Source organism: Draconibacterium sp. (assembly GCF_041583095.1).
Taxonomy (GTDB): domain Bacteria; phylum Bacteroidota; class Bacteroidia; order Bacteroidales; family Prolixibacteraceae; genus Draconibacterium.
Genome location: NZ_JBFHGM010000005.1, coordinates 1 through 48,353, shown reverse-complemented (window position 1 = coordinate 48,353; position 48,353 = coordinate 1). Strand labels below are relative to the sequence as shown.

At 41.1% G+C, this 48,353-nt stretch carries 36 protein-coding genes; 17 read left to right on the top strand and 19 right to left on the bottom strand.

All coding sequences use genetic code 11. From position 1 onward, the window contains the following. The coding region (locus tag ABZB17_RS00915; RefSeq protein ID WP_372647434.1) for an ATP-binding cassette domain-containing protein at positions 1 to 500 on the top strand (500 nt) is incomplete at its 5' end. Then, positions 500 to 2,281 carry an ABC transporter ATP-binding protein gene (locus tag ABZB17_RS00910; protein ID WP_372647433.1) on the top strand — a complete coding sequence of 594 codons (1,782 nt, stop codon included), beginning with the start codon at positions 500 to 502 and terminating at the stop codon, positions 2,279 to 2,281. The genes ABZB17_RS00915 and ABZB17_RS00910, both read left to right, overlap by 1 nt. On the opposite strand, the gene ABZB17_RS00905 is transcribed toward ABZB17_RS00910, so the two are convergent. Beyond that, on the bottom strand, positions 2,278 to 2,898 hold the full coding sequence (locus ABZB17_RS00905; RefSeq protein ID WP_372647431.1) for a YqaA family protein: 621 nt from the start codon (positions 2,896 to 2,898) through the stop codon (positions 2,278 to 2,280). The two genes, ABZB17_RS00910 and ABZB17_RS00905, sit on opposite strands and share 4 nt — an antisense overlap. Positions 2,899 to 3,435: 537 nt before the next feature. Here ABZB17_RS00905 and ABZB17_RS00900 point away from each other — a divergent pair. Further along, on the top strand, positions 3,436 to 3,768 hold the full coding sequence (locus tag ABZB17_RS00900; protein ID WP_372647429.1) for a phosphoribosylpyrophosphate synthetase: 333 nt from the start codon (positions 3,436 to 3,438) through the stop codon (positions 3,766 to 3,768). A 179-nt stretch (positions 3,769 to 3,947) separates the two neighbouring features. Here the strand turns inward: ABZB17_RS00900 and ABZB17_RS00895 are convergent, their stop codons facing one another. From ABZB17_RS00895 to ABZB17_RS00870, 6 genes are all read right to left on the bottom strand, one after another. Next, complete coding sequence (locus ABZB17_RS00895) at positions 3,948 to 4,355, bottom strand: response regulator (RefSeq protein ID WP_157493573.1); 408 nt, start codon at positions 4,353 to 4,355, stop codon at positions 3,948 to 3,950. 81 nt (positions 4,356 to 4,436) lie between these two features. Further along, positions 4,437 to 5,807, bottom strand: a complete 1,371-nt coding sequence (locus ABZB17_RS00890) for a sigma-54-dependent transcriptional regulator (RefSeq protein ID WP_372647427.1) — start codon at positions 5,805 to 5,807, stop codon at positions 4,437 to 4,439. Positions 5,808 to 5,873: 66 nt separating this feature from the next. Next, complete coding sequence (locus ABZB17_RS00885; protein ID WP_372647426.1) at positions 5,874 to 8,303, bottom strand: ATP-binding protein; 2,430 nt, start codon at positions 8,301 to 8,303, stop codon at positions 5,874 to 5,876. A 171-nt stretch (positions 8,304 to 8,474) separates the two neighbouring features. Then, a complete protein-coding gene (locus ABZB17_RS00880) occupies positions 8,475 to 8,696 on the bottom strand; it encodes a hypothetical protein (protein ID WP_163321965.1) in 222 nt (73 codons plus the stop codon). A gap of 39 nt (positions 8,697 to 8,735) precedes the next feature. Next, positions 8,736 to 9,101: a hypothetical protein gene (locus ABZB17_RS00875; protein WP_045026449.1), complete on the bottom strand. Its 366-nt coding sequence runs from the start codon at positions 9,099 to 9,101 to the stop codon at positions 8,736 to 8,738. Between the two features lie 33 nt (positions 9,102 to 9,134). Then, positions 9,135 to 9,431: a YtxH domain-containing protein gene (locus ABZB17_RS00870; protein ID WP_372647424.1), complete on the bottom strand. Its 297-nt coding sequence runs from the start codon at positions 9,429 to 9,431 to the stop codon at positions 9,135 to 9,137. 299 nt (positions 9,432 to 9,730) lie between these two features. Between ABZB17_RS00870 and ABZB17_RS00865 the strand changes: the two genes are divergently transcribed. Next, on the top strand, positions 9,731 to 9,940 hold the full coding sequence (locus ABZB17_RS00865) for a transglycosylase (RefSeq protein ID WP_372647422.1): 210 nt from the start codon (positions 9,731 to 9,733) through the stop codon (positions 9,938 to 9,940). A 142-nt stretch (positions 9,941 to 10,082) separates the two neighbouring features. Here ABZB17_RS00865 and ABZB17_RS00860 read toward each other — a convergent pair whose 3' ends face one another. Together ABZB17_RS00860 and ABZB17_RS00855 are read right to left on the bottom strand one after the other, a co-directional pair. Beyond that, positions 10,083 to 10,991, bottom strand: a complete 909-nt coding sequence (locus ABZB17_RS00860) for a YihY/virulence factor BrkB family protein (RefSeq protein WP_372647420.1) — start codon at positions 10,989 to 10,991, stop codon at positions 10,083 to 10,085. After that, positions 10,988 to 12,046: an AI-2E family transporter gene (locus tag ABZB17_RS00855; protein WP_372647436.1), complete on the bottom strand. Its 1,059-nt coding sequence runs from the start codon at positions 12,044 to 12,046 to the stop codon at positions 10,988 to 10,990. Before ABZB17_RS00855 ends, ABZB17_RS00860 begins: the two co-directional genes overlap by 4 nt. Before the next feature lie 282 nt (positions 12,047 to 12,328). Here ABZB17_RS00855 and ABZB17_RS00850 point away from each other — a divergent pair, with 282 nt between their 5' ends. Further along, positions 12,329 to 12,517: a Rho termination factor N-terminal domain-containing protein gene (locus tag ABZB17_RS00850; protein WP_372647418.1), complete on the top strand. Its 189-nt coding sequence runs from the start codon at positions 12,329 to 12,331 to the stop codon at positions 12,515 to 12,517. 56 nt (positions 12,518 to 12,573) lie between these two features. Here the strand turns inward: ABZB17_RS00850 and ABZB17_RS00845 are convergent, their stop codons facing one another. Continuing rightward, positions 12,574 to 13,455, bottom strand: a complete 882-nt coding sequence (locus tag ABZB17_RS00845) for a diacylglycerol kinase family protein (protein WP_372647416.1) — start codon at positions 13,453 to 13,455, stop codon at positions 12,574 to 12,576. 53 nt (positions 13,456 to 13,508) lie between these two features. Between ABZB17_RS00845 and ABZB17_RS00840 the strand changes: the two genes are divergently transcribed. From ABZB17_RS00840 to ABZB17_RS00830, 3 genes are read left to right on the top strand one after another with little or no spacing between them, the layout of a single operon-like run. Then, on the top strand, positions 13,509 to 14,642 hold the full coding sequence (locus ABZB17_RS00840) for an App1 family protein (protein ID WP_372647414.1): 1,134 nt from the start codon (positions 13,509 to 13,511) through the stop codon (positions 14,640 to 14,642). 28 nt (positions 14,643 to 14,670) lie between these two features. Further along, positions 14,671 to 16,506 (top strand): outer membrane protein assembly factor BamA, encoded by a 1,836-nt coding sequence (gene bamA, locus ABZB17_RS00835; RefSeq protein WP_372647412.1) that lies wholly within the window; start codon positions 14,671 to 14,673, stop codon positions 16,504 to 16,506. An 8-nt stretch (positions 16,507 to 16,514) separates the two neighbouring features. Beyond that, complete coding sequence (locus ABZB17_RS00830) at positions 16,515 to 20,393, top strand: translocation/assembly module TamB domain-containing protein (RefSeq protein ID WP_372647410.1); 3,879 nt, start codon at positions 16,515 to 16,517, stop codon at positions 20,391 to 20,393. A gap of 107 nt (positions 20,394 to 20,500) precedes the next feature. On the opposite strand, the gene ABZB17_RS00825 is transcribed toward ABZB17_RS00830, so the two are convergent. From ABZB17_RS00825 to ABZB17_RS00810, 4 genes are all read right to left on the bottom strand, one after another. After that, positions 20,501 to 21,724: a serine hydrolase domain-containing protein gene (locus ABZB17_RS00825; RefSeq protein WP_372647408.1), complete on the bottom strand. Its 1,224-nt coding sequence runs from the start codon at positions 21,722 to 21,724 to the stop codon at positions 20,501 to 20,503. 70 nt (positions 21,725 to 21,794) lie between these two features. Beyond that, positions 21,795 to 24,557 (bottom strand): phosphoenolpyruvate carboxylase, encoded by a 2,763-nt coding sequence (locus tag ABZB17_RS00820; protein WP_372647406.1) that lies wholly within the window; start codon positions 24,555 to 24,557, stop codon positions 21,795 to 21,797. A gap of 281 nt (positions 24,558 to 24,838) precedes the next feature. Beyond that, positions 24,839 to 25,210 (bottom strand): hypothetical protein, encoded by a 372-nt coding sequence (locus tag ABZB17_RS00815; protein WP_372647404.1) that lies wholly within the window; start codon positions 25,208 to 25,210, stop codon positions 24,839 to 24,841. A 239-nt stretch (positions 25,211 to 25,449) separates the two neighbouring features. Then, positions 25,450 to 27,996 carry a M14 family zinc carboxypeptidase gene (locus ABZB17_RS00810; RefSeq protein WP_372647403.1) on the bottom strand — a complete coding sequence of 849 codons (2,547 nt, stop codon included), beginning with the start codon at positions 27,994 to 27,996 and terminating at the stop codon, positions 25,450 to 25,452. A gap of 223 nt (positions 27,997 to 28,219) precedes the next feature. Here ABZB17_RS00810 and ABZB17_RS00805 point away from each other — a divergent pair, with 223 nt between their 5' ends. The 9 genes from ABZB17_RS00805 to ABZB17_RS00765 all read left to right on the top strand — a co-directional run bounded on the left by ABZB17_RS00805 (position 28,220) and on the right by ABZB17_RS00765 (position 42,503). After that, positions 28,220 to 30,937, top strand: a complete 2,718-nt coding sequence (locus tag ABZB17_RS00805) for a TonB-dependent receptor domain-containing protein (RefSeq protein WP_372647402.1) — start codon at positions 28,220 to 28,222, stop codon at positions 30,935 to 30,937. Next, positions 30,937 to 31,998, top strand: a complete 1,062-nt coding sequence (locus tag ABZB17_RS00800; RefSeq protein WP_372647401.1) for a DUF4249 domain-containing protein — start codon at positions 30,937 to 30,939, stop codon at positions 31,996 to 31,998. Before ABZB17_RS00805 ends, ABZB17_RS00800 begins: the two co-directional genes overlap by 1 nt. A gap of 11 nt (positions 31,999 to 32,009) precedes the next feature. Further along, positions 32,010 to 33,659, top strand: coding sequence for a hypothetical protein (locus tag ABZB17_RS00795; RefSeq protein ID WP_372647400.1), 1,650 nt, complete (start codon positions 32,010 to 32,012; stop codon positions 33,657 to 33,659). Continuing rightward, positions 33,656 to 34,381 (top strand): hypothetical protein, encoded by a 726-nt coding sequence (locus ABZB17_RS00790; protein WP_372647399.1) that lies wholly within the window; start codon positions 33,656 to 33,658, stop codon positions 34,379 to 34,381. The genes ABZB17_RS00795 and ABZB17_RS00790 overlap by 4 nt, the downstream gene beginning before the upstream one ends. A 62-nt stretch (positions 34,382 to 34,443) precedes the next feature. After that, positions 34,444 to 35,214, top strand: a complete 771-nt coding sequence (locus ABZB17_RS00785) for a hypothetical protein (protein WP_372647398.1) — start codon at positions 34,444 to 34,446, stop codon at positions 35,212 to 35,214. Between the two features lie 13 nt (positions 35,215 to 35,227). Further along, positions 35,228 to 36,508, top strand: a complete 1,281-nt coding sequence (locus tag ABZB17_RS00780) for an LVIVD repeat-containing protein (RefSeq protein ID WP_372647397.1) — start codon at positions 35,228 to 35,230, stop codon at positions 36,506 to 36,508. A gap of 252 nt (positions 36,509 to 36,760) precedes the next feature. Beyond that, the gene (locus ABZB17_RS00775) at positions 36,761 to 37,675 is read left to right on the top strand and encodes a lytic transglycosylase domain-containing protein (RefSeq protein WP_372647396.1); all 915 of its coding nucleotides are present in this window, start codon (positions 36,761 to 36,763) and stop codon (positions 37,673 to 37,675) included. Positions 37,676 to 37,755: 80 nt separating this feature from the next. Next, a complete protein-coding gene (gene uvrA / locus ABZB17_RS00770) occupies positions 37,756 to 40,629 on the top strand; it encodes an excinuclease ABC subunit UvrA (RefSeq protein ID WP_372647395.1) in 2,874 nt (957 codons plus the stop codon). 209 nt (positions 40,630 to 40,838) lie between these two features. Continuing rightward, positions 40,839 to 42,503: a nucleoside kinase gene (locus ABZB17_RS00765; protein WP_372647394.1), complete on the top strand. Its 1,665-nt coding sequence runs from the start codon at positions 40,839 to 40,841 to the stop codon at positions 42,501 to 42,503. A gap of 213 nt (positions 42,504 to 42,716) precedes the next feature. Here ABZB17_RS00765 and ABZB17_RS00760 read toward each other — a convergent pair whose 3' ends face one another. From ABZB17_RS00760 to ABZB17_RS00740, 5 genes are all read right to left on the bottom strand, one after another. Further along, positions 42,717 to 43,811, bottom strand: a complete 1,095-nt coding sequence (locus ABZB17_RS00760; protein ID WP_372647393.1) for an arabinogalactan endo-beta-1,4-galactanase — start codon at positions 43,809 to 43,811, stop codon at positions 42,717 to 42,719. A 75-nt stretch (positions 43,812 to 43,886) separates the two neighbouring features. Continuing rightward, on the bottom strand, positions 43,887 to 45,188 hold the full coding sequence (locus ABZB17_RS00755; RefSeq protein WP_372647392.1) for an MFS transporter: 1,302 nt from the start codon (positions 45,186 to 45,188) through the stop codon (positions 43,887 to 43,889). Positions 45,189 to 45,271: 83 nt separating this feature from the next. Further along, the gene (gene bla, locus ABZB17_RS00750; RefSeq protein ID WP_372647391.1) at positions 45,272 to 46,024 is read right to left on the bottom strand and encodes a subclass B1 metallo-beta-lactamase; all 753 of its coding nucleotides are present in this window, start codon (positions 46,022 to 46,024) and stop codon (positions 45,272 to 45,274) included. 280 nt (positions 46,025 to 46,304) lie between these two features. Continuing rightward, positions 46,305 to 47,579, bottom strand: coding sequence for an NAD(P)/FAD-dependent oxidoreductase (locus ABZB17_RS00745; RefSeq protein WP_372647390.1), 1,275 nt, complete (start codon positions 47,577 to 47,579; stop codon positions 46,305 to 46,307). 179 nt (positions 47,580 to 47,758) lie between these two features. Next, positions 47,759 to 48,353 (bottom strand): fibronectin type III-like domain-contianing protein (locus ABZB17_RS00740; RefSeq protein ID WP_372647389.1); only part of this gene is annotated, 595 nt, incomplete at its 5' end.

Genomic DNA, 48,353 nt, shown 5'->3' with positions numbered 1-48,353 from the left:
AGGAGGTGTTTCTGTTTTCCGATTCCATTGAGAACAATATCGGGTTAACCTCGGACGAAACGATTGATGAGAAACGTTTTGACGATGTGATTTATAAAAGCGCTTTTGCCGACGAACTGTTGCGTTTCCCTAAAAAAGGGAAAACAATGGTAGGAGAGAAAGGTATTATGCTTTCGGGCGGACAAAAACAGCGAATTAGCCTCGCACGGGCACTTTATACACAGGGCGAATTATTGATTCTCGATGATGTGTTTTCAGCTGTCGATACTGATACCGAGCGTTTCATGATAAAACAAATTGTGGAAAACTATGCCGTGAAAAGTATGGTTGTGATTTCGAACCGGGTGAGTGTACTGGAGAAAACCGATTTTACCATTGTGCTGGAAGATGGAAAGATGGCGGCTATAGGAAATCACGAAGAATTGTTAAAATATTCGGATTTCTACCGCGACATTGCGAAACTGCAACAGGAAGGTGAAACGAATAAAGAAATGCAGTAATGAACAGAAGCAAAAACAATATTATAAAAAATGTCGACTGGCAGCTGTTCCGAAAGTTTGCCGGCTATTTTAAACCGCACAAAAAGTGGTTTTTTCTGAGTCTTGCTTCCATTCCGGTTACTACCGGAGCAGGCATTCTATTCCTTTGGTTGATTGAAGATATCGTTGATAATTATATCGTTCCGGGCAATGTGGACGGCCTGATCAGACAAAGCATTTTTCTTGCTTTAGCACTGATTCTGAATATTCTGTTCGACGGGGTTTACAGTTACTCTTTTTCAAAAGCTGGAGGATTGGCAGTGGTTGATTTGCGCCGGCGCTTGTTTGGCAAATCGCTGCGTTTTCCGTTGAGTTATTTTGATAAAAAGCCTATTGGAGTAACCTTGTCGCGCCTTACGAGCGACATGGAAGCTGTTTCGGATTCGTTTGCTGCCGGGGTGCTCGGCTTGCTGGCCGACAGTATAAAAACCTTGGCGCTGGTGGGCTATCTTTTTTACATCAACTGGCGTCTTACTTTGGTGTTGTTACTGGTGGTTCCGGTAATTATTCTGGCAATAAATTTTCTAAGGAAAAAGATCAGGAAAGCATACAATACATCACGAACAAGCCTAGCAAAATCGGCCGCTTATTTGCAGGAGGCATTAACAGGAATGAAAACCGTTCAGCTTTTTGCCGCTGAGGATAAGGTGCTGAATAAATACGACGACCTGAACAAACAATTTTGCGATGCCCAAAATAAATCGAATGTTTATGATTCTTTCCTTTATTCGATTGTGGAAGGAATTACTTCGGTGGCCACGGCTTTGGTGATTTGGTACGGTGCCATTCAGATATGGGATTACGGTTATACACTGGGTATTCTCATTGTATTTGTAACCACTTTAGAGCGCCTTTTTGTGCCGGTAAAACAGTTTGCCCAGCAAATTTCAACCATTCAACGGGCCATGTCGGCGCTTGAGCACATCAGCGAAATGTTCGATCAGCAGGTGGAAGATCCTAAAGCAGAACCGTCAGACACAGTTCCCGAAGCAATAGCTTTGCAGGAAATCGAGTTTAAAAATGTGTTTTTCCGCTACTCGGAAGATACTCCCGACGTGCTGAAAGATGTGTCGTTTAAATTGCAAAAAGGTGATCGCCTGGCTTTGGTCGGCACCACCGGATCGGGGAAATCTACCATTATCCGTTTATTGGCAAAAACATACACCGGTTATCGCGGAAGTATAAAAATTAACGGAATCGAATTGTCTGAAATTCCAATAGGGCAGATTCGCGAAACGATTTCCATTATGCAGCAGGATATTTACATGTTTAATGATACGGTTGAATTCAATATCTCGCTGGGACGTAAATCCATTTCACGCAACGATGTGGAGCAGTCGGCATCGTTTGTTTATGCCAATTATTTTATCGACCAGTTGCCCGGAGCCTACAACTTTGTTATTCAGGATAATGGTGATAACCTTTCGAAAGGACAGGCGCAGTTGATCTCGTTTGCACGAGCCATTGCCGGAAACAGCGAGCTAATTATTCTTGATGAGGCAACCAGTGCTGTTGATTCAATTACCGAACAGTACATACAAAAAGCTATTGCCAATATTTTCTCCCGAAAAACGGTAATTGCTGTAGCGCACCGCTTGAGTACAATAAAAAACTCGGATATGATTCTGGTGCTGGAAGACGGACAAATCATTGAACATGGCAATCACGAACAACTTCTGAAATACGGCGGAAAATATGCCCGGCTTTTACACCAGTTTGAGGAGGAAGAGCAGCAAGCTTAAAAAATCCCGAAAATTACCAGGGCATAAATTACAAAGCGAAAATACCTGAATAGCGACCAAAGTAAATAGCTTTTAAAATTGTATCCGATAAGGCCTGATGCAAGGCTTACAACTGAGTGGGGAACAGGCGAAACAGCTCCCAGAAAAACAAATATGCCACCCCACTTCCGAAGGTTGGCGATGTGTTTCTGCACTTTGTTTTCGATGTGGTTTTTTACCGAAGGAATAAGAAACAGGCGTGTTCCCAAAAAGTAGGAAATAATACCGCCAATGTATGATAGCGTTGCTAAAATAAACAATGCTCTCCAAGGAATTTCCAGTTTCGATGCCCAGGCGATAAACATTTCAGGAGGTACTAATCCTAAAAATGTTTCGGATAAAAGAAATACCGAATAAATAATCTTTGGCGAATAAGTATCCACCAGGTTGTTGAGAATTAAATTGAAATCCAACAGAAAAATTTCAAGACTAACCACTAACAATATAAAAACTGTTGCAATTGTTGCGCCTTTATAGGCAGTGCTTTTCAGAAACGGATAAAACTGCGTAATGCGGTAATAGCGGTTTAATATCAATAAGCGTCTGGGGGACAGACTATATAGTAAATTCCTAATCATTATGTTCTATTATCGGTACCGTAAAATCAAAAAACAGTACTATATAACACAATTTGATTTTGAAATGTTGTGATGTGAGGCACAAAAAATAAACTTTAACATCTTATTAACGGGGACTGAAAAAGAAGCTAAAATTCTTTATGGAATGAAATATCAGTTGAAAGTAAACTAGGTGAGGCTTTTTATCCGGGTGACTGTGTGGATTTACCTACTCATTTTGGGGAAATTATGAATGTAGTTCATTTTCCTTGTAAGTTCAGGAAATATAATCTGTGTTTAAGTTTTGAATGAACTTGCTCTGAATCTGAGAAAGGGTGGTTGTTTTAAATATCAGAAAGACAGGTTGTTGTGTTGATTTTCGCCAGGCGCTTAAACAATGGTGACTTGATTGAGATTTAGAAAAAACATCCTGACTAACCTCGATAATAAAATGGCAGGATTTTGCCATATAGTATAGTAACAGGGGATTTTGAAATTTGGAGAATTGAACAAGTTTCAGGAATTCTCCTGATTAGTAACGCTATAAAATTTAAAGAAATGAAACGAGTAAATAATAATTACGATACAATGGTGGAAGCCATTGAGGGTTTAAAATCAAGAGGTTATACGCACAACTTTAATGTTGAGCCGGATGGAGTACTTTCTGAAGGAAAAAGTTCGCGCAAATATTTACCATCAAGTGTTGAGCTGCATGAGTTGCACCGTTTCGAAGGGGCAACAAATCCATCGGACATGAGCATTTTATATGCTGTTGGAACCGATACCGGTGAGAAAGGAACAGTTGTAGATGCATTTGGTGTTGATGGCTCGGAAACCGTTTCGAAGTTTATGAACCATGTAGCCCAGAAACAATTTGAGAATGGGAAATAGTAAATAGATTAAAAAATACGATCGTTCAAGGCAGGCAAGTCGCGCTGCCTTTTTTTATGAAAGCCACTGGGAATCAATAGCAGTGTATATCGGGAAAATTTGAGCATAAAAAATTGCCTCGGTGTTTCAGGCAATAGGAGGTGTTGTAGATTTTTTTATACAAATTGAGGAAACAGCTTCTAGTGCTCGCAATCTTCAATCAACAGTTCAAGAAAATCAGTCGACAAGGGTTTTTCAAGGTATGCACTTACAAATGGATATTGCATAACCTTATTCCGGTCGTCTTGTTTTTGCGAAGATGTGCACACAAAAACCTCTATCGATTTTTTCAATTTTTTCAGCTCGTTAAAATATTGCAGAAACTTAAATCCGTCCATAACCGGCATATACAGGTCTAAAAGAATGTAATCCGGTAAATCTTCCTTGTTCTTTATTTGTTTTAAATAGTCGATACCTTTCTGAGCGTTTTCGAAATGTATGAGATAATCCGATAGTTTTTTTTGTTCCAAAATAGAGTTATAAATACGCACCATCTCCGTATCGTCATCTATGAATATAATTTTCTTATATCCTGTATTCATCTCCATTTTATAATTTGTTTTGCTATTGGTAATCCAAATACTATTCCAAAAACCAAGCAGCAAACTTCATTATTAAACGCATTTAAACTATAGTTTTATATCATACAATTTTATTTTGTTGTAGAGTGTTTTTCGGTCGATATTCAGAATTTTTGCCGCCTTCGATTTATTGTAACCGGCTTCCTGTATGGTTTCAATTATCAGTTTTTTTTCAATTTCGGAAGACGCATGTTTTAATTTCGAATCGGTGTTAATGTTTTGTACCGTAACGGTTTGAGTATGGTTGCTGCTGGTCTCCGGATGTAAAATCTCTGAGGGGAAACATTCGGTGTCAATTTGTTCTCCTTCAGCCATTAACACCGCTCTTTTTATCACATTCTTCAGTTCGCGGAGGTTGCCGTACCATGGATATTTTAAAATAACCGATTCGGCTTCGGGCGTAACGCCACTAATATTTCGCTTAAGCTCTTTGTTGGCACTGTCGATAAAATGGCTCAAAAAAACCTTAATATCTTCGGGGCGTTCGCGTAGTGGGGGCAGGGTAATTTTAAATTCGTTCAAGCGGTGATACAAATCCTCTCTGAAATTGTTTTCTTTTACCTCGTGGTTTAAATCTTCGTTTGTTGCTGCAATTATGCGTATGTCAATACTTTTTTGCTTGTCATCTCCCAAACGCGAAACAACCCGTTCCTGGATGGCCCGTAAAAGTTTTAACTGAACATCATAACTCAGGTTACCTATTTCATCAAGGAAAAGGGTGCCACCATCAGCTTTCTGAAAAACACCCACTTTATCGGAAATTGCACCTGTAAACGACCCTTTTATATGTCCGAAAAGCTCACTGTTTGCCAGTTCTTTCGGAATGGCACCACAATCGATCGCCAGAAATGGTTTGTCTTTTCGCAGGCTGTTTTCGTGAATAAAACGCGCAATATATTCTTTCCCAATTCCGGTTTCGCCCGAAACAATTACCGACATATCGGTAGGTGCTACCTTGCGAGCCAGGTTAATTACGTACTTTATTTTTTGGCTGTCGCCAATAATAAAATCGCCGTTTGAATAAACCGTTCTCCGGCTTTTTTTTGCCACTGAAGGCTCAGGTTTTGACAATAGTTTTTTTATCAGCCCCAAAAGTTCCTCTTGCTGAATGGGCTTTGTAATGTAGTCGCTGGCACCCAGTTTCATTAATTTTACGGCCATTCTAACATCGGCGTAGGCGGTCATTATAATTACCGGAACCGACTGTTTTATCGATTTTAGTTGTTGCATCAGGTCGAGCCCGCTGCTGTCGGGCAACCTGAAATCGCATAAAACAAGGTCGAATTTATTCTCCTTAAAAAGTTTGAGTGCGCCTTTTCCGTTAAAAGCAATTTCGGCACCGTACTTATTGTTTTGAAGATGTTTTTTTAATAGCTCACAGATGAATGTATCATCGTCAATAATCAATATCTTCTTCATATATTGAATTTATGTTGGTATAAGTTTATACAAAAGTGTAACTAAAAAGTTTACCCGACCTGGGGTCTATTTTTTAACTGCCTTTGCCTGTTTTACTATTTCTTCTATTTGCTCCGAAACCTTTAGCACCGTATCGGGCAGCGCATCAAACTGCCGGTCTCTTAAAGTCAAATCCTCGATTTTTGAAAGTACGTTTGCTGTGCCGTTTAGTTTAAAAAATTTAAACGACGGAATGGCTTTATGTGCTCTTTCTCCAATAGTTTTCCAATCCTCGTTTTTCAACCCAACTTCAAATTCTGCCAGCAATGTTGCTGCATTATCGGTAAAATTGTCAATCATCGAATTAAAAAACTGCTTGTCGCCGGCAGCTGTTTTTTCCAGGTCGTGTACATTAAATGTATCGCCAGTTTCCGGTTCTTCAACAATGGTTTCGCTGATTACCGCACTCGGTTTCTCGTTATGCTCAATCTGCAAAATGTTACAAACTTTATTGTATAAATCAAGCTCGTAGAAAGGTTTAATAACATAATCGTTAAAACCCACTTTCAGATAGGTATTAATATCGGTTTTTAACGCATTTGCCGTTAATGCAACAAATGGTGTATCGGCATTCAACCCTTTATTAGCGCGTACTTTTTTTACCACATCAACGCCATTTTTTCGTGGCATGTGAATATCCAACAATACCAGGTCGAACTGTTTATCTTTTAGTTCTTCCAAAGCTTCTGCTCCATCTTTTACCAGCGTGAAATCAGTTTGCCAGCCTTTTAAAATCAATTCGGATAACATGCGGTTATGCTTGTCGTCGTCGGCCAAAAGAATTCTTTTTCCGCGCAGAAGGCTGTCGTCAAGATCGTACGATTTTACTTTTTCTTTCCGAGGTTTTGCCTTCGATAATTCCAAAGGGATGTTTACCCTGAATGTGCTGCCCTCGTTCTTTTTGCTACTCACGGTAATGTCGCCTTTAAAAAGAGTAACAAGCTTTTTGCATATTCCCAAACCCAGCCCGGCACCGCCGCGAATTTTTTCCGTTCGTTTGTTGCCTTGCTCAAAAACATCGAATATATAAGGCAGGTCTTTTTCATCAATTCCAATTCCCGTATCGCTTACCTCAAAAAACAGTTCAACCATTTTTTTTGTTTTTCGGGTAACCGTGGTACTGAATTTAATTTCACCCTTTTCGGTATATTTTAATGCGTTAACCAGCAAATTCATCAGTATTTGGCGTAAGCGGAAAGGATCTCCCTGTACAAATTCGGGGAGTGCATTGTCGGTTGCCATCTTAAATTCCAGGTTTTTCGCGGCAGCTTGTTTGGTATAATCATCAGCCAGCTCGTTGAGTAATTCTTTAATCGAAAAGCTGGTTTTTTCAATGTAAACCTTGTCCATACCCAGTTTAAAAAGGAATACAATTTCGTTTACCAAATAAAGGAGATGCTCGGATGAGTTATTGATTAGCGAAATAAATTTCTGCTGCTGTTCATCCAGTTTTGTTTTCTTTAGCTGATCGGTGAATCCGATAATTGAATTAAGCGGAGTGCGGATTTCGTGGCTCATATTGGCCAGAAATATCGATTTTGCCTTGTTGGCACGCTGCGCTTCCTCTTTACTTTTAATCAGCTTTTCTTCCAGTATTTTGTCTTTTGTAGCATTCTGCGATATAAGAATTCCGGCCACTGTATTCCCTTCAATGTCTTTTACCGGAGCTGCAGCAATGTAATACACATCTTTTTTATACCGAACTTCTCCTTCGGTAAATTCGCCGTTTATTGCTTTGTTGTAAAACGGAAAATACCGGCGTTGATCTTGTTTGGTATACACATCAAAAAGTGTTTTCCCGATAAAGCTGGAGTTGGTTAAATTGTACTTCTCTTTTTCTTTTCCTCCCGCCAGGATATAACGGTATTCCGGGTCGAACAGAAATACATCCATTCCAGGCAGGTTATTTAAAACAATTGATTGGAAATCGGCCAGGTGCACATGCTGAAGATCCTTGAACGAATAATAAACAATAACCCGGTTGTTATCGGTATTACTGGCCAACATATCAAATTCAAGAACACATTCACGCTGCCGGTTTATACCCGTTTTAAGCAGCACATCGGCTTTTGTGTTCTTTTTCTCGCTCAAAGCTTCAAGAAATGCTGAATTAAATTCGTTTAGCGTACTTTCTTCAACCAAATCGGCAAGATTCAGTTTCTCCGGACGCTCGGTATAGTCGTTATGATAATTCTGAAATCCGGGGTCGAGAAGTATATCTCCGGCAGTATTTAAAATAAAAACACCATCTTTTTTTGTGCGTTCTTCGGTTTCCTTTTCCCCAACAATGGAAACATCTTCGAGTTTTCTTATGCGTATTTTATTGAGATGAAATGACAGCCACTGTTCTATCTGAATCAGGTTTTCTTCGTTCAGTTCCTTTTTATTCAGTAAACTGTTAATCGTTTTTGAAAGTGAACTAAGGGAAAGTTTAAAATTATTTGAGTTGTCGGGCATTGATTATAATTGAAATACACTGTTATTAAAAGCATAAGATAAAGATACTTTTGCGGATTAAGGAATAAAGTGTCTATTATTTATACGATTTTAACGAATTGCCCTTGTTAAGGAGAGATGCGCTGCTTAAATACTGTTTTAGCTTATGGTTGATGAAATGCTGTGATGGATTTATTCTTCTTCCTCGCTTTCTGGAGCACTGTTTTTGCGGCCGCGAATTAAATCAAGAAATAAGTGGGTGCCAAATTCAAACGCCCAGTCTTTTAGCCCATCGGTAAAGTTATTAATTATCCCCACCGACGAACCCAACAGTTGCTTTTCGTTTAATTTCTGGCGGTACTCCAGGTTTTCCTTCATCAGCTCCAGTTCCCGCATATTTTTTACTCGCTTCATATTTGTAATGGTTTATGCTAATTTTTCTTCCCGGTTAGTTTATTTATGGTCTACTTCATCATCCTCGAACAATATTTCCGAGAAATTTGAAAGGAAGAACGAGGTCAATAGTTTGTTTCGGAATAAAAGAAAAACGATAAGAAGTACAACTAAACTGCCGAGCACGATAAATGCCCCATCAAGGTAACTGCCATAGGTTTCGCCATACCAAAAGGTGAACACAACCCCGGCGGAAGCCAGTATCAGCGTACACAATAAAATTATAATGAGCATCCCGAACAGAATGCTCATGTATTTCGATGTTTTCTTTAAAAACAGGAGCTTAACCAAGTCGATTCTTGTTTGCACATATTGTTTAACGGCTTCGTTAAGCCCTGCTATACTTTCTGTTAAATGGTCGCTCATTTTTTTACTTCTAATTGTTATTAATTACAATTATTAGTTCGCGGCTGCATCTTTCGTTGTTTTAGCCTTCGAATTCACTTTTTCTTTAATTTTTTCTTCTGTTTCTTCGGCTTTTGTTCGCATTTCTGAAACAACGTCGTTTAGTTTTTCTTTAATTTCTTCAACTTTGTCTCCAATAGTTTCTGAAACATCTCTCGACGTTCTCCTGATCTGTTTGTTTAGTTTCTTACGTGTTTTCACGCCTTTGTCCGGAGCTACTAAAATTCCGGTTAAAGTTCCTGCTGCTGCTCCGGCAATAAATCCCACCAATACATTTGTTGCTTTACTCATGATAAAAGTTTTTAAGGTTATTATTAAATTGTTTCTAATCTCTGTACTCCCTGATAGAAAATTCCATTCCACTGTGCCAGTCTAATGTTTTGAATTGATATAAGGGCCAGATTCAAAGAGGTGTACGAGGTTTCGTGTAGTTTGGTTGCATGCCGGCATTGTTGAGAATATTCTACAGTTTTTGTGTATTGTGTAGAATTGTTTCAGTTACGAGAGTGTTGAACCATTGTGTTTTAAAAGCTTTTTTGTGCATGGCACAATTTTCCCTCTTGTTAAGCGAAACATTAAATATGAAAATTATGAAAGCAATAGGAACTATTTTACTTTTAATTGGATTAGCAGGAACAGTATTTTTTGGAATAGAGGCTATAAATAACTCAGAAACATTTAGCTTCTTAGGCGTTGATGTTGCCTTAAGCAGTGCTAACTGGACACCTGTAATTATAAGTGGCGTCATAGCGGTGTTGGGGATTGTTTTACTATCGGTGAAAAAGAAAAAACTGGCGTAAATTTTCAAGATATAAACTTATTCATTTAAACATAAAAACGCAGTTGCAATACTTGTTGCAACTGCGTTTTTATGTTTAAAGTTGCAGGTTTTTGATGGCGCAGAATATGTAAAAAGCACTTCCTGTTTTAATACCTGTAAAGCTAGTCGTTTGCCGCGCTTATTTTAAAGGGCTCGGCAAATTTTAATGGTTTATTGTCGTGATTATAATATACCGAATACTGATGGCTAAGTTGTACCCCAAAATAAAAAATTAACGAAACATAATAGATCCAAAGAAGAATAACTACAAACGAACTGGCAGCCCCGTAAATTACGCCAAGTTGACTTTTTCCAATAAAAATACTAATGAGGTATTTACCAATAAAAAAGAGCACCGAAGCACAAACGGCAGCAAATAAACTTGCTTTCCATTTTACCTCAATATCCGGAAGATAACGAAAGATTAGCGTAAATGCGACCATCGTAATTAATAAAGCGGCACTCATTTCCAGGAGATTAAAGAGGGTAATAAACTCCGGATCGAAGGTGCTGGATAACCAGTCCTGAAAAATGCTCATTGAAGCGTCGATAACCAGCGAAATAAGCAATACCAGTCCAAGGCTTAAAATCAGTCCGAACGAGAACAGGCGGTCTCTTAAATATTTCAGCACATTTAATTTCAGTTTCGATTTTACCCGAATTCGCCAGATATAGTTAATCGAGTTTTGCATAATGCTAAAAAGTGTAGTTGCCGAAATCAGAAAAAGGCCGCCTCCGATAAGTGCTCCCAAACCGCTTTTTTCGCTGATGTTGTAATTGTCGATGGCGGTTTGTAAAAGCCGGCTACTGTCGTTACCAATCAGCCCCGACACTTCATTAAAAAGTTTTGCCCTGATAATGGCATCGTTGGTAAACATACCAAACACCGAAATAATGATAATAAGCATGGGAGCAATGGAAAAAATAGCAAAAAACGATGTTGTCGCGGCCATTCCAACCGGATTATTCGCCGCGAATCTTTTTATTGCTTTCAAAACTATTTTTAGGTGATCTCTGAGTATTCGCATCATTTTTTATTCTTATTTTTTCGTTTGAAAATTTTGAGCTGATATTGCTCGGTTCCTCTATCACTTATCAGGTAAGCATAAGGTTTTAAGCTATCGATTTGCCGCATAATAATTTTTAGCGTTGCCAATACCGGAATTACCACCAACATACCTGCTATACCCCAGATTATATTGGCAAACAACAGACTGACTATAATAGCCAATGGGTTTATTTTAATACTGTTTCCCACGATGTTTGGTGTTAGTAAGTTATTCTCAATAAATTGTATGATAATAAACAATACCACAACTTTTAGCATTGTTGGCAACGGATGCGGATAAGTAAAAAAGACATACATGAACGGTATAAACCACCCCAGGAACGTTCCAATGTATGGTATCAGGTTGAGAAGCGCGGCCAGTACTCCAAGTACCAGGGCATGTTTAATGCCGATTATTAACAGCCCTGCCGAATTGAGAACAGCCAGTATGGCAACAACCAAAAATAGTCCACCAAGATATTTGGTTATAACTTTCGATATTTCGCGCAAAATAGTTAGCGTAACAAACTTTTTGTCTTTTGGAGTAATACGTAAAATGAAGTGTGCTGTTTTTGTTCGGTAAAACAAAAGAAAGAAGGTGAAGACCGGTAAAATACCAATCTGAAAAATTGTTGTTGTTGTAGTCGTAAAAAGATTTCCTATTCCGGCTTGCCAGGTGTCAATAAAGTTTTCTACTGCCCGGTCGAAATATTGCTCCACTGTTGACACATCAATTTCCAGTTTATCGGTTAGTAAATTTTGTACATTAAGGCTTTTTTTGTCAAACTGCTCTTTTACATCATTAAAATCAATTTCAATATTTGAAGCTTTTAACGAGAATAAAAGTGCAATACCACCAATAAAAGTAATTACCACCAGCAATACCATTAAAATGGAAATAGCCCGGTTTACTCCCCATCGTTCAATTTTCCATACCACCGGGTAAAGTAAATAGGCGAAATACATCGCTATTACCATTGGGATAAGAATATTTTTGGTCAGGATTATAAAAGTCACAAATAGTGAGATTATAACCATAAAAAGTGCTGTTCTTGTTAATCCTGTGCTATTCATGCTGTTGGTGTATTTGCAGGATATATTGTAATAATTGTGCCAATTCTCGGATTTAATACAAGCTCGCCATGCATGCAATTACGTTTGGTGAAAAACAGGCATATGATTTCAATGCAGTTTCCCGGTTTTTCTTGAATCTGGCAAGGTGTTTTCTGTATGTTGGTTGAATCAAAACAAATTAGTTATGGCAAAAAAGAACAATATTCCACAAGTGAAAAACGAAGAACAATACGAAGCCTACGAGACATGGGCTACAGCAAACAAAAGTCGGCACGAATAGCCAATACGCCGGATTCGGGAATAAAAGGAGGAAAAAGCAGTAAATACGAAGAACGCACAAAACAAGAGTTGTACGAAAAAGCCCAACAAGTGGGAATTAAAGGACGAAGTAAGATGAATAAGGAAGAGTTAATTGAGGCCTTACGGAATAACTAGGAGCGATCGGTTGACTATCAAACGCAGGGCGATGAACTGCCCATGAAAAATTTTGTCTACGGAATAATAATCTCCACACAGCGGGGTAAAATTTCCACATTTACATGTAGTGGCTGACCCATAATTTCCCCATCAATTTGTAAGTTCCGCAGCTCCGGATTTTTGATTTTTACCTTTTTGCATTTGTAAGTATCAACAAAATCAAGGGTGTGAATCTGGCGGGTGTAGAAAGGTACAAGCATCTCCAGAAATTCGCTAACATTTTGCGGGCGTAGAATTACCAACTCAAAATAGCCGTCATCAGGTTTTCCTTTGGGATTGATAACCGCGCCGGTTCCAAATTTCGAGGCGTTGGCCAAAACCACCATAAATGCTTTTTTCGATACGGTAGCGTCTTCCAAAGTAATTTCAAAGGCTGCCGGATCTGCATTTCCAAACTCCTCGATAAACGATTTGGTATATCCCAATAATCCTCTGCTGTCGCTTTTTTCGTAAGTGCTAATCAGTTGTGCATTAAAGCCTATGTCGCTTAAATGCAGGCAAATGTGTTTTTCGTTTATTTGCAGCACATCAATCTTTTTCGATTTCCCTATTGTTATCAATTTCAGGTTTTCTTCAACGCCTGTTGGCAGGTTCAGCTCCGAGGCCATTCCGTTTGCCGAGCCCATGGGGAGTATACCCATTTTTGTGGGTTGGTTTAATACTGTTTGTCCTACCAGGTTGATGGTGCCGTCGCCACCTACGGCCACTACAGTCGATGGCTGCAAATCATCTATCTTTGCGCTAATTTTTTGCTTATCGTTTTCTCCGGTGGTATAAAAGAATTCAGCAGCCTGGTCGTGTTCTTTCATAAAACGGCGAATCTCGTCCTGTAAATCGTACTTTTCAATGTCTCCCGAAATAGGATTTATCACGAATAGTAACTTTTCTTCTGGCATATCTTATGTATTTGTATCCCGTAAATAGTATAAATTCTGTGCCGAAAACAGCTATGACAGACATAAATGAAATGACCGATTATTTTGAGCGAAAAAACAAAGGTTTCCTGAAAAAGCAAAAGTTCAGGCTAAAAAATAAACTGGGTTGGCTTGGTGTTCCACAGGTTGTTACTTATCGTGGATTTGGATCATACGCATCAGGCGAAGTTAGTGTTATCGGAGCATTGTACGAAGATAAAGGACTGGAAAAACCTGAGGGAAAAAAATCATCACGCGAAAATATACTGGCGATGTTAAAACGGTATTCGGGCGATCAGATTCCCGGAGCACGAATAAAAATACATTTAGGGAACGAACAAAAGCAACAATTAACCAAAGAAAACGGTACTTTTAAAGTTAAAATGCAGTTGAAGGAATTGAACGACGAACAGAAGACAAAATGGATTCCATACCAGGCAGAATTGCTGGACCAGATCGGGCCTGAAACAAATAATTTCAGGGTGCCGGGTGAAATTTTAATTCCGGGGAACGATGCCTCATTTGGGGTAATTTCAGATATTGACGATACGATAATGATCAGCCATTCTACACAAACATTGCGAAAGTTGCGGTTAATGCTTACCCATAATTCGCGAACCCGAAAACCATTTCCGGGGGTAGAAGCTTTTTACCGGGCGCTGCACAAGGGTGCCAGCGGAAACAGCAACAATCCGTTTTTTTACCTGTCGAGCAGCGAATGGAATTTGTACGACCTTATTGATGATTTTTGTTCGTACAACCAGTTTCCGAAGGGCGTTTATTTGCTTCGCGAAATTAATCCGGGGCTTTTAAATTTATGGAAACAGGGCGGCGGAAATCATGAGCATAAATTTGATAAAATAATCAGGCTTTTTAAAACCTATCCCCGGCTGTCGTTTGTGCTGGTGGGCGATAACGGACAGCACGACCCCGATATTTATGCCCGCGTGGCACGTTTATTTCCACAGCGTATTAAGGCCATTTATATTCGAACGGTGCGGAAAAGGAAAGACCGGCACATGAAAAAACTGATTGCCGAAATGGAAGAATTGAATGTGCAAATGGTATTTACACCCGATACAATTAATGCAGCTCATCATGCGCAAAGTATAAATCTTATTGCCGAATCTACAGTTAAACCAATTATCGAAAACAGTTTTACCGATTAAGGTGTTTTATGTTTGTCATGCAATAATTATGATCAAAAAAATAGTCAACATATTCTTCCTTTCATTAATCCTGCTCCTGTTTGGCTTCGGTTTGCAAGCACAGGAAAATTACGAAATCAGAAAGATAAGTTTCAAAGGAAACCGATCGTTGGAGAGTAGCTATTTGCTCGATAAAATGGTGGTTGATGAAGTATCGTACCTGGAGAAATTGTTAACCGATAACGATCCATCGTTGTTTAGCCGCGAGTTACTGGATTTGGATTTGGAACGCCTGAGAAAAACCTATCAGAGCGAAGGTTTTGTGAAAGCGCAGGTAGAACTTGATTCGCTAAAAGTTAACGATGAGAAGCAGACTGTAAAACTCCATTTTATAATCAACGAAGGCGAACCATACACCATTGATACGGTAATTTTTAAATTTAATAAAGCCAATCCTCAGATAAACATCGATTCCATTTCCGAACGCAACATCCGAAAACTTTCTTTAAATCATCCAAAACGATTTAGCGATGAGGCCCTGAAGAAAGACATCGTCGCTATCCGAAATATTTTTTTAGACATGAGTTATGCTTATGTTGATGTGGATTATGAAATTCAGCTTGATACCACACTGCAGCTTGTTGGGATTACTTATCTAATAAATCCCGGGCCTGTCAGTCATTTTGGCGCAACAACCATAGAGGGAAATAAACATGTGGATGAGGAATTTATTCGGAAGCAATTTAACTACCGGGAAGGAGAAGATTACAATAAATCGCTGTTAGATAAAACGCGTGAGTCCTTGTATCACTTGCAACTTTTTAGTGTGGTTTCGGTGCTTCCGCAAAAAGATAAAACAATGTTACGCGACCCGATTCCGGTAAATTTATACATTGAAGAAGCGCCACGTTTGAACACCGAGTTTGGTGTCGGTTATGGTACCGAGGATAAATTCCGTGCCTTTGTCGATTTAACTTATCTCGGATTTTTGGGTACCGCCCCGCGCATCAATATTTATGCAAAACATTCGGCAATTGAGCCTTATTACCTGAGTGTGAAATGGACGCAGCCACAGGTGTTCGATAAAAAAGGAAGCGTTTCCATCAATCCGTTTATCGGAAGTAATAAAGAGCCGGGTTACGAAACGCGTACCTACGGATTAAACCTGCCCGTAACATACCGTTTTACCAAAAAGTTGGATGCAACACTCACCTATTATTACGAAAAAGTGAAACAGCTAATTGAAGAGGGCGATCCTGAATTTCCCGATCCTGAAGATGAGAATTATCTCTACAATAAATCGGGGGTATTGCTAAGTTCGGTTTTTTCAACAGCGCGCCCGAAATTTTCGCCCGATCAGGGAGTTAACCTGTCGATGGGGATGAAGTTGAACGGGTATAAGTTTGGTGGCGATTTTAGCTATCTGCGTCTTTGGGGCGATTTCCGAAGCTATCAAAAAATTGATGATCTGGTATTGGCACTTCGAGGGATGATCGGGGGGATTCACTCTTCAGACGACAGTGGTTTTATTCCTGTTGAAGACCGTTTTTATTCGGGAGGTAGCAATTCAATACGTGGTTGGAGCCGCTCGGATTTGGGGCCAAAACGCGAAAGCGGAACTCCCCTGGGCGGTAAAAGTATTTTGGAGGGAAATGCAGAGCTTCGATATCCGCTTTTTTGGCGCCTAAGTGGTGTGGCATTTTTTGAAGGCGGTAATGTTTGGGAGAAAGCGTTTAGCTACAAAATAAACGAGTTGGCTTATGCTGCCGGTGGCGGATTACGTGTTGATACGCCAATTGGCCCGGTGCGTTTTGATGTTGGTTTTCCGTTGTGGAACGAGAAAAAAAGCCCACAGTTTTTTATCAGTGTCGGACAAGCATTTTAGGGAAAAGAATGAAAAGTACAGTTCGGAAAATATTGCTCGTTATGGTTTGGCTGCTGGCCGGCATCATTATTTTGCTGCTCCTTTTCGGCTTGCTGATTCAAACACAGCCGGTAAAAAACAAGATCTCGCGTATGGCTGAAAAACAGGCTGAGAAAGTTGTAAATGGGGAATTGACGATTGGAAAAATAAGCGGCAACTTTTTCTCCCAATTGGCGTTGGAGGATGTGCTCTGGACGTACCGGGAAGATACTTTTATATACATCAATTCGGTAGCTGCATCGTACAGTTTGTGGCCGCTAACCCGTGGTGAGTTACAACTTGCAAAGACCAGTATAAATGCACCATACGTAAACTTGCAGCAATACCCTGACTCCACCTGGAATTTCAACTCTTTACTGAAAGAACAGGCCGGAAATTCATCGGATACTACGTCCGCTTCCGGTAACTTTCGAATGCTTCTATCCAATTTCCAAATTAACGATGGCCGTATGCAAATTCAGGCGCTCGATTCGCTTATTCCTAACGAAGTGCGAAATATAAATCTGGAGGCAGACGGTGCTTATTCCTCCAAAGAGCAAACGCTAACTTTAAAGCGCTTTGGATTACAAACACACAGTCCTGATTTTGATTTACGGGAATTAAGTTTTGTTGCCCGACGCACTGAAGAAAACATTTCGCTTAACGACTTCCATTTAAAAACAGCGCAAAATGGGTTGGATGCAACAGCTAAATACTCCCTTGATGAAACAAAAGAAATTTTTGCTAAAATGCAAACGGAACCTATAGCCATTAATGAATTTGAGTTTTTGTTGCCACACTTTAATCTTCCTGCTCATCCGGAAATTAGTTTCAAGGCAAATTCTACACAAAAGGGTGTTAAGGCAACACTTTCCGTTCGGGATAAGAATCAGCAGGTAAACCTCGATCTTTTCTCTGAAAATCTGTTGCAGTTTATTAACGGCAACGATAAAACAGCTTTGAAATACAAAATCTCCGGTAATTTTAAGAACATTAATATGGCGCACTGGATCGCCAATCAGGGATTGGACCATACGATAAATGGCGATTTTAATGCTGATGGCAAAGGTATAGATCCGAAAACTGCTGATATAAACTTAACCGCGGATTTTAAAAATTGTGTTTTTGCGCAAAAGCCGGTTAAAAGGATAAATATGAAAATCCGGATGAATCATGGAGATCTTTCGGGAAGGATTAATGCTAAAGGAAATTTTGGATCGCTTACCGTTCTGCCGGAAATAAAAAATCTTTTGGAGCGTCCAACATACAAAATGCAACTGGTGACAAAAAATTTGAATCTGGCACCTTTATTGGCTAACGATTCTTTACAATCGGATATTAACTTAAAAGCCAATTTGAGTGGTGAAGGTTTTGATCCTGAAATCCTGCAGGCTCGTGCAAATATGATACTGATTCAATCAACTTTCTCCGGTTATACTATTGACTCTTTGGAGGGGCAGGTTAATTTCCGTCGGCAAAATATTGAAATCGATTCGCTTTGGGCAAAAGCAAAATCGTTGCATTTAGCCGCTTCGGGGAATTACAATTTAGCGGGAAGTTCAGCTATTGAGTTGTCGGCAGAATTTGAGAATATAGAGGATTTTTCGGCTTTTATTCCATTGGATAGTGCCTACGGGAAGGGAAATGTACACGCCCAACTTTCAGGAAAACAGGATTCATTATTGCTCGCAGCAAACGTAGAATTACAAAACGCCGGATTTACTGATATCTCAGCCGGCAAACTCTTGTTAAATGCTACTGGGGAACTTACTCCGGGAGATACCACTTTTTCAGCAAATGCAAGCGTAGAAAATTTCAAGGCCGGCAGTTTTGAATTGGATAGCATTCGTGCAGCTGCCAATTATTTTATCGATTCATTGCAGTTGGAAATGCAGGCAAATGGCAACGAGCTTCAAACACAACTGAAATCGGAAATCGCACTTGGCGATGTGATAAAGGTCGCTCTTTCGGGATGGGATCTGGATTTTAAAAACCAGCACCTGCACCTGACTGAAGCACCTGCGGTAATTGAACTCGATTCGCTGGAGTACCGGATAAGTAATCTGCACCTGGTTTCCGATGATTCTGACTCAGCACAGTTCATAAAAGCCGGAGGCGTATTTTCGCAGTTTGGTAACGAAGATTTTCAGTTTGAAGTTGCCAATGTGGATATTGCAGGTTTGTTGGAGAGTATGGGGATAGAAGCGGAAATTGCGGGGTTTGTAAACGCAGAAGCAAAACTTAAAGGTATAGCATCGATGCCTGAGTTAACCGGGAGTGTGAGTATTGATGAGGCACTGGTATATGGCTATAAATTTACTGATTTTGGTGGAGCGTTTAAGTTAAAAGACGATCGTTTGAAATTTAACGGACAAATTATTCCGGTTGATATTGGCTTGCTCGAAATAAATGCCGATTTTCCATTGGAGGCCCGATTTGATAGTCTGAGCTTTGTAGTAGATTCAAATGCAATGATCAGTGGCGGAATTACGCTGAGGCAATTCCCTTTGTCGTCGATGGAGTTTTTGGAAGGGGCGGAAAATGTAGAAGGATTTTTGAACGGTGAGGTAAAATTGGGCGGAACCCTAAAAACGCCTGAACCCATTGGAAATATTAACCTGAATAATGCCGGGATTTCAATTCCGAAATATGGAATTGAATACAAAAACATGAAGTTCGGTCTTCAGTTTTCGGAAGATGCTGCCCAACTCGATTCGTTTTACATTAAAACCAACGACGGAAATATGAAAGCCAGTGGTACCGTTGATTTTGGTTCTGCCATTTACAACGGGAAAATCAAACAGTCGGAAATAAATATACAGTTCAACACCTTTAACCCGGTTGACCACCGGCAGTTTAATATGGAATTATCAGGCGATGCCAGTTTAAAGGTCGAGGGCGGGAAAATGGTTTTTGACGGCGACCTGGAAATTCCTGAAGCCAATATTTATTTGCCCGCTATTATGAATCTAACCGGGCAGTTTACCAAACCCGAATTACCAGAACCGGTGTTGATGCGCGAAATACAAAAACTAAAAGACACAACAGCTGTATCCGTGGCAGTAAACAATAAGATTTCTGTAAATGATACGCTCAGTCTTGGTTCGCAATCTAACATAACCGGGCAACTTTCCATTAAAATTCCGCAGAATACATGGATAAGAAACAAGGAGCTGTATGTGGAGGTCTCCGGAGATCTGGAAGTTATAAAAAACCCTGAGTTTTTTGAACTTTTTGGAAGTATTAAAGTGGTGCGCGGACAGTACCAGCTTCTTGGAAAAACCTTCAAAATTGATGAGGGAAGCATCACTTTTCAGGGCGGAGAAGAACTGGTGCCGCGTCTGAATATTCAGGCAGTGTATGCTTTTCGTAATCCCGAAAAAGTGAAGCAGGAACTAACTGCCCGGGTGTCGGGAACCGTCACTGAGCCGGAGATTAGCTTTACACTCGACGGTAGCCAAATCAGTGAAGGTGATGCCCTTTCGTATATCTTGTTTGGCACGTCAATGAACGAGTTAAGCGTTGCACAACAAGAGAACGTTTTGGGAGCAGGCCAGATTGCGGGCTCGGCAGCCATGTCGTTACTGTCGTCGCAATTAACCGAGCTACTGGGCGAGAAACTTGATGTAGACTATATTGAGCTAAAAGGCGAAGGTGATTTTGAAAATGCAACTGTTGTTGTGGGTAAATACATTACCAACGACCTGTTTGTAAGTTACGAACAGCGCTTTGGCGAAACCGATGAAAAGGACATTTCAAAGTACGAAGTAGAACTGGAGTATGAACTTTTCCGCTTCCTGTTTCTTCAGCTAAATAACTCGTCGAGCGATAGTGGTTTTGATATCATTATAAAACTCAATTCGAATTAGTTTACGAAGCAGCGTGTATCAGAGAATTTAAAATTCAGGTTCTGTATAAAATTTGGGGGGATTAAAGCACCAAAAATATTCTCAATAAAAAATTTGTTTGTATAAGGCTATCTTAACTTGTCGGCCACATTCCAAAGATCAAAATCGCCGTAATGTTCCAATGAATTGCCACAGTGAACGATGATGATTTCCTTGTCGGGGATTACATAAATATTTTGTCCCAGGTTGCCGGAAGCCATAAACTGAAATGTTGAATCGCAATTGGCGTGTCCCCACCACTGGTAGGTGTAATACACATGTTTGCAATTATCGCCACCAAACCAATCGGGATAAATGTTACGCGGCATATCTTTCTTTTCGCGGGTAGATTCGGTTACCCAGTTTTCGGAAATTACCTGTTCGCCGTTCCAGTTGCCATTATACAGGAAAAGCCTGCCAAAACGCGCATAATCAATGGCACGTGCGATTAGCCGGCTGGGCATGTATTCAAAGCCCGATCGTTTACTGTCGATCGAAAACAGTGCGTCGTACGCCATAATTTCCGACCACAATTTTTCTTCCAGGTATTCCGAAACGGTTTTGTTTGTTGCCCGTTCAATAATCAATCCTAAATAGCTGGTATTGTAATTGTTGTATTGAAACGATTTTCCTGGTTCTCTGTCGATTACAACTTTTTTGAGTAAGAGTTTTCTAACGTTGGGATGGTAATACCCAACCGCCTCGGCATGCCACGGAAGATGAATGTAAGTGCCCGGAATATAACCGGTAAAATATTTTAATCCTGAACGCATTTCAAGCAGATTTTTAATTGTTATTTTCTCAAAATCCGGATCACGTTCCTTCAGTTCGGGAATGTATTTTGTCATCGGATCATCAATACTTGTGATCAGTCCATCGTTAATGGCAGCTCCGATTAAAAACGAGATGAACGATTTGGCCATCGATTGCGAATGAAAATATGATTCGCGCGAAAAACCGTTAAAATATTTTTCATAAAGCAAGGTGTCTTTACGGATGAAAATCAGTGCTGTTGTTTGCGATTTTTCGGCCCACTCATCAAATGAGCCAAAGCCCGACTGATCAACTCTGTCCTGAAATAAATTCTCCACATAATTTTCATCAAGCATCTTAACAAACTTAAAAGTGTCCGTTGAGCCTTCTATTTTTCTGTTCTCGAATTTTTGATAATCGTAAACATCTGCCACATTCATGGTGGCCAAACGATAAACATAAGTTGGCGAATATTTTAAACACAACGCCAGAACGAAAATTACCAGAAGAACAACAGGTGTTATGAGGACTACTTTTATGACTTTAATAAGGTTTTTCATTGTTTTGATTTATTCCTGAGATAGGTAACGTTTTACAGTTTTAATTACAAAATATTTTTTTGTATGAAAATTAGCCGGTAGTTCCCATAGCGTTTGCAATGGCGTTTACCGATAATAACAACTGGTTAAGCATTTCTTTGTTTTCGTCGGCATTGGCATCTTGTTGCCTACGCCACTTGTTAATGTAATGTACCTGGTAGTTGTGCAGCGTATTAAGTGCTTCGGCACGTAACTGCGTGGAATAATAATGACTTTTTCGCCGCTGCTGCATCGGGCGTCCCAACAATTCATTCATAATTTGCTGTGTTTTTTCAAACTCCTGCAGCAAGAGGTTTAAAACCTCAGAACGTGTTTCTTCATTTTTTACCAGGCCGCCGTAAAGCTGCATAATGTCTTTGTCGGTACTGGCCAAACTGGTATCAACATTGGTTAAAACATAGCGAATAAACTGGTTTTTCGGAATCAGCTTTTTTAGTTTGAGATATTTGTCGGGGTATTCTTTTTTCATTTTTTCAAGCGTTGATCCAACCCCGTACCAGCTGGTAATGTGGTAACGCGATTGTCCCCAGCTAAATACCCATGGAATTGCTCTGAGGTCGGAAAAACTTCTTTTGCCGGTTCGCCGTGCCGGGCGCGAACCAATTTTACTTTGCTCGATTACATCGATGGGGGTGGCCTCCTGGTAAAAGTCAAGGAAGTGCTTATTTTGAAGTAATTCGGTGTAGGTGTTGAAACTTTCCTGCCCCATAAATTCCATTATCTCAGCAATATCGTCGCCATCTTCTTCTGGCATTTTGTGCAATAGCGTGTTCAACGCATTTCCCGACATCATTAACTCGAGGTTGTAAACGGCATTTATTTTATTGGCAAATTTCTTTTCAATGCTTTCGCCTTGTTCGGTAATTTTAAAATTGCCCGAAAGCGTTCCGTGTGGTAACGAACGCAAAAACCAGTGAATTGGTCCGGCACCGCGGCTTATCGAACCTCCTTTTCCGTGGAAAAACTTTATGTCGATACCGTATTTTTTACCCACTTCCGTAATTTCTTTTTGTGCTTTGTATAAAAACCAGGCACTGGCCAGTATTCCTCCGTCTTTGTTGCTATCGCTGTAACCGATCATTATTTCCTGTTTTTTTACCGGCAGGTTTTGAGCCTTGCGCTGGTATTCCAGGCTGTTCTGAACTTCAGGATAGCTAAAATATTCTTCCAGTATGGCCGGACTGTCAATCAAATCCTGAATGGTTTCAAAAAGCGGAACAACATGCAGTTTTATGATCATGGTGTCGCGGAAAAGCGTAAGGCCGGCTTCGCGTGCCAGAATATAAACCGTTAGCAAATCGCTTGCACTTTGGGTCATGCTAATAATTATCGAGCCGATGGAATAGTGCGCATATTTTGAAATATGGTTGTTTAGCAACTGAAAACATTCGATGGTGTTTTTCGATTCGGTATCGAGCTGGCTGTAGTCGTGCGTAAAAGGACGCGCCGAGCGTAGTTCCTTTTCCAGAAATGCTTTTTTAGCCTCCTTGGTCCATTCCGTATCTTTGGCGTTAAACGGATCTGATTTTTCAACCAGCTGTTGTAAGGCCAGATGGTAATAACGACTGTTCTGTCTGATGTCGAGTTCGGCCAGATGAAATCCAAAGGACTGGATAAAATATATCGAGCGGTTAACCGATTGGTGGGCAATGTCGTTATAATTTGCTTCCAGCAAGGCGCGTTTTAGCAATTCCAGGTCTTCGAGCAATTGTTTTGAATTATCGTAAGTGCCTTTTTTTTCATCCAGCTCAAACAACTGCGAGTTTCCGATATTAAGTGGCAGTTTATTAATAAAAAGCTGTACAATAAGTTTAAACGCTTCGTTTTTCGATGCCGAAATAATCTTTTTCGTTTTATTACCCGTTTCGGCCACCAGCTCTTTAAACCGGTTAATCATAAACTCAGGCAGGTCTGATATTTCGAAATAGAAACTCAGGTCGTCGGCCAATCTGTTCAGTTCATTCTTAACCGTAATAAAAGCGTTTAAGCGAAGTTTGTGTAAAGCTTTTTGGGTTACCTCGGCAGTAACCAGTGGATGTCCGTCGCGGTCGCCGCCAATCCATGTTCCAAATTTTAATCGCGGAAAATGGTTATTCTGAATGAGTTGAGTTGAGTCGAAACCGGAAAATTCCCAGGCCTGAACAAGCCGGCGATTTAACAACGGGACTACCTCGGGGAACACATTTACAAAGTAGTGAATCGCATTATCCAGCTCGTTTTCAACGGTGGGCTTTTCCATGTAAAACTCGTCGATGTGCCAGATCGAGGAAATAACACGTTTCATTTCTTCGCGGTTTTCCTGTAGTTCATATGAGTTGTACATCGAGTTTTCGCGTTTTACCAAAAGCAGGTACAGCTCGCGGTATTTTTTCAGAATTACCGGACGCTTGGCTTCTGTGGGGTGTGCGGTTAAAACCGGCTGAATGGAAATGTTGCCAAACGATTCAAGTATTTTCTCTTCGGCAATTCCTTTTTCTTTTAAAAGATTTATGCTGTTGGCCCACAGTCCGTTTGTTGCCAGTAGCGAGTTAACTTCTTCGGTTTTTCGCCGTTGTTGTACAGCTCCGTTTGTTTCGGCAAGGTTTAACAGCTGAAAACAAACCGAATACATATTAAAATGTTTTTGCGAAAAATGCCCGGCATTTTGTGAGCTTTCGTTACCAATCCATGGCATTACGGCTGCTACTTCGTTTTCGCCATTTTCGATTAGTACTTCGCGGAAACAGGTTAAGAGAAATTTGAGATCGGAATATGGTTTTCCAAGTTCTTTGATCAAAATCTGCAGATTCGACATCTTGCTATTGTTTTTATTTATAAACCATAACAATTTAAAAGAAAAAAGTTTTTCGTCATAATATTTTTTGCCGGAAAGTGGTAGGCAAAATCTGTTTGCTTGGGTGGCAGTTCGTTAAAATTAAGAGTTTTGAGGTTCGTCGATTTTTGGTTTTATTGAAAAGCTGAGGTGCTGGTAACTTTAACTTATGCCGGTAAAATGGCATTTAGTAAAAGGGCGCTGCCAATACTTTATGGAAATTTGGGAAAGCAGACAGGTTCAGTGTTTTCTGCAAAATATTTTTAAGCAGGAACGGCGCACATTCGCATAGCTTCTTCATTTAAAAAGGCCTGTGCCTGACCATATGATTGCAGGTTTCGTTTTGTGGTGAAAATATGAATCTTCAGATCAGGGTGATCAACCTCTTCTGAAAAAACTTTAAGTTTTCGCGGAATATTTTGCATTGGAATAATTTCACCGGTTTCGTAGTTGTACGTATAGTCATCATGCTCGGCAAACACAAACTCAATACCTGATTGTCCGATTGCCAAATCGTAGAAACGCGAGAAAACGATGTAAATCCTTCCGTTGGGCATTCCGTAATAATGCGCCGGGAAAGCAGTAGGGAGGTAAGATGCGGGGGTTTGGTGAATGATTTTTGCAAGTGCTTTCATATCTTTTAAAATTAAAATGTATCAATAAGCGTATTTAACCAATTGATATCGATATTTACTATTGCCAGTCGTAACACTATTAACTCATCATAACTCCACTTTGGGTGGTGCCTGATTAATTTGCCTATATAAGTATGTTAAAACGTCCTTCCACTATAGATTCTGCAAATTGCCAAAAGGTAATCCTGTAGTGTGTTGGAATTGAGTGGTTTAAGGTTTTTTGAAAAGGATCTAGGCAATTAGCGGATTATGTCTCCGAAAAATACTGAATTCGAAAATAGTTTATTGGTGCCCAGCCATATTCCTCTGAAAGTCATATTGTCGTGGTAGCTTATCAGCTTACCTCTGCCAATATTTTGAACAGTAACAACAGGCGCATTTTTTAGCCGGTTTATATTGTCATCTGAAACCCATCCGCTGAGGTAAGGCGATTGGCTGAATTTAACCGGCTCGACATATTTCTTTTCGAGTGAATTGGCAACTGTTGTGCTCGATTTAAAAAGAGCGAGTTGTTGATCGGAATAGCCAAAACATAATGGGTGTGTTATGTCGATTTCGGTTTCGAAAATAGCGCCGCTAATGTAATTCAGACTTTCTTCTTTACTGCGCTCGGCATAGCTTAAATAACGTGTTGAATCGGGCGAAACGGGCTTTTTAAAAGTGGTGTTGCCGATTTGGTTTTTGGCAGCCCAGGTGGCTGCGTCTTTATAGGCGATTAAAGTTCCGCCTTCGCTAACCCAGCTTTTTAACTTGTTTACCTCCGTTGTTCCCCATTCCGTGAAATTTCCACTCAGGATAATAGTGGTGTAGCTACTAAGTTTTATTTTGCTTAGCGAACTACTTTCGGTAAGTGTTAAAGGAATATGATAACGTTGATCGAAAAGATGCCAGATCTCGCCAACATCGCGGCTGCTGGCACTGCCACCGGCAAAAGTTAAAATTTTGGGTTTGGTAAGCGGCTCAAAGCTGTTACTTCCCAAATCAATTCCTGTGGGGGTTAATCCGCTCGATACGGCGTAGATATCAACTCCGGTATTTTGTGCAACATTTTCCAGAAACGCCTTTGCCTGGCTGCCCGACATAATTTGGTCCTGAACCGGAATAAAAATACTTCCGTACGAAAATGCTTCTTCATTATCATTGCGTGCAATCGTGAATTCTTTTGTGGCTGCATAGGTAAGCAACCCGGCATTCTGAATTTTATAAAGTGCTTCGGCTGTTGAATATTCGTCCCAGCGGAACAGGTAACCAACTGGATTATCTGCTTCAATAAGTTTTCCTGCAATTTTTTGAGCTTCAACCGGCTCGTCGGACAGTGAAACACCGTTAAGACTGCCTAGTTTTGCAGCGTGCAGATCGTAGGCGTGCGGGAAAGTCCAGGTGGAAACATCGTAGAAAGTTGTGTCGGTAAACTCATGCACTTCTTCAAAAATTGAATGGATCAGGCGGTATTGCTTTTGATTAAGCGGAACAACATAAGATGTGCCGCTTTCAAAAGTTTGTCCATCGGCTTCCAGCTTACTTTCGTTTCCGTAAACTTCAATTTGATGGCGGTTTAGCAAATCAACAAAATGTTGCGTTTTAACGCGGTCGGTGCTGCTGCCAAAAATGTAGGCTTTGGTTTTGCTTTTCGCCCCAAGGTCGAGTGCCGAGCTGTAAAATTCCTTTTGCATTTCAAGCAATTCGTCGTGTAAATTCATAGCGGCTTCCAACGTCGACAGGCTGGTTACAAACTGGTTGCGTATACCAAATGCCAGTGTCTTTTGTCCATTCGATGTATTTCTGTACCGGCCTCTAAAACCAGCTTGCTCGAAAAGAATCCCAATGCTTCCGTTCACATCTGGATATGATGATCCTTTGCCGAAATAATAGTCGTCAAATTGTTCTTCAGTAAAATATGCGGAGCCTATTTTGTCTAAAAATTTTGCATGGTATTCGCCTATTTTATGGGTAAGCTCGTAGTTCCTTTCGGGAGTAAGCGGATTGTTTCGGCTTGGTACACCCGGCTGAAAGAAGAAAGTGGAGTTGGCGCCCATTTCGTGATGGTCGGTGACAATGTTTGGTTTCCATTCGTGAAATTTCTGCACGCGGCCTTTACTTTCAGGATGTACCAACAACAAATAATCGCGGTTCAGGTCGAACCAGTAATGATTTGTTCGTCCGGCCGGCCACACTTCCTGAAACTGGCGGGAATTATTATCGCCGTTGGGTGTTGCACTTTGGTGCATGTTGGCCCACATGCTGTGACGTGTAAATCCATCGGGATTTAAACACGGATCAACAATAATGATGGTCTTTTCCAGTAGTTTATCAATTTTTGCTCCTTCGGCAGCAGCCAGGTAGTAGGCGGTCAGCACCGAGGCATTTGTGGCACTCGATTCATTTCCATGAACACCATAAGTTAAACTAACCACCAGCGGCACATCGCTTTTGGCAATATCTTTTCCCGGCTCCGAGAAATTATAATGTAGTTCTTTTAGTTCGTTAAGATTCTGCTGGTTTTCGGGTGAAGTAAAAACCAGGTGAACCAGCGGTCTGTTTTCATACGATCGGGCATATTCATATAGAATTGCCCGGTTGGAACTTTTGGCAATTGTTTTAACATAGTACAAAACCTGATCGTGCGTGAGGTGCCATTCTCCCATTTTTTGCCCGAAAAACTCTTCAGGTGTTGGTATTTCACTATTATAAGTAACGTCGTCAGGTAAAAAGTAGGATAGCTTTTCCTGCGCTTGTGAAAAAATAAAAAGAAATAAAATAAAAATTGTTGTAACAGATCGCTTCATTTTTATACTATTGTTAAATAAGAAGAAGGGTAATTGGTTTATTGGTTTCGAAGATTGAAAAAATATCAGACATTTCAAATAAAGATGCTAAAAAAAGCCTTGTTGCAATGGATGATTGTTTTTGTTTATTAAACTTATTAAACAAATTGTATAAAATTCTTAGAGGCTTAAACCTACAGAGGAAATCAAAGTCAAATAAATTCTAAACCAAGGTTCAAAAAAATTGAAAAAGTCTTTAATTAGTTATGTGCTCCTGTTTTTAGCTCTTTTGTTGGGGAATAATACTTTTTTGTATGGCCAGCAAATTGAAGAGATAAAAATAACTGGTTCGTACCAAAATCAACCACTTGAGCAATTTTTGAATGACCTGGAAACCAATTATAACTTGCGGGTTTACTACAAAAAATCGTGGGTTGATAAAACTACCATTTCCAATCAGTTTGAAAATACACCTTTATTGCAGGCGCTAAATAATGTATTTTATGATTCTGAACTTAGCTACGATTTCTTTCAGAATGATGGAATTGTTGTTTTCAGAAGGTCGGCTGATACCCGGTCGAAGTTTGATGATTACTCGCAAACTTTGGTGGTTGGCGACCCAATGAATTTAGGACGGTACAAAACAGCAAAACTAAAAGGGCGTGTACTCGATGGAAAAGACGGGACTCCACTGGTTGGTGCCGTGGTTTATTGCAATAAGCTGCAAAAAGGCACAACATCTGATGCAAACGGAAGTTTTGAACTGGATTTGCCTACCGGTGATTTTAAATTAACGATCACCTACATTGGTTTCGAAGGCTCTGCAATAGATATTCGCCTGATTGAAGATGGCACTGCAGATCTTCGATTGTTTGAAGAGTCGCATAACCTTGATGAGGTAACTGTGCTCGGATCGGATGGTGATGTACCGCGCGCGCAAATGAGTATGGTGCAAATGACCGGGAAAGAGATTCAGCAATTACCGGCATTAATGGGCGAGGTTGATGTGTTAAAAGGGCTTACCATTTTGGCCGGGGTTCAAACGGTAAGCGAACTGTCATCGGGGTTTAACGTGCGTGGTGGAAACACCGATCAAAACCTTATTCTGGTAAATGGCAGCCCTGTATTTAATTCGTCGCACCTATTTGGCTTTATGTCGCTAATTAATCCCGATGTTGTGGAAAATGTACGCCTATTTAAAGGCGGCATGCCGGCGCGTTACGGCGAGCGGGTGGCGTCGGTAATGGAGGTCGACTTTAAAGAAGGGAATGACGAAACCATACGCTTTTATGGAGGAATCGGAATTATTAACTCACGCCTCGCGCTTGACGGGCCTCTAACAAAAAATAAAAAGTTTACCATTGCTGTTGGCGGCCGTAGTTCGTATACCGACTGGTTGTTACAGGAAATTCCTAATCTCGACCTGAATGAGGGAGTTACCCATTTTTATGATGTGTCGGGGAAACTTACTTATAAGTTCAATCAACACAACAAATTAAGTGTAATGGCTTATACCAGTTTCGATGAGTTTAGTACCAGTTCGCAATCGATAACCGAATATGGAAACCTGCTGGGCAACTTAAAATTGAACAACCGTTTTGGTGAAAAAATTTATGGTGAGCTGGATGCGGCTTACAGCCGTTACGATTACCGACTAACCGACCTGGCCGACAATAAACCTTTTGAAGCTTATTATCTCGATAATCAGTTGCAGTACAGTTCTTTTGCCTATAACTTTAAATGGCACCCCAACGAGCGGCATAATTCCGAAGCCGGTTTTAAAGCTGTTTACAACGAAATCAGTCCCGGAGAAATTATTCCGAAACAGGATACAACGGTAATTGTTGGTCGTAAATTAGCAATGGAGAAAACACTGGACTGGTCGGTGTATATAAGCGACGAATTTCAGGTTTTGCCAAACTTTTCGATTGTAGCCGGTTTGCGTTATAATCATTTCAGTAATATTGGCACTCCGGTTGTTTATTTGTACGATGAGGGGCAACCCAAAGAACCCGGTACGGTGGTCGACTCGCTGCAGTTTGGCAAAAACGAGGCTTCTGCAACTTACGGAGGTATTGAGCCAAGGCTGGCATTGAATTACGATCTTGATATGAATACCTCGCTGAAGTTCAGTTATCAGCGCACACGACAAAATATTTTTCAGCTTAGTAATAATGCAGTAATCTCGCCGGCCGAAACATGGAAGGCAGCCGATTACCATTTAAAACCACTTATTTCCGATCAGGTGGCAGTTGGTGTTGAAAATAACTCCTTGTTATCGCGTGTTGACCTTTCCGCCGAAGTGTACTACAAATACCTGCAAAATCTGATTGAGTATAAAAATGGTGCTCAGCTGATTATGAACGACCATGTTGAAACGGCACTTGTGCCTACAAAAGGTTATTCATATGGAATTGAGCTGAGTGCACGAAAAAATACCGGCCGCTTAACCGGTTATGCCAGCTACGTGTATTCACGAACAATGCGGAAAAATACCAGCGATTTTGGCGAAGAAAATTTGTGGAACGGCGACTATTATCCGTCGATTTACGATAAGCCACACGATTTTTCGCTTACGGCAACTTATAATATTAGTCGCAGGTGGCGTTTCTCGGGTAACTTTGTTATGGTTTCAGGAAGGCCAACCACTTTGCCCGAAATTAAATACAGATTTGCCGGCGAAGACCTGGTTTATTATTCCGATAGAAATAAATACCGCATGCCATCGTATCATCGATTGGATTTGTCGATCACTTTCGATCAGAACCTGCGTAAAAAACGGATGTGGAAAGGCAGCTGGACCTTGTCGGTATACAATGTTTACGGCCGCAATAATCCGTATTCGGTGTATTACAAAAAGTCGGTGCCGGGCGAAAGCAATAATTACACGCGTTACTCGCTGTTTAAACTGTCGGTAATCGGTATTCCGGTACCTTCGCTAACGTATAATTTTAAGTTTTAATGAAGCGCATTGTAACATATAGTTTTATACTATTCATTCTGCTGGCAGGCTGTGAGGATGTTTACCGGCCTGAAATTGATGTGGTTGACAATGTTCTGGTAGCCGATGCACGAATAACTGCCGACCAATCGGTTAATTACATTGATTTATACGAATCGGTAGCTTACTACGACAATGCAAGCACCGGCCCTGCTGTTACCGAGGCTGAAGTTCGGCTTATTGATAATAACGGTAGTGAACTGAAGCTGCCGCATTATTCCGGAGGCCGATACAGGTTAAATAGTTTTCTTAACCCGAATTTACAGTATAAATTGAAAATTGAATACCGGGGAGAAGAATATGAATCGGCCTTTGAGGTTGTGCCCCAAAAACCATCGATTGACAGTGTTTATGGATTTGAGGAAGTTGAAATAAGACAGGAGAGCGGTGATAACGATGTTGATAACGTTGATCGGTTGGAAGGAGTTCGTTTGTATGCTGATATAACTCCCAATAACGAAAATCCTTATTGCAGGTTTACAACCCGCTTTGTTTTGCAATATAACTATGTAATTGAGGTTCCCGGGCCTTTTGGCAGTACGATGCCTGAAACCGTGTATGGATGGAGATCCTCTTATCCGCAGAAGACATTTAATATTGCTGCACCGCCTGAATATTCGGCTTCTAAAGAAATTAAAAAGCACCCCTTATACTTTTTAAAAAATAGAGTGAAATACGAAGAGGAACATATTTTTTCGGGTTGGATTGTGATCCTGTATCAACACGGAATAACTAAAAGTGCTTACTACTATTACGATGATTTGAACAAGCAGCTTGAAGCCGGTGGAAAAATATTTGATCCTTTATATGTTCAGGCACGAAGTAATTTGAGATGTACAACCAACAGTAATCAGAAGATACTCGGAAATTTTGAAATATCAGTGAATAGCGAAACAAGGTATTTTTTGCGATATATTTCTGAAACATCAGGATTTGCATTACATGAGATTGAGGAGCGTTACCACATCCCTTCATCAGGCGAACAAGTGAGTATTATGCCTGAATGGTGGGAGCATCCCTAAATAAAAACCTAATGAGCAGAGCATTCAAAATATTATTTCTTGTTGTAATGGTATGTGCCGGGTTAAAATCCATGGCGCAAACTACCGCCAACAGGGAACTTGTAGTTTTTACCGATCGCGATTTTTGTATTTCGGGAGATACGCTATGGTTAAAAGCATATGTACCAAAAGAGTTGCAACGATATGGTAATATTGTTCATTTGCAGCTGGAATCGCAAACCGGAAATTTAATTGCTTCGCATGCCGTAAAATGCAACAATACACAAGCCGAAGGTTTTATTGCTGTACCCGATTCCCTACAGACCGGATTGTATTTTGTGCATGTCTTTTTCAATGCGCAACGTAACAATGGCGTTCTGAAATGTACAGGCAGGTCGGTATACGTTTATAATCGTTTTGAAGAAGCCATTGAACGGTTACCGGTTGTGGAAGATAAAGCAGCCGTTGTTACGCCGGAAAGTGCCGATAACCAGATCGATATTGATCTTGAGGATGAAAATTACCGTCGGCGCGATGAGGTAAAGGGGAGTATTAATACCGGAGATAACGAGTTTGTATACATGGTGGCAAGTGCGCGGATAATCGAACCTTTTTCTCATAAAAATTCAGGGTTTATGAGCTTTGGAATGAAAGACAGGAATGCAGCTATTCCTCCATTCCCTGAACAAGACGGGGTATTGATAAGTGGTAGCCTTCGCGACAGGGAAACAGGTGATGCAGCCAACGATCTGGTGTTGTTAACAGTAACCGGAAACGAAACATATTTCGATTATTATTATCCCGATTCAACAGGGCTGTTTCATTTCTTCCTGCCCGATGCAAGAGGTAATGCCAATCTAATTCTTCAGCCACTTGCTGTTGGCGATAAACAGTTTAATATTAAGCTGACCCCGAATTTTATGTCAGCCGCAGAACAACTAAAATTCGACTCCACTTTTGTAAATCCAAAGCAGGCTGAAATTATTGAGAACAGCATAAAAGGTACATTCTTTAATAAACTTTTCAGAGGTGTATCAATCAGAAGTAAGGATGATTTCGAGATGCCAAATCCTTACGGAATGCCTTTTTACGGTCAGCCCGATAATCATATAGTTCCCGAACTCTTTATTGATTTGCCCAATTTTAAGGAAATATCGCGCGAATTACTTATAGGGTTTCAGTACCGCTACAGAAACGATGAGGTTACTTTCAGAATGTTAGACTACGGGCAGGATCGGTTTTTCGACACAGAGCCGCTACGCCTTATCAACGGAATTCCGGTGTTTAAAAATTCATTCTTTCAGAATTTACAATCTACTGACATTGCCTCAATCGATTTGGTAAAAAGTGAACGTATTTTTGGCGACCTTCGTTTTAAGGGCGTGCTAATGGTGTCGTTAAATGATAAATCGAATAGCTGGCTGGCGCAACAACCAAATGTTTTTCAGCTAAAAGTGCCGTGTATCGAATTTCCGAAACAGGCTAACTACAACCCGATCGCTGAGGGCAGAACACAACCCGACACCCGTTGGCAGTTTTTAAACGAAGTGGTTGACCCCAATGAAAAATGGCCATTTAGTTTTCAGCTATCTGATGTAAAAGGAGATTTGGAAATAAAAGTTGAGGCGATAACAAAATCGGGTAAACTCTACAGAACGTCAAAAATAATATCGGTACAATGAGCAGCTTAATAAAATATACAGGAGTGATTTTGGGAGTGCTGTTGGCTTTTGTTGTACAGGCTCAGGAGATGGGAATCGATACCTACGAACTTAATAGTGAATCCAATAATCTTCAGGGTAAAATGCTCGGCGAGGTTATTACGCTTGATGCTGAGGTTAATACCTATTTTTTGTATCCTGATGATTGGGTGCCGGGCTCGCTAAAATTTACAAACGGTAATGTGTTCGAAGACCTGCGAATACGTTACCAGGCATTTACCGATGAGCTGATTACCTATAATAAGAACGGACGGTTTTTATACCAGATAGAGAAAGAGCTGGTAGAAAGTTTTACGTTTCAGGATGGAAGCCAAAGTCGAAAATTTGTACGCCTTACAAAAAACAACAACCAGCAAACCAATATGTATTTGGAAGAGCTGTATAAGGGAACTGTTAGTTTGATGGTTAACTGGTATATTTACGAACAATCGGTTAGTCCGTATAAGGATAAAAACGGCATAACACGCGCTGTTGAATACCACCTGCGCAAAGACTATTATTTATACACCGAACAGGATGGTTTAACTAAAATACGACTTAATCGAGCCGCTTTACTCTCCCGGTTTCCTGAAAATCAGAAGCAAATAAGAAAGCTCCTGCGTCAAAATAAATTGCACGTAAACAACGAATTCACAATGGTTAACGCCCTTCGGCTGTTAGCCGAAAACAATCTTACAGAATAAAAATTTCTGTTTAACGCAACCAAATCACAACGCATAACATCTTCATAAAAACAAAAAACATTATGAAGAAACTAATTGTGCTGCTGTGCATCTCGGCATTGTCGCTTTCCGTTTTTGCGCAATCCGAAAAAGGTCATGTCTACCTGAAAAACGGTTCCATAATAAAAGGAAAATACACGTATATAAACGACGGAAAACAATTGCAAATTGAATCGGCCGGAAATGTATGGATTTTCGACGCCGGTGAAGTAGATCACATCGCCTCAAAGCGTGACGTAAAAACAATGTTCGATGAAGAAACGGTAACGGATGTAAAATGGTTTTTCAGAACCGAAATGGGTGTTTTAGCCGGAAATTCGGATAACAGCCAGTCGGCGCCATTTTCCCTTACCGGATCGGCAAACTACCTGGTAGATCAGAATTTATCGGTCGGTCTTGGCTTTGGGGTTGAATTTCTGAAAGAATCGTACATGCCCGTTTTCGCCAATTTCGAATACCGTTTCAAGAGCCAATTATCGAGTCCCTATGTGTTTTTAAAAGCCGGTTATCAGGTTCCTATCGAAGACTCCAACGAAATTTATTACGATGTGTACCCCATCTGGAGCAGTTTTGCGCCCTGGCCGCAAGATATGGGGCAAAACGGTTTCGACTGCAAGGGGGGAGTCCTCATTAATCCCGGACTTGGATATCAGCAAATGCTTTCCAATAGTTTAGGGATAAACTTTGCCGTGGGCTACCAGTTTCACCGCCTGAATTATGATGGAGAAAACGACTACTCGCTCGACATCGACTACAACCGCGTAACCGTTAAAATCGGTATTATTTTCAACTAAAAAACCACAGAAAATGAGAACAATCAAAAATATATTCCTGCTACTGTTTATTGCGCTGGCTTTTTCAGCGTGTATGGATGAGTACACCGAAGAGTTTACGGCCAATTCACCTGTTTACCTATCGTATGAAGATTTGCGCGCTGCAGTTAAATCTGTCGACTCGCGCGAACTTGTAAACCCGGGTAAGATCTATTTTAAAGATGGCTACCTGTTTATTGTTGAAGAATTTGAAGGTGTACATATTATCGACAATCAAAATCCGGCCGATCCGCAAAATGTAGGATTTATTGAAATTCCAGGGAATGTGGATATTGCTATAAAAGAGGATATTCTTTATGCCGACAGTTACATCGACCTGGTGGCCATCGATATTAGCGATATAAACAATCCCGCCGAAGTTGACCGTGTTGAGGATGTGTTACCGTACACTTTGCCACCAGCCGATGACGAGTACCGTTTTGCCGAAGTGGACGAAGAAAAAGGTGTGGTTACCGGTTGGGAAATAAAAAAGGTGCGTCAGGAAATGGAATACCATTATTACCCGATATATCGTTGGGGCTACGCCGAAGATGCCCTTTTTAATGCCGCTCCGAAATTGAGTAGCGCAGGAGGACAAAGTACATTTGGTGTTGGTGGATCGATGGCGCGCTTTGGTTTGTACGACGATTATTTGTATGCAGTTGATGAAACCAACCTTCATGTTTTTGATGTAAAAGTTCCCGGAAATCCATCAGAAATAGGGCAGCAAAACGTAGGTTGGAATGTCGAAACTATGTTTATTTACGATAATCACATGTTTTTGGGAACACGATCAGGCATGCGCATTTTTAATATCGAAGTACCTACTTATCCCGTTTATGTAAGTGATTTTTGGCACGTCACCAGCTGCGATCCGGTGGTAATTGCCGATGGTTACGCATACGTTACCCTGCGTGGCGGAACTACCTGCGGAAGCACGGTTAATCGACTGGATGTGCTACAGTTGGCCAATGATTATGTGGATAACGATTTAATTGCATCGTATCCGCTGCATGGGCCATACGGACTGGGAATAGATGGCGATGTGCTTTTTGTTTGCGATGGCGACGCCGGGCTTAAAGTTTACGATGCCGGGGATAAAACAGCCATCGACGATCATATGATCTCGCATTTTGCCAACATCAACACTTACGATGTGATTCCTTTGGGCGGTTACCTCTTTATGATTGGCGACGATGGATTTTACCAGTACGATTATTCTGATTTGCAAAATATTACCCAGGTAAGTCACATCCCTGTATATCGCGAAGATTAACAGGAGAAGGTACCTTGGGTCCTCCAACTCTTTTAAGATATCTTAAGGCTCGGCAAACTGTCGGGCCTTTTTATTGTTATACCGTTTTAAGTAATTGATTTCGGTTAATAGTTTGCCGATAGAGAAGAGAACCCCAATTATGAACAACGTAAATTTATTGGTGATTTTCAACTACAAATCGGTAATATTCAATCAGTAATCGAGTCAAAATTGTATTTTTGTTATTTGAAAAACTAAAGGAAGAATAGACGGATGAAGACGAAAATTTGGAGGAGATTTGTAGCACCTTTATTGGTGGTGATGAACATTGCAGTGGTAGTAGTTATTCTGGTGTCAGCGCAATCGGGAAAAACTGAAGTAATTGTGGAAAAGGAGGTAATGTACGAACCTGTTGAGTTGCCTGACGCGGTTAGTTTTGCCGGAGAAAAAATGCCGCTCGAACGGTTTTATGTGAAAGAAGCACTCGACCGCGAACTGCTTTCCAACGCCTATTTCCATTCGCAAACCATTCGCTACATAAAATTGGTTCCTCGTTATTTTCCTATTATCGAACCCATCCTGAAAGAACACGGAATTCCTGATGATTTTAAATACCTGGCAGTAGCCGAAAGCGGTTTAGACCCGAGGGCCATTTCGCCTGCGCGGGCAGCTGGTTTCTGGCAGTTGATGGAAGGTACAGCAAAAGATTACGGACTGGAGATAAACAGCGAAGTTGACGAGCGTTACCACATCGAAAAAGCAACACATGTTGCCTGCGAATACATAAAAAAAGCCTACGAAAAATTTGGAAGCTGGACCATGGTTGCCGCTGCCTATAATCGCGGAATGACAGGGGTTAATCGTCAGGTTGTAAGGCAAAAAGAAGATGATTATTACGATTTGCTGATTACCACCGAAACAGCTCGTTATGTGTATCGCATTGTGGCCTTGAAGTTGATTCTCGAAAATCCGGAAAAGTATAAGTTTTTTATTCCCGAAGAGGATAAATACCAGATAATTCCAACAAAAAAAGTGGAGATTAAAGGCTCAGTAGCCAATTTTGCCGACTATGCAATTCAGCATGGAGTGAATTATAAAGTACTCAAAGATTTTAATCCGTGGTTACGGGAGAATGAACTCACTTATTCGGGAAGAAAAAGGTACTGGGTAGAAATTCCGGAATTGTAAAAGCAGATTACTAAAGTTACATCGGCCCAAACTTATATTGATTGTGATGCTGAATTGTTGGCAGCACGAAATTGCTTAAAATGACTAAAAAGAAAGTAGAAACAGATACTGAAGTGCAACTGGCTGAACTTGAATCTGAAGAGAAGATCATTATTCAGGGAGCCCGCGTGCACAACCTCCGCAATATTGATGTTACCATTCCGCGAAATAAACTAACCGTTATAACCGGGTTAAGTGGAAGTGGGAAATCGTCGCTGGCATTCGATACCATTTATGCCGAAGGACAGCGTCGTTACATCGAAACGTTTTCGGCTTATGCGCGCTCGTTTCTCGGAAACATGGAACGCCCCGATGTGGATAAAATCACCGGTTTAAGTCCGGTAATTTCCATCGAACAAAAGGTAACCACCCGAAATCCGCGCTCAACAGTTGGAACGGTAACCGAGATCTACGACTTTTTGCGTTTGTTGTTTGCCCGTGCCGCCGAAGCATTTTCGTACAACACCGGCGAAAAAATGGTGAAGTACACCGAAGAAAAGATCATTAACCTGATTAAGAGTGATTTTGCCGGAAAACGTATCAATATTCTCGCACCTGTGGTAAAAGGCCGTAAAGGGCATTACCGCGAGCTGTTTGAGCAAATTCGCCGAAAAGGATTCCTGACTGCACGTATCGATGGAGAATTGACCGAACTGATGCACAACCATAAAGTGGATCGTTACAAAAATCACTTTATCGAGATTCTGATCGACAAACTGGTGGTTGACGAAGCCAGTACAAAACGCCTGAAAGACAGTGTGCAGACGGCCATGAAACATGGCCACGGAATTCTTATGATTCTTGATCACGATACCAACGAAGCCAAGTACTACAGCCGTTTATTGATGTGCCCGACTACCGGAATTTCATACAACGAACCGGCACCGCATAATTTTTCTTTCAACTCGCCGCAGGGAGCTTGTCCAAAGTGTAACGGGCTTGGCCGTGTTACCGAGATTGATTTGGATAAGATTATGCCCGAGAAAGACAAAAGCATTAATAAAGGTGGAATCGCTCCGCTTGGCCCTTATAAAAACACGCTCATTTTCTGGCAGATCGAAGCGCTTGGAGAGAAACATGGTTTCACGCTGAAAACGCCGGTAAAAGATATTCCCGAAGAAGGGCTGAACGAAGTTTTATTTGGCACCAACGACCGCATTCAGCTAAAAAATACACCGCTTGGTAACAGTCTGAACTACATGATGAGTTACGACGGGGTGATAAAATACATCGACAATCAGCGTGAAGAAAGCACTTCGAAAACGGCACAGAAATGGGCCAACCAGTTTGTGAAAACCATTGAGTGCCCTGAGTGTAAAGGCATGCGACTGAAAAATGAATCGCTACATTTTAAAATCGATGGAAAAAACATTTCGGAACTGGCAAAAATGGATCTTGACGAACTGGGGGAATGGCTCAATGGTTTGGAAGAACGTATTTCTGAGCGCCAGTTAAAAATTGGCGCTGAGGTGATCAAAGAGATCCGCGATCGTCTTGGTTTTATGCTGGGCGTAGGTTTGAATTACCTGGCACTCGATCGCACTGCACAAAGTCTTTCGGGGGGAGAATCGCAACGTATTCGCTTGGCTACACAAATTGGCTCGCAACTGGTAAACGTGCTTTATATTTTGGATGAACCGAGTATCGGGCTTCACCACCGCGATAACCTGAAACTGATCCAAGCGCTGGAGCAACTGCGCGATTCGGGCAACTCGGTAATTGTGGTGGAACACGACCGCGATACCATGTTACATGCCGATCACCTGATTGACATGGGGCCACACGCCGGTCGTCACGGAGGCGAAGTAGTGGCCGCCGGAACACCACAGGAAGTGCTGAAATCGAAATCACTCACTGCTGATTACCTCAACGACAGAAGACAAATTGAGGTGCCTGCCGTGCGCAGAAACGGGAAATCGGATATTTTAAAGGTCACCGGTTGTACGGGTAATAACCTGAACAACGTAACGCTCGAAATTCCACTGGGTAAATTTATCTGTGTTACAGGTGTTTCCGGCTCGGGAAAATCAACGCTGATAAACGAAACACTTCAGCCTATTTTAAGCCAGCATTTTTATAAATCACTGAAAGATCCGCTGCCCTATAAAAAGGTGGAAGGGCTGGAGTTGATCGATAAAGTTATTCGTGTCGACCAGTCGCCGATTGGACGCACACCACGCTCGAACCCGGTTACCTATACCAATGTTTTTGGCGATATCAGAACTTTGTTTGCCCAATTACCTGAGGCCAAAATACGTGGTTATAAACCCGGTCGCTTTTCGTTTAACGTAAAAGGCGGACGCTGCGAAGAATGTCAGGGTGGAGGCTTGAAACTTATTGAAATGAACTTCCTGCCCGATGTTTATGTGCATTGCGATAAATGTAACGGCAAACGCTACAACCGCGAAACACTTGAAGTGCGCTACAAAGGAAAATCCATCAGCGATGTGCTGGATATGACCATCAACCAGGGTGTAGAGTTTTTCGAGCATATCCCATCCATTGCCACTAAGCTGAGTACTTTGCAGGATGTTGGTTTGGGCTACATTACGTTGGGGCAGTCGTCAACTACGCTTTCGGGTGGTGAATCGCAACGGGTAAAACTGGCTGCCGAGCTGGCAAAACGCGACACCGGGAAAACCATTTATATTCTGGATGAACCTACAACCGGTTTGCATTTCGAGGATGTACGTGTACTGCTCGAGGTGCTGAACAAGTTGGTAGAAAAAGGAAACACGGTAATTGTTATCGAGCACAATATGGATGTTATAAAAGTTGCTGATCACATTATTGATGTTGGCCCGGAAGGCGGAAAACACGGTGGCAAAATTCTCTGTACCGGAACACCTGAAGAGGTTTGCAAAAATAAAAAATCGCATACCGCTAAATACCTGAAACAAGAGCTGGGATTGTAAAATCTGCTCGGATTTTACCACAAAGAACACCAGGTCAGAATGTATCGCCAATTGACTCGAAAAAATTCTTCGTGTCTTTGTGACTTTGTGTTTTTATTTTCAATTTCATTCTTTCGCAAAGGCTTTTCATCTGCGAAAAACTTTGGTTTCAACTGTAATTGCTCATCGCATTTTCATACTTTTACCTGAAGAAACAGATGACAGTTACTATGAAAGACATTGAAATTTATTGCCGAAATACACATACATCCCATATTTATCCTATGGGTACCTCATTGCTCGAAATCAGTAATGACCTGAATATAAAACTCCAAAACCAGGTTTGCGGTGCTATTGTAAACCACCAGGTTAAGGAATTGTCGTTTTGTGTGGTAAAACCCAAGCACATCGAGTTTATCGACTTTTCACATCCCGACGGAATGAGAATGTACATCAGGAGTTTGATTTTTGTGTTGTATGCCGCCGTTAAAGAGGTTTTTCCGCATGTCGCATTTAAAGTGCAAAATGGCATAAGTAACGGCTATTTTTGCGAATTGCAGGGACTGGAACGCGAGATTTCCGAATCTGATATTTTTTCCATAAAACAGGAAATGAATGCCCTTATCGAGGCCGATATCCCTTTTGTAAAGAAAGGTATTATCACCTCACATGCCGTTGATTTATTGGCAAAACAGGGGCTGGAAGATAAAGCGCAACTGTTCGAGCAGCAGGGGCGTATGTATTCGTATCTTTATTTTCTGAATGATCTTGGCGATTATTTCTATGGTAACCTGTTGCCCTCAACCGGATACATTTCGAATTATGGACTGGTGCCGTATTTTGATGGTTTATTGTTGCAGGTGCCCCGGCGAAAACATTTCAAAAAGCTGCATAAAGTAGTTTACAACGATAAACTGTTCGAGATTTTCCAGGAGCAAAAAGACTGGGCCGAAATTCTGAACGTTTCCACCATTGGAAGTTTAAACGATTTTGCGCTGCAAAACCGAAGTGGCGATATCATAAAAATATCGGAAGCACTGCACGAGAAAAAGATTGCGGAGATTGCCAACCAGATATCGGCACGCGGAAATGGAACCAAGGTGGTGCTTGTTGCCGGGCCGTCGGCTTCGGGGAAAACCACATTTAGCAAACGTCTTGGTGTGCAGCTGGCAGTAAACGGTATGCGCCCTTACCAGGTGTCGCTCGACGATTATTTTGTTGATCGCGAACATACCCCGAAAGATGAACATGGCGAATACGATTTTGAAGCGCTCGAAGCCATCGATATTGAGTTCTTTAACCACCAGCTGATCGAACTTTTTGAAGGCAAGGAAGTACGCTTGCCGAGGTTCGATTTTCATAGTGGCAAACGTATGCAAAATGGCAAAACGCTGAAACTCGAAAAAGATGATATTCTGATTGTCGAAGGTATTCACGGAATGAATCCCGGCCTGCTGACCGATGTGGCGGAACAGAACACCTTTAAGATTTTTATTTCGGCACTTACCCAGATTTCGGTGGATGAACATACGCATATTTCTACAGCTGATAACCGTTTGCTGCGCCGTATGATTCGCGACAGCCGATACCGCGGCTACCGTGCTGCCGATACGATTAAACGTTGGCCGTCGGTGCGAAAGGGCGAGGAGAAAAATATTTTTCCTTACCAGGAAAATGCCGATGTAATGTTTAACTCGGCAACCATTTATGAGCTGGCCGTTCTAAAAAAATATGCCGAGCCGATCTTAAAATTGGTGCTCGAGAATCAGCCGGAGTATATGGAGTCGACACGTTTACTGGAATTCCTGTCGTACTTTAAACCCATCAGCGACGTGGAAATCCCGCCAACTTCGCTATTGCGCGAGTTTTTAGGGGGAAGTAGTTTTGCGTATTAAATTGGAGTTTAAAGCTTAATTCTGGAATTATTTTTTGCACCGTTCTTTAGAGCGGTGGTTAAGCACAGAGTAAGTAGCTGTAATTTTTTATGATTTTTGTATACTTCATGATACAAAATCCTAAAAAATTATTTTGTCTGGGCAAATTCATATCACCGCATTGAAAGACGGTGCAAAAAATACGGTTCTATTTGAGCGTATTTTCAAACCTAATTACTCCCCAAAAACCGACAACACCGGCAATGCTTTGTTATCAAAATCAAAAACTGCCTGGTTTTCCCATGGTGATGCATCGGTGGCTTCCGGGCCTTTCCACGCAATGAGTTCGGCTCCCCAGTAACAAAAACCACGGCCTTTTTCAACTTCGTCAAACGAAATTTGTTTGATCCGTTCGATAAACTGTTGCTGTCCCGTTTCTGTGGCCGGGTAATCAGGCAGAATCAACTGGTCGTTTTGCCCCACAATGTTGTTGGTCCAGTCGTTCCAGTCGAGGGTAAAAGGGTAGGCAGTTTCGGCCAGTACAATTTCTTTGTTAAATGTTTCGCTCAGGTTGGTCATGGTGGTTTTCAGGCTTGTTAAACTTTTACCATGCCAAATGGGGTAGTACGATAACCCAATCATGTCGTAATCGAGGTTACGAACCACATTAAAAAACCAGTCGGCGTTGTTTATACCTGCATAGTGGATCATAATTTCTGTGGTTGAGGAATTATCTCGTACCGCCTGAATTCCTTTTTCCATCAACTCCAGAAACTGAAAAGTCTGGTTCTGGATGTTTCCTTCAGGATGCAAAAATCCACTGTTTATTTCATTCCCGATCTGAATGTAGTCAGGTGAAATTTCGGTCATAATTTTTTGTGTGTAGGCATAAACGCTGTCTTTTAATGCTGGGTATGAAATGTTGCTCCAACGTGCGGGCTTGCTTTGTTGCCCCGGATCGGCCCAGGTATCGGAATAGTGAACGGTTAGCCAGATCGCGAAACCTTTTGCCCTTAATTGGTTGGCGAACGTTTTTACCTCATTAAAACCCGAATGTTCGTTTTCCGGATCTACCCACAAACGCAGTCGAACCGTGTTCACTCCATTCTCTTTTACGATGTTGAGAAAGTCTTTTGCATTGTTGTCAAGATCGTAAAATGTTGGGTTGCTCAATTCAATTTCGGGTAACTGCGACAAGTCCATGGCTGCTATCAGTTCCTTTGTTTCGGGATCGGGTGTTGGGTCAACCGGATCCTTATTATCGTCGGAGCAGGCGGCAAAAAATAGAACTGCCACCAGCAGTAAGTGTATCCATTTAACTCGTTTCATCTTTTCTGTTTTCTTCATTATTTTCCGAATCACAAATGTACTTTTCATGGGAACAAGAACCAACTTCAGTACCCCTTATATTTGCTCTACATTAGGCAGTTTGTAACTTTTGTAAGCGCCGGCTAGTCCAAGAACCGACAGTAGTAGAATCACGCCTTCAACCGACAACAACGAAACCAAAGCACTTAATCCGCCCACCATTAAAAGTATAATGCCAATAACGGTATTGCTAACCGATACGTAGCTGGTGCGCTCATTCCCGGTGGCCATATCGATTACATAGGTTTTGCGGCCCAAACGAACACCCTGATGGGCAATGCCTAAAATAAACAGCACAACCGGGTAGAGCCATTTTGCACTTCGCAAGGCCTCGAAATACGAAATGGTGAAAAAGATAAATATGCCAAGAACGGAAGCGATAAGCACAGCCACTGCCATAATGTTCTTACTCGACTTATCGGCATATTTGCCCCAAACCGGCGAGCTTACTATCGATGCAACCCCTTTGGCAATAATAAACAAACCGAGCAGGTAGGCCTCTTTACCCACATGCTCCTGCGCCAGTACAACATAAAACGGAGCCGACAAGGCGGTACATAAAAGCAGGGTGCGGGCTATAATAAAATCGCGGAAATGTTTATCGGTTTTAAGCAATTTAAATCCCGACAAAATGCTTTCGGTGTTAGAGGACTTCTCTTCAACCGGGCTTTGGAATTCCTTAATTCGTGAATAAATAAATGCTGCCACCAGCCAGGTTGCCGAAGCAAAAAAGATGATATTGGTGTAAAAGTTTATGGTGGTATCTTTTTCCGACTGATACAACATAAACAACCCTGCTACCAGTACCAGCACTCCCGACACAGAAACGGAATAACCTTTCATACGCCCGCGGCGGGTTTTGGGGATGGTTTTCCCGATAATGTCTTTCGAGGTCAGCGAACTCATACCTCGCGATAAACTAAAAAGTACAACAGCAGCCACGATCAGCCATCCGGCAGTAAAGCCTTTAAAGTTCAGTGCAATAATGCCAATGGCGCCGATGGCCAGAAACTGCAATAAAGCCCCAATGACCCATAGCCATTTTCGTATGGCACGTTTGTGAATAATGGGAACAAAAAACACCTGTGGCACCATCGATCCCGATTCGCGCAGCGGAACAATTAAACTGATCAGGTACACCGGTGCGCTTACATAGCTCATTAACCAGGTTAAAACGGTTTTGGGGTTGCTCAGCGTATCGCCAAGCTGGGTAAATACATTACTGAAAATTTGTAAAAAGAAGTTGCGGGGAACATATTTGCATGCCTCGTCGGTAATGTCGGTGCAAACACCTTGTTTGTCTCCTTTGTTCAGATAATTGTAAAGTCTCTCAAACATGTTTTGCTTTTTCTGCTCCAGTATTTCGGTGGAATTTTCTGGTATAACATTTTAACAGAGCTATAGTTTGTTAAGGCGTTGATTTATTTGTTTTTCTCTTTTACAACCAAATTGATTGTGTGTGTTAAGAGCTCCGACCCTCCTGAAGCACCGTGCCCGGGAATGATAATTTTAGCATCAGGATATTTTGTTTTTACTTGTTGAACCGTTGTGTCCCAGTCGTTGACAACGGCATCACTGAGATTGCCGAGATTTCTCGAATTGGCCGATTTTATCAGGCAGCCACCAAACAGAATCTTTTCCATGGGCAGCCAAACCGTAATATTGTCAAACGAATGTCCGGCGCCCAGGTAGCGGCATTCAATGGAGGCGCCATAAAAATCAAAAATCAGCGAGTCGGTGAAAGCAGTTGAGGGCTCGGGAATTCCCAATTCTCGGCATTTACTGATGGTCATTGAATTTGCAATTGATTCCACCCCAATACTGTTAAGATAGGTGATACCCCCCAAACAATCGTTGTGAAAATGGCAGGCGATCAGTTTTTCCACTTGGGCAGAGAACGAATTCTGAATGTATGTAGTTAGCTTTTTAGTTTTCTCATTGTCCATCGGCGAGTCAATAAGCAAGGCATGTCCGTTTCGGATAATTACCAAACCATTGGAAGAAAAACGGCCAAAGTTTTCCAGTTCATCAAAGGTAATATGCAGAAAGATCGAATCCTGAAGATGTACCAGTTGGATATTATCATCTATCTCAATTTTGTTATCGGTTTGCGCATAACAAAAGTTGATTGTAATTATTCCGACTATTAACAGGAAGATGCTTTTGTAGCTCATTATGTTACAGTATTAGGATGAAAAGTAGTTGTTGTGAAAATACTAACTTTACAGTTTGGAGCCGCCCTGAAATGTATAAATTGTTTTTTGTTGAACACCCAAATATCAGATTATTAATTTGTTGAGCCCGGCTTTTAGCATTTTAATTCTGTCTTTTGAGTGTTGCAGAGTAGCATTGGCCCAGCTTCGCTTATTCTGTAAATAATTTGTTGACCGCAATAAAATAGAATTGTTGCGAAAATATTCTGGTAAAAAGGCCAAGCTATTTAAAATCGATATATTATCTGTTGTCTCTTTCTGTTGGTTTAATAATCATTCTGAAATATTGGTCTTTGTAAATGTAATATCCCAACCAGTTATACAAGGTTCTTGTTTTGTTTTTAAAATTCACAAGTCCCATTATATGCACAAAAATCCAAATAAGCCAGGCGCTAAAACCTTTTACAGAATATTTCTGCCCCGGGAAATCAAGCACTGCCTTATTTCTCCCAATTATTGCCAACGAGCCTTTGTCGGTGTAATGAAATGGCTTCCAGCTATTGTCTTTCCGCATTAAGTTTTCTGCCAGATTTTTTGCCTGTTGTAGTGCCGGTTGTGCCAATTGTGGGTGTCCGTTGGGATAATTTTTATCGCCAAGCACCAGTGCACAGTCTCCTAACGCATAAATATTATCGTAGGAGTGGACTTGATTAAATTGATTCGTTTTTAATCGTTTACCAGCTCCAAAACATTCTTCAGAAAAACCCGGAAAAGTTTTTGCCGAAACTCCGGCTGCCCAAATCAGGTTTTTTGATGGAATTTCCTTGCCATTGGATAAATACACGGTTTCGTCGTGAAAATCCTTCACCATTGTATTCATGATTAAATTTACACCCAATTCTGATAATTTTTTAGCGGTGTACTTCTGGGCATGTTCCGACATGGGGGCTAATACAGATGCTTGTCGGTCAATCAGGCTAATTTCTCCAAGATCTGTTTTCTTTAATTCCGGATAATCCTTTATAATAATCGAACTTCTCATTTCGGCTAAAATACCCGAAAGTTCAACTCCGGTAGGTCCCGCGCCTGCAATAACAAATGTCAGGTGTTTTTTCCGCTCTTCTTCATCGGGTATTCTTGTAGCGCGGTCAAGGCGGGTTAGAATAACATTTCGTAGCGACAATGAATCGCTTATGGTTTTCATTGGCAAACTATCTCTCTCAATGTTTTTGTTCCCAAAAAAGTTTGTCTCCGTACCGGTGGCCATTACTAAAATGTCATATTCCATCTCGCCGTTGCTCAGTATTATTTTGTTCTCTTCGGGTACAACTTTTTCAAGAGAGCCAAGTCGAAAACCGGCGTTTTTAAATTTTCGCAGAATTTTACGAAACGGATAACTTATTGCCGACGGTTCCATAAAACCTGTTGATACCTGGTAGATTAAAGGTGGAAAGAAATTATAGTTGTTGCTGTCGACCAAAACAACCTGGTATTCGGTTGAATTCCCTAACCTTTTTACAAGTTCCAAACCTGCAAAACCTCCTCCCACAACAACAATCTTTTTTGTGTTTTTCATCGCGAATTTATCTTTTACACAAGGTAACAAAGGAAGTAGGGGCAATTGTTCTAAAAATTAAACGGGTTTAAGAAATTTGTGGTTTGGAATTTGGTAGAAGTGACTTGTAATGAATGATTTGGGGGTGTGATAAAAGCCCGGCACAGAACCGGGCTTTTGAAATTTTATTGAGAATAATATTATTTCAGCGCAACTTGTTTTTTCAAACGGATATCACCTGAAGAGGCACCAACCAATAATTCAATATCGCAAAGGTCGTTGTCCCAGGCGTGTTTCTCTTCGTTCCAGTATTGCAGTTTCTCTCCTGGAATTTCCAAAGTTACAGTCTGGTTTTTACCCGGCTCAAGTGCCACACGTGTAAATGCTTTTAACTCTTTAAGTGGCCATTCAACCGATGGGTTAATGCGGTGCACATACACCTGAACCACCTCTTCGGCAGCCATTTCTCCGGTATTGCTTAAGTTGAACGACAACGAAATCGTTTCGTCAGCGCCATAACTTTCTTTGCTTGTATTCAGGTCGGTATAAGCAAATTCGGTGTACGATAAACCATGGCCGAAAGGATACATTACCGGTTTGTTTTTGGTATCGAACCAGCGGTAACCCACAAGCGATTCTTCCGAATAATAAGCCGTGTTCGGATCGTTTTCCAGCTTTCCGTCGGCAGCGTGTGCTTCCGATTCTTTTTCTTCAACAAGGTCAACAAAAATATCGCCTTTTTTTGCTCCCTGCGGATAGTTGCCCAGCGCATAAGCCGGCGAATCTTCCAGTTTT

Excerpts from the sequence above, each read along its gene's own strand:
- ABZB17_RS00910 (WP_372647433.1), top strand. The coding sequence starts at position 500 with ATGAACAGAAGCAAAAACAATATTATAAAAAATGTCGACTGGCAGCTG.
- ABZB17_RS00905 (WP_372647431.1), bottom strand. The coding sequence starts at position 2,898 with ATGATTAGGAATTTACTATATAGTCTGTCCCCCAGACGCTTATTGATA.
- ABZB17_RS00900 (WP_372647429.1), top strand. The coding sequence starts at position 3,436 with ATGAAACGAGTAAATAATAATTACGATACAATGGTGGAAGCCATTGAG.
- ABZB17_RS00895 (WP_157493573.1), bottom strand. The coding sequence starts at position 4,355 with ATGGAGATGAATACAGGATATAAGAAAATTATATTCATAGATGACGAT.
- ABZB17_RS00890 (WP_372647427.1), bottom strand. The coding sequence starts at position 5,807 with ATGAAGAAGATATTGATTATTGACGATGATACATTCATCTGTGAGCTA.
- ABZB17_RS00885 (WP_372647426.1), bottom strand. The coding sequence starts at position 8,303 with ATGCCCGACAACTCAAATAATTTTAAACTTTCCCTTAGTTCACTTTCA.
- ABZB17_RS00880 (WP_163321965.1), bottom strand. The coding sequence starts at position 8,696 with ATGAAGCGAGTAAAAAATATGCGGGAACTGGAGCTGATGAAGGAAAAC.
- ABZB17_RS00875 (WP_045026449.1), bottom strand. The coding sequence starts at position 9,101 with ATGAGCGACCATTTAACAGAAAGTATAGCAGGGCTTAACGAAGCCGTT.
- ABZB17_RS00870 (WP_372647424.1), bottom strand. The coding sequence starts at position 9,431 with ATGAGTAAAGCAACAAATGTATTGGTGGGATTTATTGCCGGAGCAGCA.
- ABZB17_RS00865 (WP_372647422.1), top strand. The coding sequence starts at position 9,731 with ATGAAAGCAATAGGAACTATTTTACTTTTAATTGGATTAGCAGGAACA.
- ABZB17_RS00860 (WP_372647420.1), bottom strand. The coding sequence starts at position 10,991 with ATGATGCGAATACTCAGAGATCACCTAAAAATAGTTTTGAAAGCAATA.
- ABZB17_RS00855 (WP_372647436.1), bottom strand. The coding sequence starts at position 12,046 with ATGGTTATAATCTCACTATTTGTGACTTTTATAATCCTGACCAAAAAT.
- ABZB17_RS00850 (WP_372647418.1), top strand. The coding sequence starts at position 12,329 with ATGGGCTACAGCAAACAAAAGTCGGCACGAATAGCCAATACGCCGGAT.
- ABZB17_RS00845 (WP_372647416.1), bottom strand. The coding sequence starts at position 13,455 with ATGCCAGAAGAAAAGTTACTATTCGTGATAAATCCTATTTCGGGAGAC.
- ABZB17_RS00840 (WP_372647414.1), top strand. The coding sequence starts at position 13,509 with ATGACAGACATAAATGAAATGACCGATTATTTTGAGCGAAAAAACAAA.
- bamA (WP_372647412.1), top strand. The coding sequence starts at position 14,671 with ATGATCAAAAAAATAGTCAACATATTCTTCCTTTCATTAATCCTGCTC.
- ABZB17_RS00830 (WP_372647410.1), top strand. The coding sequence starts at position 16,515 with ATGAAAAGTACAGTTCGGAAAATATTGCTCGTTATGGTTTGGCTGCTG.
- ABZB17_RS00825 (WP_372647408.1), bottom strand. The coding sequence starts at position 21,724 with ATGAAAAACCTTATTAAAGTCATAAAAGTAGTCCTCATAACACCTGTT.
- ABZB17_RS00820 (WP_372647406.1), bottom strand. The coding sequence starts at position 24,557 with ATGTCGAATCTGCAGATTTTGATCAAAGAACTTGGAAAACCATATTCC.
- ABZB17_RS00815 (WP_372647404.1), bottom strand. The coding sequence starts at position 25,210 with ATGAAAGCACTTGCAAAAATCATTCACCAAACCCCCGCATCTTACCTC.
- ABZB17_RS00810 (WP_372647403.1), bottom strand. The coding sequence starts at position 27,996 with ATGAAGCGATCTGTTACAACAATTTTTATTTTATTTCTTTTTATTTTT.
- ABZB17_RS00800 (WP_372647401.1), top strand. The coding sequence starts at position 30,937 with ATGAAGCGCATTGTAACATATAGTTTTATACTATTCATTCTGCTGGCA.
- ABZB17_RS00795 (WP_372647400.1), top strand. The coding sequence starts at position 32,010 with ATGAGCAGAGCATTCAAAATATTATTTCTTGTTGTAATGGTATGTGCC.
- ABZB17_RS00790 (WP_372647399.1), top strand. The coding sequence starts at position 33,656 with ATGAGCAGCTTAATAAAATATACAGGAGTGATTTTGGGAGTGCTGTTG.
- ABZB17_RS00785 (WP_372647398.1), top strand. The coding sequence starts at position 34,444 with ATGAAGAAACTAATTGTGCTGCTGTGCATCTCGGCATTGTCGCTTTCC.
- ABZB17_RS00780 (WP_372647397.1), top strand. The coding sequence starts at position 35,228 with ATGAGAACAATCAAAAATATATTCCTGCTACTGTTTATTGCGCTGGCT.
- ABZB17_RS00775 (WP_372647396.1), top strand. The coding sequence starts at position 36,761 with ATGAAGACGAAAATTTGGAGGAGATTTGTAGCACCTTTATTGGTGGTG.
- uvrA (WP_372647395.1), top strand. The coding sequence starts at position 37,756 with ATGACTAAAAAGAAAGTAGAAACAGATACTGAAGTGCAACTGGCTGAA.
- ABZB17_RS00765 (WP_372647394.1), top strand. The coding sequence starts at position 40,839 with ATGAAAGACATTGAAATTTATTGCCGAAATACACATACATCCCATATT.
- ABZB17_RS00760 (WP_372647393.1), bottom strand. The coding sequence starts at position 43,811 with ATGAAACGAGTTAAATGGATACACTTACTGCTGGTGGCAGTTCTATTT.
- ABZB17_RS00755 (WP_372647392.1), bottom strand. The coding sequence starts at position 45,188 with ATGTTTGAGAGACTTTACAATTATCTGAACAAAGGAGACAAACAAGGT.
- bla (WP_372647391.1), bottom strand. The coding sequence starts at position 46,024 with ATGAGCTACAAAAGCATCTTCCTGTTAATAGTCGGAATAATTACAATC.
- ABZB17_RS00745 (WP_372647390.1), bottom strand. The coding sequence starts at position 47,579 with ATGAAAAACACAAAAAAGATTGTTGTTGTGGGAGGAGGTTTTGCAGGT.